Annotated in this window: 51 protein-coding genes (2 of these 51 cut by a window edge); 31 read left to right on the top strand and 20 right to left on the bottom strand. The window is 73.3% G+C overall.

From position 1 onward, the window contains the following. From fabF to fabD, 5 genes are all read right to left on the bottom strand, one after another. Positions 1-1,210, bottom strand: the 5' portion of a protein-coding gene (gene fabF, locus QWZ14_RS25635; protein ID WP_290319840.1) for a beta-ketoacyl-ACP synthase II. Its footprint begins 71 nt before the window's first position; only the first 1,210 of its 1,281 coding nucleotides appear in the window; its start codon is at positions 1,208-1,210; its stop codon lies off the left edge, out of view. A gap of 36 nt (positions 1,211-1,246) precedes the next feature. Next, on the bottom strand, positions 1,247-1,483 hold the full coding sequence (locus tag QWZ14_RS25630; protein ID WP_290319839.1) for an acyl carrier protein: 237 nt from the start codon (positions 1,481-1,483) through the stop codon (positions 1,247-1,249). A gap of 286 nt (positions 1,484-1,769) precedes the next feature. Continuing rightward, positions 1,770-2,000: a hypothetical protein gene (locus tag QWZ14_RS25625; RefSeq protein WP_290319838.1), complete on the bottom strand. Its 231-nt coding sequence runs from the start codon at positions 1,998-2,000 to the stop codon at positions 1,770-1,772. Between the two features lie 204 nt (positions 2,001-2,204). Continuing rightward, positions 2,205-2,945: a 3-oxoacyl-[acyl-carrier-protein] reductase gene (gene fabG / locus QWZ14_RS25620; protein ID WP_290319837.1), complete on the bottom strand. Its 741-nt coding sequence runs from the start codon at positions 2,943-2,945 to the stop codon at positions 2,205-2,207. Between the two features lie 9 nt (positions 2,946-2,954). Then, complete coding sequence (fabD, locus tag QWZ14_RS25615) at positions 2,955-3,914, bottom strand: ACP S-malonyltransferase (protein WP_290319836.1); 960 nt, start codon at positions 3,912-3,914, stop codon at positions 2,955-2,957. A 202-nt stretch (positions 3,915-4,116) separates the two neighbouring features. Here fabD and QWZ14_RS25610 point away from each other — a divergent pair, with 202 nt between their 5' ends. The 8 genes from QWZ14_RS25610 (at position 4,117) to yghU (ending at position 11,857) form a co-directional block, all read left to right on the top strand. Then, positions 4,117-5,616, top strand: coding sequence for an MASE4 domain-containing protein (locus QWZ14_RS25610; protein ID WP_290319834.1), 1,500 nt, complete (start codon positions 4,117-4,119; stop codon positions 5,614-5,616). Then, on the top strand, positions 5,613-5,984 hold the full coding sequence (locus tag QWZ14_RS25605) for a response regulator (protein ID WP_290319833.1): 372 nt from the start codon (positions 5,613-5,615) through the stop codon (positions 5,982-5,984). The genes QWZ14_RS25610 and QWZ14_RS25605 overlap by 4 nt, the downstream gene beginning before the upstream one ends. Positions 5,985-6,105: 121 nt before the next feature. Further along, complete coding sequence (locus QWZ14_RS25600) at positions 6,106-7,233, top strand: PepSY-associated TM helix domain-containing protein (RefSeq protein WP_290319832.1); 1,128 nt, start codon at positions 6,106-6,108, stop codon at positions 7,231-7,233. Continuing rightward, positions 7,179-7,877, top strand: coding sequence for a trimeric intracellular cation channel family protein (locus QWZ14_RS25595; RefSeq protein ID WP_290319831.1), 699 nt, complete (start codon positions 7,179-7,181; stop codon positions 7,875-7,877). Before QWZ14_RS25600 ends, QWZ14_RS25595 begins: the two co-directional genes overlap by 55 nt. Positions 7,878-7,973: 96 nt before the next feature. Next, positions 7,974-8,951 carry a Bug family tripartite tricarboxylate transporter substrate binding protein gene (locus tag QWZ14_RS25590; RefSeq protein WP_290319830.1) on the top strand — a complete coding sequence of 326 codons (978 nt, stop codon included), beginning with the start codon at positions 7,974-7,976 and terminating at the stop codon, positions 8,949-8,951. A 5-nt stretch (positions 8,952-8,956) separates the two neighbouring features. Next, complete coding sequence (locus tag QWZ14_RS25585; RefSeq protein ID WP_290319829.1) at positions 8,957-9,928, top strand: Bug family tripartite tricarboxylate transporter substrate binding protein; 972 nt, start codon at positions 8,957-8,959, stop codon at positions 9,926-9,928. A 5-nt stretch (positions 9,929-9,933) separates the two neighbouring features. Continuing rightward, positions 9,934-10,905 (top strand): Bug family tripartite tricarboxylate transporter substrate binding protein, encoded by a 972-nt coding sequence (locus tag QWZ14_RS25580; RefSeq protein ID WP_290319828.1) that lies wholly within the window; start codon positions 9,934-9,936, stop codon positions 10,903-10,905. A 76-nt stretch (positions 10,906-10,981) separates the two neighbouring features. Next, positions 10,982-11,857, top strand: a complete 876-nt coding sequence (yghU, locus tag QWZ14_RS25575; protein ID WP_290319827.1) for a glutathione-dependent disulfide-bond oxidoreductase — start codon at positions 10,982-10,984, stop codon at positions 11,855-11,857. A gap of 56 nt (positions 11,858-11,913) precedes the next feature. Here yghU and QWZ14_RS25570 read toward each other — a convergent pair whose 3' ends face one another. The 5 genes from QWZ14_RS25570 to QWZ14_RS25550 all read right to left on the bottom strand — a co-directional run bounded on the left by QWZ14_RS25570 (position 11,914) and on the right by QWZ14_RS25550 (position 16,405). Continuing rightward, positions 11,914-13,326: an MFS transporter gene (locus tag QWZ14_RS25570; RefSeq protein ID WP_290319826.1), complete on the bottom strand. Its 1,413-nt coding sequence runs from the start codon at positions 13,324-13,326 to the stop codon at positions 11,914-11,916. Positions 13,327-13,434: 108 nt separating this feature from the next. Next, positions 13,435-14,277, bottom strand: a complete 843-nt coding sequence (locus QWZ14_RS25565) for a (Fe-S)-binding protein (protein WP_290319825.1) — start codon at positions 14,275-14,277, stop codon at positions 13,435-13,437. Continuing rightward, positions 14,268-14,675 (bottom strand): 4Fe-4S dicluster domain-containing protein, encoded by a 408-nt coding sequence (locus tag QWZ14_RS25560; protein ID WP_290319824.1) that lies wholly within the window; start codon positions 14,673-14,675, stop codon positions 14,268-14,270. Before QWZ14_RS25560 ends, QWZ14_RS25565 begins: the two co-directional genes overlap by 10 nt. After that, a complete protein-coding gene (locus QWZ14_RS25555; RefSeq protein ID WP_290319823.1) occupies positions 14,672-15,043 on the bottom strand; it encodes a RidA family protein in 372 nt (123 codons plus the stop codon). The genes QWZ14_RS25560 and QWZ14_RS25555 overlap by 4 nt, the downstream gene beginning before the upstream one ends. 51 nt (positions 15,044-15,094) lie before the next feature. Next, positions 15,095-16,405, bottom strand: a complete 1,311-nt coding sequence (locus tag QWZ14_RS25550; protein ID WP_290319821.1) for a dicarboxylate/amino acid:cation symporter — start codon at positions 16,403-16,405, stop codon at positions 15,095-15,097. 106 nt (positions 16,406-16,511) lie between these two features. On the opposite strand from QWZ14_RS25550, the gene QWZ14_RS25545 reads away from it, so the two are divergent. Further along, positions 16,512-16,670, top strand: coding sequence for a hypothetical protein (locus QWZ14_RS25545; RefSeq protein ID WP_290319820.1), 159 nt, complete (start codon positions 16,512-16,514; stop codon positions 16,668-16,670). A 115-nt stretch (positions 16,671-16,785) separates the two neighbouring features. Here the strand turns inward: QWZ14_RS25545 and QWZ14_RS25540 are convergent, their stop codons facing one another. The 3 genes from QWZ14_RS25540 to QWZ14_RS25530 are packed head-to-tail and all read right to left on the bottom strand — an operon-like array spanning position 16,786 to position 20,542. Then, positions 16,786-17,886 (bottom strand): alanine racemase, encoded by a 1,101-nt coding sequence (locus tag QWZ14_RS25540; protein WP_290319819.1) that lies wholly within the window; start codon positions 17,884-17,886, stop codon positions 16,786-16,788. After that, entirely contained in the window at positions 17,883-19,418 is a 1,536-nt protein-coding gene (locus tag QWZ14_RS25535) for a M81 family metallopeptidase (RefSeq protein ID WP_290319818.1), read from the bottom strand. Before QWZ14_RS25535 ends, QWZ14_RS25540 begins: the two co-directional genes overlap by 4 nt. Continuing rightward, the gene (locus QWZ14_RS25530; RefSeq protein WP_290319816.1) at positions 19,418-20,542 is read right to left on the bottom strand and encodes a pyridoxal-phosphate dependent enzyme; all 1,125 of its coding nucleotides are present in this window, start codon (positions 20,540-20,542) and stop codon (positions 19,418-19,420) included. Before QWZ14_RS25530 ends, QWZ14_RS25535 begins: the two co-directional genes overlap by 1 nt. A 46-nt stretch (positions 20,543-20,588) precedes the next feature. Here QWZ14_RS25530 and QWZ14_RS25525 point away from each other — a divergent pair, with 46 nt between their 5' ends. The 3 genes from QWZ14_RS25525 to QWZ14_RS25515 are packed head-to-tail and all read left to right on the top strand — an operon-like array spanning position 20,589 to position 23,221. After that, entirely contained in the window at positions 20,589-21,701 is a 1,113-nt protein-coding gene (locus QWZ14_RS25525; RefSeq protein WP_290319814.1) for a M20/M25/M40 family metallo-hydrolase, read from the top strand. 56 nt (positions 21,702-21,757) lie between these two features. Beyond that, a complete protein-coding gene (locus tag QWZ14_RS25520; RefSeq protein WP_290319813.1) occupies positions 21,758-22,402 on the top strand; it encodes a glycine zipper family protein in 645 nt (214 codons plus the stop codon). 48 nt (positions 22,403-22,450) lie between these two features. Beyond that, positions 22,451-23,221 (top strand): DUF3750 domain-containing protein, encoded by a 771-nt coding sequence (locus QWZ14_RS25515; RefSeq protein ID WP_290319812.1) that lies wholly within the window; start codon positions 22,451-22,453, stop codon positions 23,219-23,221. Positions 23,222-23,243: 22 nt separating this feature from the next. Here QWZ14_RS25515 and QWZ14_RS25510 read toward each other — a convergent pair whose 3' ends face one another. Continuing rightward, complete coding sequence (locus QWZ14_RS25510) at positions 23,244-23,636, bottom strand: cupin domain-containing protein (protein ID WP_290319811.1); 393 nt, start codon at positions 23,634-23,636, stop codon at positions 23,244-23,246. Between the two features lie 69 nt (positions 23,637-23,705). Then, a complete protein-coding gene (locus QWZ14_RS25505; RefSeq protein WP_290319810.1) occupies positions 23,706-24,788 on the bottom strand; it encodes a Bug family tripartite tricarboxylate transporter substrate binding protein in 1,083 nt (360 codons plus the stop codon). Between the two features lie 85 nt (positions 24,789-24,873). Between QWZ14_RS25505 and phbB the strand changes: the two genes are divergently transcribed. The 7 genes from phbB to QWZ14_RS25470 all read left to right on the top strand — a co-directional run bounded on the left by phbB (position 24,874) and on the right by QWZ14_RS25470 (position 32,669). Beyond that, positions 24,874-25,596, top strand: coding sequence for an acetoacetyl-CoA reductase (gene phbB / locus QWZ14_RS25500; RefSeq protein ID WP_290319809.1), 723 nt, complete (start codon positions 24,874-24,876; stop codon positions 25,594-25,596). A gap of 89 nt (positions 25,597-25,685) precedes the next feature. Continuing rightward, positions 25,686-26,351: a YciI family protein gene (locus QWZ14_RS25495; protein ID WP_290319808.1), complete on the top strand. Its 666-nt coding sequence runs from the start codon at positions 25,686-25,688 to the stop codon at positions 26,349-26,351. Continuing rightward, complete coding sequence (locus QWZ14_RS25490) at positions 26,351-26,737, top strand: carboxymuconolactone decarboxylase family protein (RefSeq protein WP_290319807.1); 387 nt, start codon at positions 26,351-26,353, stop codon at positions 26,735-26,737. The genes QWZ14_RS25495 and QWZ14_RS25490 overlap by 1 nt, the downstream gene beginning before the upstream one ends. Then, a complete protein-coding gene (locus QWZ14_RS25485) occupies positions 26,737-27,345 on the top strand; it encodes a GDSL-type esterase/lipase family protein (RefSeq protein ID WP_290319806.1) in 609 nt (202 codons plus the stop codon). Before QWZ14_RS25490 ends, QWZ14_RS25485 begins: the two co-directional genes overlap by 1 nt. Before the next feature lie 100 nt (positions 27,346-27,445). Beyond that, on the top strand, positions 27,446-29,095 hold the full coding sequence (locus tag QWZ14_RS25480; RefSeq protein ID WP_290319805.1) for an MFS transporter: 1,650 nt from the start codon (positions 27,446-27,448) through the stop codon (positions 29,093-29,095). 377 nt (positions 29,096-29,472) lie between these two features. Next, on the top strand, positions 29,473-31,197 hold the full coding sequence (locus tag QWZ14_RS25475) for a hypothetical protein (protein WP_290319804.1): 1,725 nt from the start codon (positions 29,473-29,475) through the stop codon (positions 31,195-31,197). Further along, positions 31,194-32,669 carry a hypothetical protein gene (locus tag QWZ14_RS25470; RefSeq protein ID WP_290319802.1) on the top strand — a complete coding sequence of 492 codons (1,476 nt, stop codon included), beginning with the start codon at positions 31,194-31,196 and terminating at the stop codon, positions 32,667-32,669. The genes QWZ14_RS25475 and QWZ14_RS25470 overlap by 4 nt, the downstream gene beginning before the upstream one ends. A 99-nt stretch (positions 32,670-32,768) precedes the next feature. Here QWZ14_RS25470 and QWZ14_RS25465 read toward each other — a convergent pair whose 3' ends face one another. Beyond that, on the bottom strand, positions 32,769-33,758 hold the full coding sequence (locus tag QWZ14_RS25465; protein WP_290319801.1) for a Bug family tripartite tricarboxylate transporter substrate binding protein: 990 nt from the start codon (positions 33,756-33,758) through the stop codon (positions 32,769-32,771). A gap of 147 nt (positions 33,759-33,905) precedes the next feature. Between QWZ14_RS25465 and QWZ14_RS25460 the strand changes: the two genes are divergently transcribed. The 9 genes from QWZ14_RS25460 to QWZ14_RS25420 all read left to right on the top strand — a co-directional run bounded on the left by QWZ14_RS25460 (position 33,906) and on the right by QWZ14_RS25420 (position 43,033). Next, entirely contained in the window at positions 33,906-35,360 is a 1,455-nt protein-coding gene (locus QWZ14_RS25460) for an amidohydrolase family protein (protein WP_290319800.1), read from the top strand. Continuing rightward, entirely contained in the window at positions 35,357-36,013 is a 657-nt protein-coding gene (locus QWZ14_RS25455; RefSeq protein WP_290319799.1) for a DUF1028 domain-containing protein, read from the top strand. Before QWZ14_RS25460 ends, QWZ14_RS25455 begins: the two co-directional genes overlap by 4 nt. A gap of 87 nt (positions 36,014-36,100) precedes the next feature. Next, positions 36,101-36,511 (top strand): DUF3597 domain-containing protein, encoded by a 411-nt coding sequence (locus QWZ14_RS25450; RefSeq protein ID WP_290319798.1) that lies wholly within the window; start codon positions 36,101-36,103, stop codon positions 36,509-36,511. 60 nt (positions 36,512-36,571) lie between these two features. Continuing rightward, a complete protein-coding gene (locus QWZ14_RS25445) occupies positions 36,572-38,335 on the top strand; it encodes a thiamine pyrophosphate-dependent enzyme (RefSeq protein WP_290319797.1) in 1,764 nt (587 codons plus the stop codon). A 66-nt stretch (positions 38,336-38,401) separates the two neighbouring features. Continuing rightward, positions 38,402-38,833 carry an ester cyclase gene (locus QWZ14_RS25440; protein ID WP_290319796.1) on the top strand — a complete coding sequence of 144 codons (432 nt, stop codon included), beginning with the start codon at positions 38,402-38,404 and terminating at the stop codon, positions 38,831-38,833. A gap of 78 nt (positions 38,834-38,911) precedes the next feature. Continuing rightward, positions 38,912-40,024 (top strand): S-(hydroxymethyl)glutathione dehydrogenase/class III alcohol dehydrogenase, encoded by a 1,113-nt coding sequence (locus QWZ14_RS25435; RefSeq protein ID WP_290319795.1) that lies wholly within the window; start codon positions 38,912-38,914, stop codon positions 40,022-40,024. After that, positions 40,024-40,986, top strand: a complete 963-nt coding sequence (locus tag QWZ14_RS25430) for a Bug family tripartite tricarboxylate transporter substrate binding protein (protein WP_290319794.1) — start codon at positions 40,024-40,026, stop codon at positions 40,984-40,986. The genes QWZ14_RS25435 and QWZ14_RS25430 overlap by 1 nt, the downstream gene beginning before the upstream one ends. A gap of 55 nt (positions 40,987-41,041) precedes the next feature. Beyond that, the gene (locus tag QWZ14_RS25425; RefSeq protein ID WP_290319793.1) at positions 41,042-42,007 is read left to right on the top strand and encodes a Bug family tripartite tricarboxylate transporter substrate binding protein; all 966 of its coding nucleotides are present in this window, start codon (positions 41,042-41,044) and stop codon (positions 42,005-42,007) included. A gap of 42 nt (positions 42,008-42,049) precedes the next feature. Next, positions 42,050-43,033 (top strand): Bug family tripartite tricarboxylate transporter substrate binding protein, encoded by a 984-nt coding sequence (locus tag QWZ14_RS25420; RefSeq protein WP_290319792.1) that lies wholly within the window; start codon positions 42,050-42,052, stop codon positions 43,031-43,033. Positions 43,034-43,069: 36 nt separating this feature from the next. On the opposite strand, the gene QWZ14_RS25415 is transcribed toward QWZ14_RS25420, so the two are convergent. After that, complete coding sequence (locus QWZ14_RS25415) at positions 43,070-46,648, bottom strand: beta strand repeat-containing protein (protein ID WP_290319791.1); 3,579 nt, start codon at positions 46,646-46,648, stop codon at positions 43,070-43,072. Between the two features lie 89 nt (positions 46,649-46,737). After that, positions 46,738-47,904, bottom strand: coding sequence for an acyl-CoA dehydrogenase family protein (locus QWZ14_RS25410; RefSeq protein WP_290319790.1), 1,167 nt, complete (start codon positions 47,902-47,904; stop codon positions 46,738-46,740). Between the two features lie 84 nt (positions 47,905-47,988). Between QWZ14_RS25410 and QWZ14_RS25405 the strand changes: the two genes are divergently transcribed. After that, positions 47,989-50,118: a N,N-dimethylformamidase beta subunit family domain-containing protein gene (locus tag QWZ14_RS25405; RefSeq protein ID WP_290319789.1), complete on the top strand. Its 2,130-nt coding sequence runs from the start codon at positions 47,989-47,991 to the stop codon at positions 50,116-50,118. A 14-nt stretch (positions 50,119-50,132) separates the two neighbouring features. Next, on the top strand, positions 50,133-52,763 hold the full coding sequence (gene pepN, locus QWZ14_RS25400) for an aminopeptidase N (protein WP_290319788.1): 2,631 nt from the start codon (positions 50,133-50,135) through the stop codon (positions 52,761-52,763). A 1-nt stretch (position 52,764) separates the two neighbouring features. Here pepN and QWZ14_RS25395 read toward each other — a convergent pair whose 3' ends face one another. Together QWZ14_RS25395 and QWZ14_RS25390 are read right to left on the bottom strand one after the other, a co-directional pair. Next, complete coding sequence (locus QWZ14_RS25395; protein WP_290319787.1) at positions 52,765-53,715, bottom strand: tripartite tricarboxylate transporter substrate binding protein; 951 nt, start codon at positions 53,713-53,715, stop codon at positions 52,765-52,767. A 41-nt stretch (positions 53,716-53,756) separates the two neighbouring features. Beyond that, a complete protein-coding gene (locus QWZ14_RS25390) occupies positions 53,757-54,395 on the bottom strand; it encodes an HAD family hydrolase (RefSeq protein ID WP_290319786.1) in 639 nt (212 codons plus the stop codon). Positions 54,396-54,502: 107 nt separating this feature from the next. Between QWZ14_RS25390 and QWZ14_RS25385 the strand changes: the two genes are divergently transcribed. Beyond that, positions 54,503-55,023: the 5' portion of an amidohydrolase family protein gene (locus tag QWZ14_RS25385; protein WP_290319785.1), read on the top strand. Its footprint extends 334 nt past the window's final position; only the first 521 of its 855 coding nucleotides appear in the window; its start codon is at positions 54,503-54,505; the stop codon falls past the right edge of the window.

Here is a 55,023-nt window from a genome sequence, read left to right as displayed (position 1 = left end):
TCGGCCTCTCCTGCGCGACCTTGGCGACCCGGTCGATCGCGCTCTCGCGCGAGGGTTTCTCGAGGTTCAGGGTCGGCGGGGCGACCTTGTCGCGGATGGCGAGGATGGAGAAGATTCCCTCCACCGCACCGGCGGCGCCGAGCAGGTGGCCGATCGCCGACTTGGTCGAGGACATCGCCAGGCCGGGGGCGGCGTCGCCCCAGAGCCGCTCGACCGCGCTCAACTCCAGGTCGTCGCCCATCGGCGTCGAGGTGCCGTGGGCATTGACGTACTGCACCTGCTCCGGGCTGACCCCGGCGCTGCGCAGCGCCGCCCGCATGGAGCGGAAGGCGCCGTCGCCGGTCTCGGAAGGGGCGGTGATGTGGTAGGCGTCGCCCGACATGCCGTAGCCGATCACCTCGGCGTAGATCTTCGCGCCGCGGGCCTTGGCGTGCTCGTATTCCTCGAGCACGCAGACCCCGGCGCCCTCGCCCATGACGAAGCCGTCGCGGCCCTCGTCCCAGGGGCGGGAGCCGGCGGCGGGGTTGTCGTTGTAGGCGGTCGACAGCGCGCGGGAGGCGCAGAAGCCGGCCATGCCGATCTCGCTCACCGCCGCCTCGGCGCCGCCGGCCACCATGACGTCGGCATCGCCGAAGGCGATCAGCCGCGCCGCGTCGCCCAGCGCATGCACGCCGGTGGCGCAGGCGGTGACGACCGCATGGTTCGGGCCCTTGAAGCCGTAGCGGATGGAGACGTGGCCGGAGGCCAGGTTGATCAGCGCGCTCGGGATGAAGAAGGGCGAGACGCGCTTGTGCTTGCCTTCCCAGATCAGCCGGGAGCTCTCGAAGATCGTGGTCAGGCCGCCGATGCCGGAGCCGATCATCACGCCGGTGGCGCAGCGATCCTCCTCCGATTCGGGCAGCCAGCCGCTGTCCTCCACCGCTTCCACCGCCGCCACGACGGCGAGCTGGATGAAGCGGTCCATCTTCTTCTGGTCCTTGACCGGGATCCACTCGGCAAGATCGAGCTTACCCTCGGCCCGGGCGCCGACCGGGACCTGGCCGGCGATCTTCGCCGTCAGATCCTTCACGTCGAAGGACTGGATCGCGGCAATGCCGCTCTCGCCCTCGACCAGCCGTTTCCAGACCCGTTCGACGCCCAACCCGAGCGGGCACGCGATGCCCATGCCGGTGACGACAACCCGCCGCGGCGCGGCACCGTGTGCGAACACGCTCAGCCTCTCCCTGCGATCAGCGCAGACGTAAGTTCAGGCCTTCTGGCCATCGATGTAGGCGATGGCGTCCTTCACCGTGGTGATCTTCTCGGCCGCATCGTCCGGGATCTCCACGCCGAAGGCCTCCTCGAAGGCCATGACCAGCTCGACGGTGTCCAGGCTGTCGGCGCCCAGGTCGTCGATGAAGGAGGCGTCGTCGGTGACCTTGGCTTCGTCCACGCCGAGGTGCTCGACGACGATCTTCTTAACCTTCTCGGCGGTCTCGCTCATCGCGTGCCAGTCTCCAGAAATGCGTTGCCCCGGCCGGGGGGCCAGAATTGGACGGCCTGCATGCGCCCCCCGGGAGGCCTGCCGGCGACGCCTGCCCCCCGCGAGGAAGGTGGATGTCGGCCGGGACCGGGCAAGGGGCAGCACGGAACCCGGAGGGGGCGTAGGCGGTGTTTGCGATGCTGTCCAGCCCCCTTCGGCCTCCCGCCGGACACCGCCCCCCGGGCGGGCCCGGGGCGTTGCGCGGCCGGTCCGGCCTGCCGCGCCGCAGCATCGCGCCGGGCGCGGCTCAGTCCCGTCCCGGCGCCACGGCCTGGGCCAGCCGGGCGAGGCCGAGCATGGTCTCGATCGCTAGGCCCGGCGAGGCGATGCAGGCGAGGCCGGCCAGCCAGGCGGTATGGGCATCGCCGCCCTGGCCCAGCACCGCCAGGGGGGCGGCGAGCGCCGCGGCGCCGAGCAGCAGCCAGGGTCCCTCCCGCCAGGGGTCGCGGTGATCGCCGGATCGTCCGAGCCAGTCCACGCGCAGCTCCCCTGTCCTCGAGGGATCGATCAGGCATCAGCGGCGCCCCGCCGCGCGGGTTGCCAGGGCCCGGCGCCAATTCCGCGTGCGCCGCGACGGCGGCATCATGGGCCGCCGCACCGCCGCGGCGCCAGCGCGCGCTGGGCAGGCGCCCGATCGGCGTTGCGCGGCCGGGTGCGGCGCGCGCCGTGGCGGCGCGCCGCCTCAGATCATCGCCATGCCGCCGTTGACGTGGATGGTCTGGCCGGTGGTCCAGCCGGCCTCGGCGCTGGCCAGGAAGACCACGGCGGCGGCGATGTCCTCCGGCGCGCCCATCCGCCCGGTCGGGATGCGCTCCATCAGCCTGGCCTTCTGCGCCTCGTTCAGCGCATCGGTCATGGCGGTCTTCACGAAGCCCGGGGCCACGACGTTCACCGTCACCCCGCGGGTCGCCACCTCCTGCGCCAGCGACTTGCTCATGCCGATGAGCCCGGCCTTGGCGGCGCTGTAATTGGCCTGCCCCGCATTGCCGGTGACGCCGACGATGGAGGCGATCGAGACGATGCGGCCCCAGCGGCGCTTCATCATGCCGCGCAGCCCGGCCCGCGCCAGGCGGAAGGGGGCGGTCAGGTCGACCTCGAGCACCGCCGCCCAGTCGGCGTCGCCCATGCGCAGCGCCAGCATGTCCCGGGTGAAGCCGGCGTTGTTCACCAGGATGTCGAGCGAGCCGAGGGCGCCCTCCACCTGCTCCACCAGCGCCGCCGGGGCGGCCGGGTCGGCGAGGTCGGCGGGGGCGACCAGCACCCCCTCCCCGCCCAGCTCGGCCGCCAGCGCCTCCAGCTCCGCCGCGCGGCGGCCGGTGATGGCCACCTTGGCGCCCCGGGCATGCAGCGCCCGGGCGATGCCCGCGCCGATGCCGCCGGTGGCGCCGGTGACGAGGGCGACACGGCCGGTCAGGTCGAACATCGGCGTCTCCTAGATCGTCTTGAGGAAGGCTTCGACATCGGCGGGGGTGCCGATGGCGGAGGCGGCGGCCTCCGGCGCGTTGCGCTTCATCAGCCCGGTGAGCACCTTGCCGGTGCCGACCTCGACGAAGCGGTCGCAGCCCATGGCGGCCATGGCGGCGACGCACTCGCGCCAGCGGACCGTGGCGGTCACCTGCTGCACCAGCAGGCGGCGGATCTCGGCCGGGTCGGTCGCCTTGGCGGCGGTGACGTTGGCGATCAGCGGCACCACCGGCGGGCGGATGGCGGCGGCGTCCAGCGCCTCGGCCATGGCATCCGCGGCGGGGGCCATCAGGGCGCAGTGGAAGGGCGCCGAGACCGGCAGCGGCAGGGCCCGCCGCACGCCGAGCCCGGGGGCGGCGGCGATGGCGCGCTCGACCGCGCCGGCGGCGCCCGAGACGACGATCTGGCCGCCGCCGTTGTCGTTGGCGATCTCGAGCACCTCGGCCGCCTCGGTCTCGGGGTCGGTCCTGGCCGCGTCGCAGATCGCCTGGGCCTGGGCCAGGTCGGCGCCGAGCAGAGCGGCCATGGCGCCGGTCCCGGGCGGGGTCGCGGCCTGCATGGCGTCGCCGCGCAGCCGCAGCAGCCGGGCGGCGGTGGCGAGGTCGAAGGCGCCGGCGGCGGCCAGCGCGCTGTACTCGCCGAGCGAATGGCCGGCGACGAGGGCCACCTTGGAGGCGAGGCTGAAGCCGCCCTCCTTCTCCAGCACCCGGACCACCGCGACCGAGACCGCCATCAGCGCCGGCTGGGCATTGGAGGTCAGGGTGATGTCGATGGCCTGGCCCTCGAACATCAGCTTCGAGAGCTTCTGCTTCAGCGCGTCGTCGACTTCCTGGAAGACCTCGCGCGCGGCGGGGAAGGCCTCGGCGAGGTCGCGGCCCATCCCGGGGGCCTGGCTGCCCTGGCCGGGGAAGACGAAGGCCAATGCCATGGCGGTTCCTCAGGTTTATTGTGACAGATCAGGGCGGGGGCGGTAGCGCGGGGTCGGGATGGTGTCAACGGAAAGGCCCGGCCCGGCGCCCTTGCGGCCCGGTTGCATGCGGGGCCGCTTCTCATCATATGTCATGGGAATATGCCCGACTCCGGCGTGGCCCCGGTCATGGCCCCCGGCCGGCCCCTGGTGAGACCGCACGATGCCTGCCGCCGATGCTGCCTCCGTTGAGACCATGGCGGGGCCGGCGGCGGCCGGCGCCCCGCGGCGGCTGGTGCTGGCGCTGCTCGGGCTCTATGGCGCGGCGGCCCTGGCGGCGCTGCCCTTCGCCGCGCGGCCGGGCCCCGAGGTCACCGCCATCACCCCGCTCTTCGTCGCCACGGTGCTGATCACCGAGGTGGCGACCGGCTTCCTGGTCCTGGTGCGCTTCGAGGCGACCCGGCGCTGGTCGCTGCTGCTGCTCGGGGCCGCCTGCCTCTTCGCCGGGCTGATGGCGGTGCTGCACCTGCTGACCTTCCCCGGGGCGATCCTGCCCGGGCGCAGCATGCTGGGGATGCCGCAGGCGGCCGCCTGGACCTTCCTGCTCTGGATGGGCGGCTATGCCGGCCTGGCCCTGGCCGCGGTGGCCGCCGCCGCCTTCGCCCCGGGCTGGCGGGTGGCGCCGGCGCAGGTGCGGCGGCACGGCCTCTGGGCGGTGGCGCTGGTGGCGGGGCTGGTGCTGGGCTGCGGCCTGCTGGTGACCGGGAGGGTGGCGGCGCTGCCGCCGCTCATGCTGGGCCAGGCCTGGACCCCGCTCAACGCCGGCATGACCTACGGCGAGATGGTGGCGGTGGCGGCGGCCATCCTGCTGAGCCTGGCGGGGGCCGGGCGGCGGGACCCGATCTTCCTCTGGCTGGGCCTGGCGCTCAGCGCGCTGCTGGTCGCCAACCTGCTCTCGCTGGCCGGCGGCGCCCGCTATTCCCTCGGCTGGTCGCTGGGGCGGCTGAGCTGGGCGGTCTCGGCCTCCGTCCTGTTCCTGTTCTTCATGGGGCAGTTCCTCCGCCAGCAGCAGGCCCTCGCCCGGGCCAAGGCGACGCTGGAGGAGCGGGTCGCGGCGCGGACGGCGGAGCTGACCCAGGCGCTCGGCCAGCGCGACCTGCTGCTGCGGGAGGTCTACCACCGGGTGGAGAACAACCTGCAGATCGTCGATTCGCTGATCCATGCCGAGGCCCGGCCGGTGACCGACCCGGCGGCGCTGGAGGGCTTCGCCCGGCTGCGCCAGCGGGTCTTCACCCTGGGCCAGGCGCATCAGCAGCTCATGCGCTCGGCCGATCTGCGCTACTTCGACATCGCCCCCTTCCTCGAGGAGCTGGTGGCCGAGATCCGCCGGGCCGCCCTGCCGGGCTGCACGGTGGAGGTGCTGGCCGACCCGGTCGCGGTGGACCTCGACTTCGCCATCCCGCTGGGGCTGATCGTGACCGAGCTGGTGGCGCAGGCGGTCCGGCAGGAGGGGGTCGGCCGCGTGGCGGTGGCCTTCCGCCGGGAGGCGGGCGACGCCGCCCGGCTCACGGTGAGCGACGACGGGCCGGCGGCGCCCGGCGACCTAGCGGCCGGCAACCGGCTGATCGCCGGGCTGACCCGCCAGCTCGGCGGCCGGATCGGCATCACCCGCGAGGGCGGCACCCGCATCGGCATCGACCTTCCCATACCGGAGGCGGCATGACACGGAGCACGGGCGGCGTCCTGATCGTCGAGGACGAATTCCTCATCGCCGAGCTGCTGGTCGCGATGGTCGAGGACCTCGGGCTCCACGTCTGCGGCGTCGCCGCCACGGCGGCGGAGGCCATGGCCATGGCGGTGTCGCTGCGGCCGGAGCTGGTCACCATGGACATGCGGCTGCGCGGCGAGGGCGACGGGGTGGATGCCGCGCTGCACATCCATGCCCATGTCGGCGCCCGGGTCATCTTCATCACCGGCTCGCGCGAGCCGGACACGGTCGCCCGGATTGGGACCGACCATCCCGCCGCCGTGCTGTTCAAGCCGATCACCTTCGAGCAGCTCCGCCAGGTGGTCACCCGGCTGCGGCAATAGCCCCGCCCCTTCCCCCCGCCCGGCCGCTGCCTGTTGCATGCGGCGGGATGCGCAGCTAACCGGAACGAGCCGGATGCCGCCGGCGCCTCGGGCCGGCGGCGCCACTGATCGGGGCCCTCGCATGACCGCTGACGCCTTGCCGACCCAGGCCGCCCGCCCGGCCCGCCCCGCCGGGCGGGGCGCCACGCCGGTGCTGCGGCGGCTGCACCGCTGGCTCGGGCTCGGGCTCGGGGCCTGGTTCGCGCTGCTCGGGCTGACCGGCTCCCTCCTGGTCTTCACCGCCGAGATCGAGACCTGGGGCCAGGCCGCGCCCGGCCCCGGCCCGGCGCAGCCGCTGGCGGCGCTGGTCGAAGCGGCGCGGGCGAGCGGGCCGGAGGGGCTGCTGCGGGTCTGGCCGCCGGCCGGCGCGGGCCAGCCCCTGCGCGCCGACTTCCGCGACCGGAACGGCCGGGTCACCCGCTATCTCGACCCCTCCAGCGGCGCGGTGCTGGGCACGGTGCGGCAGGGCTCGCTCTGGATCCACTGGGTGCACGACCTGCACCGCGGGCTGCTGCTCGGCGGCCTGGGCGACCTGCTGGTCGGGCTGCTCGGCCTGCCGCTGCTGGCGCTGCTGCTCGCGGGCCTCGCGCTCTGGCTGCAGCGGGACGCGGTGCCCTGGCGGGAGAAGCTGGTCGCGCTCGGCGGGCTGCGCGGGCGGCGGCGGCTGGCCAACCAGCACCGGGCCTTCGGCCTGCGGGTGCTGCTGCCGCTGCTGGTCGCGGTGGTGACCGGGATCGGCATGGCCTTCCCGGACACGGTGCAATGGGGGCTCTACCGCCTCATCCGCTGGGGCACCCCGCCGGGCAGCGCCGCCGGGGCCGGGCCGGTCGACCTCGAGGGCGCGGTGCGGCTGGCCGGGGCGCTGCGGCCGGGCTGGCAGGTGCAGTTCATCGACCTGCCGGTGCCGGGGCGCACGACGACCATCGGCGTCGAGCTGGCGCCGCCGGCGCCCTGGCCGGGCCAGGGGATCTCGGTGCAGGTGGACCCGGCGAGCGGGGCGCTGCCCGAGATCGGCGGCGGCGACCCGGTCGGGCGGATCCGCGGCTGGATCGTCGCGCTGCACGACGGCACGGTGCTCGGCCTGCCGCACCGGCTGGCGCTGGCGGGCATCGGGGCGCTGCCGCTGGTCATGGGCTGGCTCGGGCTGCGGCTGTGGTGGCGCTCCCGCCAGGCGAAGCGGCAGGTGCGGCGCCGCGCCGCGGCGGCATGATCGGCGTCGAGACGCTGCTCCGCTGGCTCGACCTCGCGGGCATCGCGGTCTTCGCCGCCTCGGGGGCGCTGGTCGCCTCGCGCAAGCAGATGGACGCGGTCGGCTTCATCCTGGTCGCCGCGGTCACCGGCTTCGGCGGCGGCACGCTGCGCGACCTGCTGCTCGGGCGGCTGCCGGTGGTCTGGCTGCGCGACCCGGCGCTGCTGGCGGTGGCGAGCAGCGTCGCGCTGCTGGTCTTCTTCACCGCGCACCGCATCGAGAACCGCTTCCGCGCCCTGCTCTGGGCGGATGCGCTGGGGCTGTCGCTCTTTGCCGTGCTGGGGGCCGAGACCGCGCTGATCGCCGGGGCCAACCCCTGGGCGGCGGTGCTGCTCGGGGTGGTGACGGCCAGCTTCGGCGGGGCGCTGCGCGATGTCGTCTGCAACGAGATCCCGCTGCTGCTGCGCAAGGAGATCTACGCCCTGGCGGCGCTGGCCGGGGCCGCGGTCTTCGTCGGGCTGCGGCTGCACGGGGTGTGGCGGGACCCGGCGCTGCTCGGCGGCATGGCGGTCTGCTTCGGCATCCGCGCCGCGGCGATCGCCCGCGGCTGGTCGCTGCCGGCCTACAAGGGCCGGCCGGGGCGGGAGCATCCCGATCGCGGCTGAGGCGGGCGCCCGGTTCGGCTTGCGGCCGGGGCCGCGCCCGACCTAGGCTGGCCGCGCAGGGCCCCAGCAGAACGGCCCGCCGGAGGGAGTGCATCCATGCAGCGTAGGAGCCTCGCAGGCCTCACGGCCGGCATGCTGGCAGCCCCCGGCCTGGCACGCGCCCAGCCGGCCTATCCCGACCGGCCGATCCGCTTCATCGTCCCCTTCCCGCCCGGCGGCGGCACCGATGTCTGGGCGCGGATGGTGGCCGAGCCGCTGCAGGCCGAGCTCGGCCAGCCGATCCTGATCGAGAACCGCGGCGGCGGCGGCGGCATGGTCGGCACCGAGGCGGCGGCCAAGGCACCGGCGGACGGCTACACGCTGCTCTACAACATCACCACCCATGTCCAGGCGCCGGTCACCTTCCGCCGCTTCCCCTACGACCCGGTGGCGGATTTCTTCCCCATCGGCCGGCTCGGCACCACCGCCATCACCTTCTGCGTCGGCCCCTCGGTGCCGGCCGCGGTGAAGGACCTGGCCGACTTCGTCGCCTGGGGCCGCGGCCGGCCGCTGGCCTTCGGCAATTACGGCCAGGGCTCGACCGGCCATGCCTTCGCCGTGCTGCTGGCCGAGGAGGCGAAGCTGCAGGTCACGCAAGTCGCCTATCGCGGCGAGGCGCCGATGCTGCAGGACCTGCTGGCCGGCAGCTTCCACGGCAGCTTCAACAGCATGACCGCCTCGGGCGAGATGATCCGGGCGCGGCGCATCCGGCCGCTGGCGACCGGCGGGCCGGACCGGGTGCCGTCGCTTGCCGCCGAGATCCCGACCCTGATCGAGCTCGGCTATTCCCGCCGCTTCGACTTCACCGGCTTCACCGGGCTTTTCGCCCCGGCGCGGGTGCCGCAGGCGGCGAAGGACCGGCTGGTCGCGGCCTTCCGCCGGGTGGCGACCAGCGAGGCCATGCTGGCGCGGCTGCGCGCCATCGACACCACCCCGGGCTACGAGGACCCGGAGACCTTCCGCGCCTCGGTCCAGCGGACCCTGCGGCAATGGGCGGAGCTGGCCGAATCCCTCGACCTCTATGCCACCGGATGACCTGCATGAAGCGCCGACGCCTGCTTGCCCTGCCCAGCCTGCTCGCCACCCCGGCCATCAGCCCGGCCCTGGCGCAACCGCCCTGGCCCGACCGTCCCATCCGCTTCGTGGTGCCCTTCCCGCCGGGCGGGGCGACCGACATCTGGTCGCGGCTGATCGCCGAGGCGATGGGCGCCTCGCTCGGCCAGCCCATCGTCATCGAGAACCGCAGCGGCGCCGGCGGCATGGTCGGGACCGAGGCGGTGGCGAAGGGGCCGGCCGACGGCAACACGCTGCTCTTCACCATCAGCCCCTTCATCCAGTCGCCGGTGGTGTTCCGCCGCTGGCCCTACCAGCCGCTCGAGGATTTCGCCCCGGTCGGCAAGCTCGGCACCACGCCGCTGCCCTTCTGCATCCGGCCGGAGATCCCGGCGACGACGCCGGCCGAGTTCAGCGCCTGGGCGCGGGGGAAGGACCTGTCCTTCGGCTCCTATGCCACGGGCTCCTCGGGGCATGCCTTCGCGCAGCTCTACTCGGATACCGACCGGCTCGGCATGACCCATGTCGGCTACCGCGGCGAGGCGCCGATGCTGACCGATATCCTCGGCGGGCGGATCGCCTGCGGCTTCCACAGCATGACCGCGGCGGGGGATTTCATCCGCTCGGGCCGGCTGCGGCCGCTGGCGGTGCTGGGCCGGCGCCGGGTGCCCTCGCTGCCGGAGCTGCCGACCTTCCTCGAGCTCGGCTATCCCGCGGCCTTCGGCATGTCCGGCTTCATCGGGCTCTTTGCCCCGGCGCGGGTGCCGGCACCGGTGCAGGCGCGGCTGGCCGAGACCTTCGCCGAGGCGATGCGGCGGGAGGCGGTGGTGCGGCGGCTGCTCGAGATCGACACCCTGCCGGGCTGGCTCGGCCCGGTGGAGTTCCGCGCCGAGATCGCGGCGCAGCTGGCGGAGTGGACCGAATTGGCGACCGCGATGAACCTGACGGTGGATGGCTGATGACGATGACGACGAGACGTGCCCTGCTGGCCTTGCCGGCTCTCGCCACGCCCTGGATCGCCCGGGCGCAAGGCGGCTTCCCCGACCGGCCGATCCGCTTCATCGTTCCTTTCCCGCCCGGCGGCGGCACCGATACCTGGGCCCGCATCGCCGCCGAGGGGATGCAGCCCGAACTCGGCCAGACCATCATCATCGAGAACCGCGGCGGCGGCGGCGGGCTGATCGGCACCGAGGCGGCGGCCAAGGTCCCGCCCGACGGCTATTCGCTGCTGTTTACCATCACCACGCATATCCAGTCCCCGGTGGTGATGCGGCGCTTCCCCTACGACCCGGTCCATGATTTCGCCCCGATCGGCCGGCTGGGGACCACCTCCATCCTGTTCTGCGTCGGGCCGGCGGTGCCGGCCGGCGTCACCACCATGGCCGAATTCGCCGCCTGGGGCCGCGGGCGGGACCTCTCGCTCGGCTCCTATGCGCCAGGCTCGACCGGGCATGCCTTCGCGCTGATGGTGGCGGAGGAGGCGAAGCTCGAGATGACGCATGTCGCCTATCGCGGCGAGACGCCGATGCTGCAGGACATGCTGGGCGGCTCGATCCACGGCGGCTTCCACAGCATGGCCGCGGCCGGGGAGATGATGCGGGCCGGGCGGGTGCGCGCCCTGGCGAGCAGCGGCGTGGCGCGGGTGCCCTCGATGCCGCAGGTGCCGACGCTGAAGGAGGCCGGCTTCTCCGACCGCTTCGCCTTCAGCGGCTTCTCCGGCCTGCTGGCCCCGGCCCGCACCCCGCCGGCGGTGCTGGAGCGGCTGGTGAGCGCCTTCCGGGTGGCGGCGGCGAAGCCCGAGACGCACCAGCGGCTGCTGGCGATCGACACCATCCCGAGCTACCAGGACCCGGCCGCCTTCAAGGCGCAGATCGAGAAGAACCTGCGGGAATGGACCGAGATCGCCGCGCGGTTGAACCTCAGCATCGACGGCTGAATATCGCGCGGGGGGGATCGGTATTCTCCCCGAAGCGCCTCATCTATCCTCCGGACCGGAATGAGGAGCTTCGCCCATGAGTGAGCAGTCGGACTACACGCCGCCCAAGGTCTGGGTCTGGAACAAGGCCAACGGCGGCCGCTTCGCCAATACCAACCGCCCGACCGCGGGCGCGACGCACGAGAAGGAGCTGCCGGTCGGCCGCCATCCGCTGCAGCTCTACTCGCTCGGCACGCCGAACGGCGTGAAGGTGACGGTGATGCTGGAGGAGCTGCTGGCCGCCGGCCACACGGGCGCCGAATACGACGCCTGGTTGATCAAGATCGGCGACGGCGACCAGTTCGGCAGCGGCTTCGTCGGCATCAACCCGAATTCCAAGATCCCCGCCCTGCTCGACCGCAGCGGGCCGCAGCCGATCCGGGTCTTCGAGAGCGGCGCCATCCTGATGCACCTGGCCGAGAAATTCGGCGCCTTCCTGCCGACCGAGCCGGCGAAGCGGGCCGAGTGCCTGTCCTGGCTGTTCTGGCAGATGGGCAGCGCGCCCTATCTCGGCGGCGGCTTCGGGCATTTCTACGCCTATGCACCGTTCAAGATGGAATACCCGATCGACCGCTTCGCGATGGAAACCAAGCGCCAGCTCGACGTGCTCGACCGCCGGCTGGGCGAGAGCGAGTATCTGGCGGGGCCGGACTACACCATCGCCGACATCGCGGTCTGGCCCTGGTACGGCGGGCTGGCCAAGGGCTGGCTCTACAACGCCGCCGAATTCCTCGACGTGCAGTCCTACAGGAACGTCCAGCGCTGGGCCGAGGCGATCCACGCCCGCCCGGCGGCGAAGCGCGGCCGGATGGTCAACCGCGTCCAGGGCGAGCCCTCGAGCCAGTTGCACGAGCGCCACGACGCCGCCGACTTCGAGACCAAGACCCAGGACAAGCTCGCGCCCAGCTCCTAGACAGGAAGGATGGGGCCTGGGGAAGGAACGCCTTTCCTTCCCCGGCCTTGCCTTCCTCAGGCCCGCCGCAACGACGCTGCGGCCGGCGCCGCCGCCTCGCCGGCCAGGCTGCGGTCGATCTCCTCGATCGAGCGACCGCGGGTCTCGATCCCGAGGAAGAGATAGACCGCCCCCGCCATGGCGAACCAGGACGCCAGGTAGAGGAAGGCCGGCAGGAGGTGTTCCACCGAGGCTTCCGGCTTCACCACATTGGCGCTGCCGACCACCAGCGCCAGGCCGAGCGGGCCGATGATCTTGCCGAGCCCGCCGAAGCCATAGGCGCTGCCCATGCCGCTGGTGCGCAGATGCGCCGGCCAGACCTCGGCGGCATAGGGGCCGACGATGGCGAAGCCGCCGTCGGCGAAGAAGAAGGCGGCGATCAGCAGCAGCCAGAAGGCGGAGACGCCGAAGACCATGTCGGCGTGGAAGACGCCGGCCAGCACCAGGAACAGCGCCGCGCCGAAGCCGAGCAGCCCGCCCGCCGGCCGCCGGCCGATGCGCTCCGACATCACCGCGAAGCTGATGCGGCCGATGACGCCGCCGAGGGTCAGCCCGATCATCAGCTTGCTGGCATCGGCCGGCGTGACCTGCAGCAGCAGCACGAAGAGGGTCGGCGCCCAGAGGGTGACGCCATAGACCCCGGTCTGCGCCCCGAGGTTGCCGAACCAGGAGACGATGAGGCTGCGCGGGTGGCGGAACAGCTCGGACCAGCTGGGCTTCTGCTCGGCGCTGCCGATATCCTCCGGCCGCGGGTCGGGCAGCGACTGCGGGCTGACCTCGAGCGCCCAGGCGAGCGATTTCTTGGCCTCCCCCACCCTGCCCTGGCGCAGCAGCCAGCGGGGCGATTCCGGCACCCAGAGGCGGACCAGCAGCACCAGCAGCCCGGGCAGCACGCCGATCGCAAACAGGCCGCGCCAGCCGACCGACTCCGCCAGGAAGCCGCCGGCGACGGCGCCGAACATGACGCCGATCGGGATGAAGCAGGTGACCAGGCCGCCGATGAAGCCGCGCTTCCGCGCCGGCATGAATTCCTGCACCAGCGGCAGATCGACGCAATAGAGCCCGCCCACGCCGAAGCCGACCAGGAAGCGGAAGAAGACGAGGTAGGCGAGGCCGTTGTCCGGGGTGAAGTACAGCGCCCCGGTGGCCAGCGAGAAATTCAGGATGGTCAGGTTGAAGACCGGCCGCCGGCCGATGCGGTCCGCCATCCAGCCCCAGAAGACGGCGCCGGCCATCGCCCCGACGCCGGAGGAGAGCAGCATGACCGCCGACTGCCCGAAGGTGAGGTTCCAGCTGCCGATCATGAAGGGCAGCACGAAGCCGATCAGGAAGTAGTCGAAGAATTCCAGCGCATCGCCGAGGATGGCGGCGGTGATGATGCGCTTCTGGTTGCCGGTCAGCCGTTCCTGGCGATCGAGCAAGGCGAACATGGGCTATCCTCCCTGGGATCACCCGGCTGCCCCCTGCGGCGGTTGGCTCCGTCGGCGGGGCTTCTCGTGCGGGGAACGGTCCGCCCCCGGGCGCGCCCCGTCAAGCCTTCAGACGGGCGGTGCCTTGCGCAGTTCCGGCTCGACCAGCCGGCCGAAGGGCACCTCGCCCACCGCCGCGATGGCCGCCTCGCCCAGGGCCGCGCGCGGATCGGCCGCGTTGCGCATGGCCTTGTAGCCATCCTCGGCGGCGATGCCGGCGCTGGCGGCCAGCAGGTGGATCCAGTTCACCACGGTGACCGGGTGGTTCTGCTCCAGCCCGACCAGCTCGCGGTGGCAGGAATGGAAGATGGTGCAGAGCGTATCGGCGCCGGCCTCGGCCATGGCGGCCAGCGTCGCGCGCTGCGCATCGGCCAGCGCCCCGGGCACCCCGGCGAGCGAGGAGCACATGTGGCCGGGCGCGCGGCAGGGGTGCTCCACCACCGTCAGGCCGGGGATGAGGCGCAGCAGGTCCGGCACCAGGGTATTGACCGGAACGCGGCCGTCGAAGCCGAGGTGGCCGTGCAGCAGCACCCGGGCCGGGATGGGGCGGGTCAGCAGCGGGCGCAGCCGCTCGCGCCCGGCGTGCAGCACCTCGGTGACATGGACGGTCTCGAAGTTGGTCGGCGTCACCGGCGCCATGCTGTCCCGCATGTTCATGTGGCAGGAGGGGCACCAGGTGACGACTTTCTGCCGGCCCGTCGCGTTGAAGGCCTCGATGGTGCGGCGGGCCATGCCCTCGTTGATGCGGGCGCTGGCGTCCTTGGGGCTGCCGCAGCAGCTCGCCGGGCCGCCGGTGGGCGCGGCCTCCACCCCGACCGCCTCCAGCAGGCGGGTTGTGGCGCGGATGACCTCGCCATGGCGGGTCATGTTGCAGCCGTACCAGAAGACGGCCTTCTCGCCGGCTATAGCCATCGGGACTGCTCCTCCTCGGTCAGGGTCAGCCGGGCGAAGGCCTTCACCTTGGGGGAGTATTGCGTGTCCTCCCGCACCGGGATCAGCGGCGGGGTGCCCAGCGCGCCCTTGGCCCGCCATTGCGCCAGCCGCAGCATGAAGGCGGCGTCGAGCCCCTCCGGGCAGGCCGGGGTGCAGATGCCGCTGCGGGTGCAGGCGGCGATCCAGGCCAGCGCCGCCGGGGTGCCGGCCCCGTCGCGCAGCACGTCCAGCATGCCGGCGGCGACCGCGGCCGGGCCGGCGGCCTCGACGCCCGCGGCATAGGGGGCCATCGGGCAGGCCGTGACGCAGCCGCCGCAGCCGGTGCAGAGCGCCGCGAGGCGGGCGGATTCGGCGCGGATATGCCCGGCGAGGCTCATACCGCCGGCACCACCGCGATGGCCTCGATCTCGATGCAGACATCGGTGGTGGTGAACCGGGCGCCGCCGACGCAGGTGCTGGCGGGCGGCGTGGCGAGGCCGGCGAAGGCGGCACGGCGGACCTCGTTGAAGCCCTGGTAGTGCCGCATGTCGTCGAGCCAGGTGGTGATCTTCAGCAGGTGGGAAAGGTCGGCCCCCTCCCCGGCCAGGGCGCGTTCCAGCCGGGCGAGGCATTCGCGCGCCTGGAGCTGCACCGTGCCGCCGGCGGCGGCGCTGCCGCGGGCGGTGACGCCGGAGCAGAAGATCAGCTTGGCGCCGCCGCCGAGCGGGACGGTGCGGGCGGGCGGGAACAGCGGCGGCTGGCTCATGCGCGAAGGTCTCCGGGGCCGAGCCTCGCGCGGCGCGGCCCCGGCGGCAAGCTATTCCGCCGCGGCGGCCCGGGCGGGCCGGGCATCGTCGAGCGCATGCGTGCTGGGGCCGCGGGCGAGCTCGGCCTGGAGCTTCGCCGTATCCAGCTCGTTCTCCCAGCGGCTGACCGCGATGCAGGCGACGCCGTTGCCGATGAGGTTGGTCAGCGCCCGGCATTCGCTCATGAACTTGTCGATGCCGACCAGCACCGCGAGCGCGGTGATGGGGATGTCCGGGATGACCGAGAGGGTGGCCGCCAGGGTCACGAAGCCGGCACCGGTGACGCCGGAGGCGCCCTTCGAGGTCAGCATGGCGACCAGCAGGATGGTCAGCTCCTGGCCCCAGGTCAGCGGCGTGTTCGTCGCATAGGCGAGGAAGAGCGTCGCCAGGGTCATGTAGATGTTGGTGCCGTCGAGGTTGAAGCTGTAGCCGAGCGGCACCGTCAGCCCGACCACGTTGGGCGAGCAGCCGAGCCGCTGCAGCTTCCGCATGAGCTGCGGCAGCACGCTCTCGCTGCTCGAGGTGCCGAGGACGATCAGCAGCTCCTCGCGGATATAGGCGACGAAGCGGATGATGGAGAAGCCGCAGAAGCGGGCGATGGCCCCGAGCACCACCAGCACGAAGAGCGCCGAGGTGAGGTAGAAGGTCGCCACCAGCTCGCCCAGTTGCAGCAGCGAGGCGATGCCATAGGCGCCGATGGTGAAGGCCATGGCGCCGAAGGCGCCGACCGGCGCCGCCCGCACCACGATCTTGACCACGCCGAAGAAGATCTCGCTGAGGGTGTTCACCGCATGGCTGGCGGCGAGCCTGCCCTTCTCCGGCAGGGCGTTGATGGCGAAGCCGGTGAGCACCGCGAGCAGCAGCACCTGCAGCAGCTCGCCCTGGGCGAAGGCGCCGATGAAGGTATCGGGGATGATCGCCATCAGGTGGGCGGTGAAGCTGTCCGCCTCGGCGCGCTGGGTATAGCCCTGGATGGCATGGGCATCGAGCCGGGCGGGGTCGATGTTGAAGCCGGCGCCGGTCTGGAACAGCTTGGCGACGCCGAGGCCGATGGCGAGCGCGAAGGTGGAGACCACCTCGAAGTAGAGCAGCGCCTTGAGGCCGACGCGGCCGACCCGGCCGGCGTCCTGCACGCTGGCGATGCCATGGACCACGGTGCAGAAGACCACCGGGGCGATGACCATCTTGATGAGCTTGATGAAGCCGTCCCCGAGCGGCTTCATGGCCGCGCCGGTCTCCGGCCAGAGCGCGCCGAGGGTGACGCCGACGGCGATGGCGATCAGCACCTGCACATAGAGCAGGGACAGGGCGCGGCGGATCATGGGGTGGCTCCTGGGGTCATGGCGGCAAGGCCACCGTTACGCCTGCGGTCGCCGCGACCGGGGCCGGCGCCCGGCGTTGCAGGGCGTGTCAGCAAGGATCTGGGACATGAAGGGATCTCCGCGCAGCCTGTGGCTGTCCGCGATCAACCGCGCCAGCGGGTGGTGGATGGGCCAGGCGGCGAATGCGATGCGGCAGGCACAGACGGCGGCCATGAAGGCGGCGTTAAAGCCGAAGCCGGCGCGAAAGCCAAGGAAGAAGAAGTAGATCCGGGGCGGGAACAGTATTGCTCACGCTCCCGCGCTTTTTCTTACTGGCCTTTAATAATAAAAATAGATGAGGGGTCCGGGAGAATACCTTCTCCCCGGCCTTCCCTGCCCTGCTACCAGCCGTTCACCCTGTCCCAGGTGGCGATGACCTCGTCCCCGCCATCGACCACGTAGTAGCGGTCATGCGCCGCCGCCGTCATGCAGGTGTGGTTGGGCGCGACGCGGAGCCGGGTGCCGAGCGGCAGCATCGGCAGCGGCTGCTCGCTGCGGACCTCGCCGTGTTCCTGGTAGGCGCGGGCGATGCTGGGCTCGCCGGGCATCGGCCGGCCCTCCCGGGTCAGCACCAGGCCGAAGCCGTAGTCGCGCGGCGCCGCCTGGGTGCTGCGGTCCTTCGACAGCGCGAGGCCGCCGGCATCGAGCAGCAGGGTATTGCGCGCCGCGCTGCGGCCGATGACCGAGGCGAGGACCGTCATGGCGATGTCCTCGACCGCATGGGTGCCGAGCTGGGCCTGGAACAGGTCGCCGAACATGTAGACCCCGGCCCGCACATCGGTGACGCCGTCCATCCGCCGGGCGTATAGCGCGGTGGGCGAGGAGCCGAGCGAGACGATCGGCACGGCCAGCCCGGCGGCGCGGAGGCGCCCGGCGGCGGCGGTGATGCCGGCGCGCTCGACCTCGGCGATGGCGGCCATGTCCTCCGGCGTGCGGCCGTTGTAGCTGTGGCCGGAATGGCTGAGCACGCCGGCCAGGCGGCCGCCGAGCGCGGCGCCGATCTCGGTCAGTAGCGGGCTGTCGGGCGGGATGCCGCCGCGGCCCTCGCCGACATCGACCTCGACCAGCGCCCGCAGCGGGCCGGGATGGGCGGCGATGGCGCGGGCGACCTCGAGGTCGTCGGTGATGACCTTGACGTCGGCGCCGGCGGCGTTCAGCGCCGCGACCGCGTCGAGCTTGGCCGGGACGATGCCGACGGCGTAGATCTGGTCGTGCCAGCCGGCCCCGGCGAAGGAGCGCGCCTCGGCCAGGGTGCTGACCGTCACCGGGCCGAAGCCGGGGGCGGCGAGCCTCGCCACCTCGATGCTCTTCGCGGTCTTCAGGTGCGGCCGCAGCACCAGGCCGGGGTGACGGGCGACCGCCGCCTGCATCGCCGCGAGGTTGCGCTTGAGCAGGCCGAGGTCGAGGACCAGGCAGGGGGTCGGCAGGTCGTCGAGGGTCATGGCTTGGCTCCCTTTGGGGTTTCCTTGGGGGTCCATGTCGTGTCCTCGTCCAGCGGCAGCACCGGGCGCGGCAGCCTGGTCCAGGCGAAGCGCGACAGGATGGGCGAGGTGAGGCCAGGGGCATCGACCTCGATGATGCGGTCGTGGCCGAAGAACTCGTCGAAGCCGCCGCGGAAATGCCCGCGCGACTTCACCACCACGCTGCGGGCCGCGCCGATGTCGAGGCCGAGATGCTCGAAGAAGGCGGGGTCGGCGCATTGGGTGCGGATCGAGATCACCACCACGGTGATGCCGCCGAGCCGCAGCGCCGCGGTCGCGCCCAGGGTCATGGCGGTGCCGCCGTAGATGCCGCGCCGGCCGGTGACGCGGCCGTCCGACAGCGCCACCACCTCGGCCTCGGCGGCAAGCGGTCGGCTGAATTCGTCATCCGCCGTCAGCGTCCCCTGCGGGCGGTTGAATCGCGCGGTGAAGCGGGCGCCCCGGCCGAGGCGATGCGCCTCCTCGGCCAGCAGCGGGTCGTGGATGACGCCGACCAGACAGCCCTCGACGCCGGCGGTGAGGAAGGCGGCCAGGATGTGCATGGTATTGCCGCGGCCGCCGCCGCCGGGATTGTCGGCGACATCGGCGAAGGCGAGCGGCACCGGGCTCGCCTTGGCCCGCGCCACCGCCTCGCGCAGCGGGGTGAGCTCGGCGACGAAGCGGTCGCGCCGCGCCCAGGCGGCACGCGCGATCCGTTCGGCCATGCTGTCGGCCGAGGGCTGGTCGGCGGCCGTCACCACCACCGCCATGCCGTTGAAGGGCGTGTCGCCATAGGCGAAGCCGCCCATGACCGAGACGTTCCAGATGGCGGGGTCGAGGGCCGCGAGCTCCTGGCCGAGGTCGATCACCTCGGCATAGGGGCCCGCCGCGGTCAGCATCGAGACGGTGGGCGCGACGATCGGCAGCCGCACCAGCGCGCGCCGGGCGCGCTCGCCGCCCAGCAGCCGGCGCAGCAGCTGCGCGCTCTCGGCGCCGCGCTCGCGCATATCCAGATGCGGGTTGGTGCGGTAGCCGACGAAGGCGTCGCAGTCCCGCACCATGGCCTCCGAGACATTGGCATGCAGGTCGTAGCTGCAGACCAGGGGCACCGGCCCGAGCACCTCGCGGATCAGCCCCTGCAGCGCGCCCTCGGGGTCGTCGAGCTCGGTGGTCAGGCCGGCGCCGTGCAGCACGCAATAGACCCCAGCCACCTGGCCGCGGATCGCCTCCAGCCCCTCCCGCCAGATCACCATCATGCGGGCGAAGGCGGCGTGCTCGACCGGGCCATTGGGCTCGGCCATGGCGAGCAGGATGGGCAGCGGCTCCCAGGGGCCGGCAGCATCCATGTCCGCGACGAAGCCGGGCATCTCGCCCAGCGCCCGGGGCGAGGCGCTGCGGGCATCGGCGACGAGCCCCTCGCCCTCGACCCAGCAGCGGGTGTCGAAGTCGCGCTGGCTGGCCGCCGGGGCGAAGCGGTTGCACTCGATCGAGAAGCCGAGGAGGGCGACGCGCATCAGATGGCCACCCCCAGCAGCTCGGCGAAGCGCGGCGTGGCCTTCAGCCCGGTGCCGGTCAGCACCACCACCGTGGTCTCCTCGGGGGTGATGGTGCCGGAGGCCAGCAGCTTGGCGAAGGCTGCCGCCGCCTGGGCGCAGGTCGGCTCGACGTAGAAGCCGCGGCGGGCGAGGTCGAGCGTGGCGCGGGCGATCTCGGCCTCGGCCAGCATGACGGCGCCGCCCTGGCTCTGGCGGAAGACGCCGATGCATTCGCGTAAGCGCAGCGGCTCGGCGATGGCGGTGCCCTCGGCAATGGTGGGCTGCGCCGGGATGGGGTCGAGTTCCAGGAATTCCCGGGCGATGGGCGCGCAATTGGCCGGCTGGGCGCCGAAGATCCGCGGCATGCGGTCGATCTGCCCGGCCCGCAGCAGCTCGCCGAAGCCGATGCTGCAGCCGAGCACGTTCGATCCCGCGCCGCAGGGGACGATGACGTTGTCGGGCGCCTTGAAGCCGAGGTCCTCCCACAGCTCGTAGGCGAGCGTCTTGGTGCCCTGGAGGAAATAGGGGTGCCAGTTGTGGCTGGCGTAGAAGGTGTTCGCCGCCTCCCGCAGGGCGGCGTCGGCGCAGTCCTGGCGGCTGCCGGGGACCAGCACGATCTCGGCGCTCGAGGCGCGGCTCTGCACGGTCTTGGCCGCGGAGGTGCTGGCGGGGACCATGATCCTCGCCTGCATGCCGCCGGCGGCGGCATAGGCGGCGATGGCGGCGCCGCCGTTGCCGCTGCTGTCCTCGAGCACCGCGGTCACGCCCTCGGCCCGCAGCAGCGAGAGCATGACCGAGGCGCCGCGGTCCTTGAAGCTGCCGGTCGGCATGAACCACTCGCATTTCATCAGCGCGGTGGCGCCGCCGAAGGCGCAGGGGACCAGCGGGGTGCAGCCCTCGCCGAGGGTGATCGGCGCCCCCGCCAGCGGCGGCAGCGCGGCGCGGTAGCGCCAGAGGCTGCGCGTCGCCCGGTCGATCCGGTCCGGGCCGATGCCCGGCAGGTCGGTGAGGAACAGCGGCTCGCCGGCGTCGCCGCACCAGCGGGGGGCACCAAGCGGCCAGGTCCGGCCGCTGCGGGGGTCGAGATAGGCGAGGGATTCCATGCGGCGGAGACTTGCCCTTTCGCCGCGCCGCGGCAAGGCTCGAAGCATGAATGCCTCCCTCCCCCCCGTCGCCCGCCTCGCCGCCGAGCTGGTCGCCATCGACAGCCGCTCCTCCCTCTCCAACCTCGCCGTCGCCGAGCGGATCGAGGCGGAGCTGGCCGGCTTCGCGGTCGAGCGGCTGGACTACCGCGACGCCGAGGGCGTGGCCAAGCGGGCGCTGGTCGCGCATCGCGGGCCGCCGGGCGGCTATGCGCTCTCGGGCCACATGGACACGGTGCCGGCGACCGGCTGGCAGGACGATCCCTGGGACCCGCGGGTCGATGCGGCGGGCGTGCTGCACGGGCTCGGCAGCGTCGACATGAAGGGCGCGGTCGCCGCCTGCATCATGGCCGCGCGCGCGGTGCCGGACGGGGTGCCGGCGACGCTGCTGCTCACCACCGACGAGGAGACGACGAAGGCAGGCGCCCGGGCGGTGGCGGAAAGCGCCTTCGCCCGCTCGCTCGGCCTCCGCGGCATCGTGGTGGCCGAGCCGACCGGGCTCGTTCCGGTGCGCGGGCACCGCTCCTCGGTCAATATCGTGGCGCGGGCGCAGGGGGTGCAGGCGCATTCCTCGACCGGCCTCGGCCGCAACGCGAATTGGGCGCTGATCCCCTTCCTGGCGGAGATGCGGGAGATCCACCGGCAGCTGGTGGAGGACCCGGCGCTGCACGACGCCGCCTACGACCCGCCCTTCACCGACTTCAACCTGGTTCTGGACAACCACGGCACGGCGGTGAACGTGACGCCGGCGCTGGCCACCTGCCGCATCAAGTTCCGCGCCAGCCGCAGCCTGGACCGGGCGCCGATCCTGGAGCGGGTGCGGGCGGCCGCGGCCCGGGCCGGGCTTGAGCTCACCATCGCCGCCGAGGGCACGCCGCCGGAGCTGCCGGCGGACCACCCGCTTATCGCGCTCGCCGGGCGGCTGACCGGAGCGGCGCCGCGCACCGCCGCCTTCGGCACCGATGCCTCCGAGCTGCAGGCCCTCGCCCCCTGCGTCATCCTCGGCCCCGGCGGGATCGAGACCGCGCATACGCCGCACGAATGCGTGACGGTGGCGGCGCTGGAGGCGGCGGTCCCGCTGCTGGCGCGGCTGCTGGCCGAGGCCGCACGCACGGCTTAACACGCTGAAATGTAACGAGAGGGGAAAAGCGGCGGCGGCGTCCCCAGATGGAGGCCATGATCACTTGGCCCGAGCTGAAGAAGACCCCGATGTCCCGCGCCCCGATCCGCCTCGCCCTGCTGCTTCCTGTCGGCCTCGCCGCCTGCGCCGTGGCCCCGCCGGCCGGACCCTCGATCTACGCCATGCCGGCCAAGGGCAAGGACATGGCGCAGTTCCAGGGCGAGGAGGGGCAATGCCGCAACTATGCCCAGGGCCAGATCGGCGGCGGCACCCCGGCCCAGGCCTCGAACCAGGCGGCGGTCGGCAGCGCCGTGATCGGCACCGCCCTCGGCGCCGCGGCCGGCGCGCTGCTGGGCTCGGCCGGCGGCGCCGCCTGGACCGGCGCGGCGATCGGCGCCGGCGCCGGCCTGCTGGGCGGCTCGGCGGTGGGTGCCAGCAACGCCCAGGCCAGCGGCGCCAGCCTGCAGGAACGCTACGACATGGCCTATGCCCAGTGCATGACCAGCGTCGGCAACACCATCGCGGCGCCGCAGGCGCCGCCGGTCGCCTATGCGGTGCCGGCCTATGGCTATGCCTATCCCTATGCGGCGCCCTATGCCTATCCGGCCTATCCCTACTACTGGGGACCGAGCGTCTCGCTCGGCTTCTACGGCGGGCGCGGCTACTACGGGCGCGGCCATGGCTGGGGCCGCCGCTGGTAGCCCCGGCCCCTTGGCAGCGGCGGGCGGGCGGCCAATCTGCGCCGAGTGATGTCCCTCCCCAAGCTCGCGCTGCTGCTCTTCGCCCTCTTCTACCTGCTGCCCCTGGCGGTCTCGGCGGCCTTCTACCAGTCCGGCGGCGGCGGCGCCGGCTGGCAGGTGGCGGACCGGTCCAGCATCGGCCTGCTGCCGCCCGCCCGCCGGCACCCGGCCGCCGTGGTCCGGGTCTTCGCCGCGCAGACCGTGCGCTGGCGCGGCATCTTCGCGGTGCATTGCTGGATCGTCTTCAAGCCTGAGGGCGCCGCCGGCTACACCCGCTACGACTACACCGCCTGGGGCGAGCCGATCCGCATGAATGGCTTCGAGCCCGACGGGCGCTGGTTCGGCCGCACGCCGGAGGTGGTCTTCGCCGCCGACGGCGACGCGGCCGCGGCGCTGATCCCGCGCATGCAGGCGGCGATCGAGGGCTATGCCTGGCGCAACCGGGGCGACTACCGGCCCTGGCCCGGGCCGAATTCCAATACCTTCGTCGCCGCCGTGCTGGATGCGGTGCCGGAGATCGGCGCCAGCCTGCCGCCGACCGCCATCGGCAAGGACTTCCCGCACGACGGCCGCTGGCTGCGGCGCACCGCCACCGGCCTCCGCCTCACCCTCGGCGGCTATGCCGGGCTGACGCTGGGCTGGGCGGAGGGGCTCGAGGTGAACATCCTCGGCGCCGTCGCCGGCCTCGACTGGCGGCGGCCGGCGATCAAGCTGCCCGGGCTCGGGCGGCTCGGGCTGCCGGCCGGGCCGGCGGAGGCCGCGGCGCTGGCCGGGCCCTGACCGCGGGCCGGGCGGCGCCGCCTCAGCCGGCCCTGGCGCCGTCCTCGGCCGGGTGGAAGTCGAACTTGCCGTCGCGGGACTGCCACTGTTGCACCGTCAGCACCCGGGCGCCGCCGCGGCTCTCGTGCGGCCCGTGCACCGTGCCGGCGGCATGGGTGAGGAAGGCGCCGGCGCCGAGCTCCTGGCCCGCGTCGATCAGGTCGCCCTCGAGGACGTAGTGCATCTCCGCGCCCGCCCGGTGCAGGTGCGCCGGGATGCGGCCGCCGGCCGGCAAATGGATGATGCTGGTCACCACGCCGCGGGCGGCATCCTCGTTCAGCAGCTGGATCAGGAAGCGGCCGCCGGTCGCGCCCGGGATCTCGACCGGGGTCGGTGCCACGTCCTTGGCCATCAGTGCCAGTCTTGCCGCATCCATCGTCCTGCCCTCCGTCGCGCCCGGCGTTGGGCACCACGGGTCAACGCCCGGGCGCCGCCGGGTTCCGGGCTATTCCAGCTTCAGGTCGAGCTCCTGCACCTTGCGCGCCCAATAGGCGGATTCCTGGCGCACCGCCTCGGCGAAGACGGCACGCGGCCGGGCGGGCGCCGGCTCCAGCCCGTCGTGCTCCAGCCGGTCGAGGAATTTCGGCGTGGCGGCGGCGCGGCGGGCGGCGGCCTCCAGCCGGTCCATGGTCTGGGCGGGGACGCCGGCCGGGGCGAAGACGCCGTGCCAGCCGATGATGACCGCGCCGGGCAGCCCGGCCTCGGCCAGGGTCGGCACCTCGGGCAGGGCGGCGATGCGCTTCTCGCCGGTGACCGCGATGGCGCGCAGCTTGCCCTCGCGGACCAGGGCCAGCGCCGGCGGCGGGGAGGAGAAATTCATCGTCACCCGGCCGGCGACGACGTCGAGCAGGGCGGGCGCGGTGCCGCGATAGGGCACGTGCTCCATCCGCACCCCGGCCGCCTCGGAGAAGAGCACCCCGGCGAGGTGGTTGGCGTTGCCGACGCCGCCCGAGGAATAGGTCAGCTCGCCGCGCGGCTGGCCGCGGATGTGGGAGAGCAGCTCCGGCAGGGTCTTTGCCGGCACGTCGGGATGCACCACCAGCACGTACTGGTAGGAGGAGACCTGCGCCACCGGCTGCAGCGCGGTGGCGAGGTCAAGGCGGTCGCCCTTCTGCAGGTGCGGGTTGACCACGATGTTGGTCGAGACCGCAAACAGCAGCGTGGTCGCATCCGGCCGCGCCCGCGCGACGCTGACCGAGCCGACATGGCCGGCGGCGCCGCCGCGGTTGTCGACGACGACGGTCTGGCCCCCGAGCGCCGACGTCGCCAACTCCGGCGCGAAGACCTGGGCGAATTCGCGCGCGGTGATGTCGGTGCCGCCGCCCGCGGCATAGGGCACCACGATGGTCATGGCGCGCTGCGTCTGCGCCGTGGCGGGCTGCCACAGGCCGGCGGCGCCGGCGCCGAGGAGAAGGCTGCGGCGGGTGGGGACGGCAAGCGGCATGGCGATCTCCGGATTGGTGCGGCGCAGCAGCGGGTAGCCGCCGCCCTGCTGCAACGCAAGCCGCGCCCGATTGATCGCAAGCAAAGGCAAACCGCGGGTTTTGCCGCTTGATCCCGCGGCGCGATCCGGGTTGACCTAGGCCCGCGAACCAAATCAGGGAGGGCGCATCATGGCACGAGTCGCATTGGTCACCGGAGGACAGCGCGGCATCGGCGCGGCCATCAGCGAGGCGCTCAAGGCCGCCGGCCGGACCGTGGTCGCCAGCTATGCCGGCAACGACGCCGCCGCCGCCGCCTTCACCGAGCGGACCGGCATCCGCTGCTACAAATTCGACGTCTCCGACTACGAGGCCTGCGCCGCCGCGGTGAAGCGGATCGAGGCGGAGGTCGGGCCGATCGAGGTGCTGGTGAACAACGCCGGCATCACCCGCGACGGCACCATGAAGCGCATGTCGCGGGAGATGTGGGACAGCGTCATCGATACCAACCTCGGCAGCTGCTACAACATGGCGAAGCTGGTCTGGGACGGCATGACGGCGCGGAAGTTCGGCCGCATCGTCAACATCGGCAGCATCAACGGCCAGGCCGGGCAGTACGGCCAGGTGAACTACGCCGCGGCAAAGTCCGGCATCCACGGCTTCACCAAGGCGCTCGCCCAGGAAGGCGCCCGCACCTCCATCACGGTGAACGCCATCGCGCCCGGCTATGTCGACACCGAGATGGTGCGCGCGGTGCCGCCCGACGTGCTGGAGAAGATCATCGCCCGCATCCCGCGGGGGCGGCTCGGCACCGCCGAGGACATCGCCCGCGGCGTCGTCTTCCTCACCGCCGAGGATGCCGACTTCATCACCGGCTCGACGCTCTCGATCAACGGCGGCCAGCACATGTACTGAGGCGGCGCCACGCCGCGGGTACTGAGGCGGCGCCACGCCGCGGGACCGGCCCGGCTGCGCGCGCAGCCGGGCGATGCAGGGAGACTCGGATGGGGTTCGTGCTGATCGGCCATGACGGGACGGATGCCGGCGCCGCCGACCGGCGCGCGGCGGCGCATGCGCCGCACCTGGCCAGCATCCGCCGCAACGCCGAGGCCGGGCGGCTGTTGATGTCCGGGCCGCGGCTGCGGCCGGACGGCACCGCCGCCGGGTCCCTGCAATTCTTCGCGGTGCCGGCGCGGGCCGACATGGACGCCTACCTGGCCGACGAGCCCTCCGTGGCGCAGGGCATCTGGGAGCGCGTCGAGGTGCTGCCCTTCCGCATCGCGCCGCTGCCCTGGATGCCGCAGCCGGGCCGTCCCGGCGGCGCGGCGGAGCCGCTGCTCACTTATGCGGTCACCGCCCGCGACGGCACCGACGCCGGCGCGGCAGGGCGGCGGGAGGCGGCGCGGCCGCGGCACTTCGCCCGCATCCAGGCCGAGGTCGCGGCCGGCCGGCTGCGGCTGGGCGGGGCGATCCTCGACGCGCCGGACGGCGCCATGGTCGGCTCGATCATCGCCCTCGCCCTGCCGGGGGAGGCGGCGGTGCGCGACTGGCTCGCGTCCGAGCCCTACATGGAGGCGGGCGTCTGGCAGGATATCCGGATCGAGCGCTGGCGGGTCGGGGCGCAGCCCTACCCGGCCCTGCCCGGTTCGGCACCGCAGGGAGAGCACTGATGCCGAAGCTGGTCGAATACGCCGATGCCGGCCCGGCGGTCCGCGCGGTCTACGACGCCATCATGGCCGCGCGCGGCACCACGGAGGTGAACAATTTCTGGAAGGCCCTGGCGGTCGACCCGCCCGGCCTGAAGCGCACCTGGGAGAGCCTCAGCCAGGTGATGGCGCCGGGGGTGCTGAGCCCGGTGATGAAGGAGATGCTCTACCTCGCGGCCTCGATGACCAGCGGCTGCGCCTATTGCACCGCGAGCCACGCCGCCGCCGCCCGGGCGAAGGGCATGACGGACGCCGAATACGGCGAGCTGCTCGCCATCGTCGGCATGGCGGCCGAGACCAACCGCCTGGCCGAGGCGCTGCGGGTGCCGGTCGACCCGCAGTTCGAGTGATGCAGGACCTCCGCCTCTGCTGCGTCGGCGACAGCTTCACCGCCGGCGCCGGCGACGAGACCGCACTCGGCTGGCCCGGCCGGGTCGCCGCCGCGGCCTGGCCGCGCGGCGTGGCGGTGACCGCCTACAACCTCGGCGTCCGCCGCGACACCAGCGCCGACATCCGCCGCCGGGCCGAGGCCGAGGTGCTGGCGCGGCTGTTGGCCACGGGCGGCGACGCCCATGCGGTGGTCTTCTGCTTCGGCGCCAATGACGCGACCTTCGAGGACGGGCTGCCGCGGGTGCCGCCCGAGGCGAGCCGCGACAACGCCGTGGCGCTGCTCGGCTGGTCCGCGGCGCGCTGGCCGACGCTGCTGCTCGGGCCGCCGCCGGTGCTGCACGATGCGGCGCAGGATGCGCGGGTGGCGGCGCTCGGCCCAGTGCTGGCGGCGGTCGCGGCCGCGCTCGAGGTGCCCTTCCTGCCGCTGCACGGGCCGCTCTCGGCGAGCCATGCCTGGCGGGCCGGCGCGGCCCGCGGCGACGGCGTCCACCCCGACGCGGCCGGCTACGCCGCGATGGCGGCGCTGGTCGAGGCCTGGCCGGCCTGGCGGCGGCTGAGCGGCGGCTGACCGAGGGGGGCTGACCCAGGGGGGGCTGGCCCAGGGTCTGGCGCCGGGATCGGCCGGTCCGGGGCCGGCCGGCTGTCGGTTTCGCTTTCCGGCGCCGGGCTTGCGTGCCTATCTCCCGGCCATGCCCCTGCTCCGCCTGCCGCGCGCCTTCGCCCCGCTCCGCCATTCCGTCTTCCGCATGCTGTGGCTGGCGACGCTTGCCAGCAACATCGGCGGCTGGATGCAGAACACCGGGGCCGGCTGGCTGATGACCAGCCTCTCGCCCTCCCCCTTCATGGTCGGGCTGGTGCAGGCGGCGACCATGCTGCCGGTCTTCATGCTGGCGCTGCCGGCAGGCGCCCTGGCCGATATCGTCGACCGCCGGCTCTTCCTGCTCGGCGCCCAGGCCTGGATCCTGCTGATGGCGCTGATCCTGGCGGTGCTGACCTGGACCGATTCGATCGGCCCCTGGGGGCTGCTGGCGCTGACCTTCGCGATCGGCGCCGGCAGCGCCATGAACTTCCCGGCCTGGGCGGCGACCACCAACGAGCTGGTCCCGCGCGAGGATCTGGTCGGCGCCATCGCGCTGAACGGCATCGGCTTCAACCTGGCGCGGGCGCTCGGCCCGGCCTTCGGCGGCTTCGCCATCGCCGCCGCCGGGCCGGAGGCGGCCTTCGCGCTGAACGCCGTCGCCTTCCTGGTGCTGATCCTGGCGCTGCTGTTCTGGAAGCGCACCGAGGCGCCGAGCCGGATGCCGAAGGAGCATCTGCTCTCGGCCATGCGGGCCGGGCTGCGCTTCGTCTCGGCCAGCCCGGCGATGCGCGCGGCCATCATCCGCGCCTGCGCCTTCTTCCTCTTCACCGCCGCGGTCTGGGGCCTGCTGCCGCTGTTCGTCCGCCAGCAGCTCGGCCTCGGGCCGCAGGCCTTCGGGCTGATGCTGGGGGTGATGGGGCTGTCCGCCGTGGCGGCCGGCTTCGCCCTGCCGGCGCTGCGCAGCCGGCTCGACCGCAGCCAGACGGTGTTCTGGGCCTCGATCCTGGCGGCGGTGGCGATGGGCATCCTGGCGGCCTCGCACCACTGGGCGCCGGCGGCGCTCGGGATGCTGTTCTACGGCGCCGCCTGGATCGCCGCCGGCAGCACCCTCTCGGCCTCGGCCCAGCTGGCCGCGCCGGGCTGGGTGCGGGCGCGGGCGATCGCGATCTACCAGCTCAGCTTCTTCGGGGTGATGGCGCTGGGCTCGGCGCTCTCGGGCTGGGTGGGGGGCAGCTTCAGCGTGCCGCTGGCCCTCGGCGTGGCGGCGGCGGGCTGCGCCATCGCCGCGGTCTTCGTCCGCCGCTGGGGCATCGACAGCGTGGCGCTGGCCGAGACCAGCCAGGGCGTCAGCCACGAGCCGCAGCCGGGGGCGCCGGCGGCGGAGCTGCGCGGGCTGCTGGGCGAGGCCTCCGGCCGGGTGCTGGAGGTGGTGCGCTACCGGATCGACCCGGCGCAGCGCGCGGCCTTCCTCGCCGCCATGCAGGAGGTGCGGCGGGTGCGCCTGCGCTCGGGCGCCGGGACCTGGGGCCTCTACGAGGATGTCGCCCAGCCGGACCTCTGGGTGGAGCTCTGGAGCGTGGACAGCTGGACCGAGCACATGCGCGAGGAATCGCGGCGGACCGACTGGGACCGCGCCGCCCTGGCCCGGGCGGCGGCGCTGCACCAGCCCCTGCCCGGGGCCGCGGCGGGGGGCGAGCCGGCGCCGGAGGCGGCGCGCTTCCTGAACGTGAACCCCTGAGCGGCGGCCCGCGCCGGGACTCGCGGCGCCGGCGGCCCGGCCCGGCCGGCAGGGCGACTTCACGAATAGGTGAGGTAGACGCTACCTCAGCGTTATAGCGTCCCTGAATATTTAACCATGGGTCGTGCCGATGGCGATGTCCCTCCCCTGCGGCAGCCCCAGCACGCCTGCAAGCCTTTGACCCCATGGGATTCCAGGGCGGCACCCGGCGCGGCCTCATCGCCCCCGGCGGCCGCGGCGGGCGCGCCGCGGTGCCGGGCCGCGGCCCGTCCGCCGCCCGCCGGCGGTGGACAGGGCAGGAGCGGCGGCGGCAAGCAGCGCCCGATGGGCCCGGCCCGCCTGCCCGGCCCGGACGATGAAGGACGCCTGTCTCCCCGATGCCCATTTCCACGCCGACCGCCTCCCCGCCCGCCGGCTGGCCGGCGCTGATCCTGCACCTCGCCCTCGCCGCGGCGGTGCTCACCCTGCTCGGCCTCGCCGGGCTGTGGCTGCAGCGCAACCCGATGCTGAACACCTGGGACGAGGTCATGCACATGAACTTCTCCCTTGCCGATTCGACACTGCTGCGGAGCGGCAGCCTCTCGGCGCTGCGGGACGCCCTCTTCCTCGAGAACCGCTGGCTGCCGCCGGGGCTGCGGCTGCTCGGCCTGCCGGTCGCGGCGCTGGCCGAGGGCGAGCAGGCGGCCGTCGCGCTGCGGCTGGCGGCGGCGGCGCTGACCCTGGCGACGGGCCTCGTCATCTACCTCGGGCTGCTGCCGATCGCCGGCCTGGCCGGGGCCGCGGGCGGGGCCCTGCTCTTCGTGCTCTCGCCGCTGAATCTGGTCGGGGCGCAGGCCTTCATGACCGAGCTGGTGCTGCACCTGACCTTCGCCCTGGCGCTGGTCCTGCTGCTGCACGAGGCGCTGGGCCGGGGCTGGTCCTTCGGCCGGATGCTGGTGCTCGGGCCGGTCATGGGGCTCGGGGCGCTGGCCAAGCTGACCTTCCTGCCGATCATCGGCCTGGTCTGGCTGGCCTGCGCCGGCTGGCGCTGGTGGGTGGAGCGCGACGCCAAGCTGCTCGCCCTGCGGCTGGCCCTGCCGGCGGTCGGCCTCGCTCTGGTGGCCTGGCCGCACTACCTCATCAACGGGCCGCGCTACGCCGCCTATGCCAAGGCGACGGCGCTGGGCTACGCCTATGCCCCGGCCGAGGAGCGCGGCCTCGACTTCCTTCTGCGGGCGCTGGGCTCCTTCACCTGGGACATGCTGGGCCCGGGCGGCGCGGTGCTGCTGCTGGCGGCGCTCGGCCTCGCCGTGCTCGGCTGGCGGCGGCTCGGGACGCATGAGCGGGTGGCGGTCGGGCTGGCGGTGCTGGCGGCGGTGCCGCCGGTGCTGGCCTACCTGCTGTCCCGCAACCAGACCGAGCGCTACCTCGGCCTCAGCGTGGTGGCGCTGGCCTTCCCGCTCGGCATCGCCATCGGCGCCGGGCTGCGCGGCGGCCCGGCGGGGGAGAGCCCGGCGGCGGCGCGGGGGCTGACGGCGGGCGCGGCGGCCATGGCGCTGGTGCAGGTCGGTCTCTGCTGGGCCATCGCGCTGGGCGGGCCGGCCGGGGCGCGGGCGCTGCGGCCGATCGACGAGGCGGCCTGGCGGGCCAACCCGATGTGCGACTTCCGGCCGGTGGCGCGGCTCCTGCCGCTGGGCGAGCGGCCGCTGCGGATCGGTGTCTTCGGCCTGACGCTGGGCGTGCATGCCTTCGTGGTGGAACAGGCCTTCCTGCTGCACCGCGGCGGGCCCTCGAAGCTGGTCGAGCTGGTCGACAGCTCGACCCGCGACATCGACTGGCCGAAGGTGATGGCCGAGGTCGCGGCGCTCGACCTGGTGCTGGTGCCGGAGGAGCTGTGGCAGGGCACCGGCGACATCGGCGGGCATGGGGTGAACGCGGCGGTGGCCGGGCTGCGCGAGCGGCTGGCGGCGACCGGCTATGTCGAGGACCTCGGCGCGGTGGCGGGCGGGGCGGATGCCGCCTGCGCCATCCGCGCCCTGGCGGTGCGGCCGCATGTCGATCCCGCCCCGCCCCGTCCCCTGCTGCGGCCGGAAATCCGGCTGCCGGTCGGGGTGGCGGGATGATGCCGGGCTATCCGGCGCGGCAGACCCGCGCCCAGATCGAGGCCCAGGCGGACCGGCTGGAAGCCTCCCGCCAGGCGCTGCGCGGCGGCGACCTGGCCTGGGTGCCGGTGCTGGTCGTCTGGCTGCTGAGCACCGGCTACGTGCTGGCGCGGCTGCCGCGGCTGCCGGTCGCCACCCAGGACACGCCGAGCTACCTGGCGCTGGGGCCGACCCGGGCGCCGGGCTACGGCTGGTTCCTGCACGCCGCGCAGGCGCTGATCGGGCCGGAGCTGGCCTTCCTGCCGCTGGTCCAGAGCCTGCTGATCGCGCTCGGGCTGCTGGCCTTCGGCCTGGCGCTGGCGCGGCTGCTGCGCAGCGGCGTCGCCGCCGCCGTGGTGGTGCTGGCCTGGGCCCATACCGGCACCTTCGAGGCCTCCCGCTACGTCATGAGCGAGGGGCTGTTCCTGCCGGCCATGCTGGCCGGGCTGGCCTGCTCCCTGGCCTATGCCCGGCGCGGCGGCTGGGGGATGCTCACCGGGGCGACGCTCGCCTTCGGCGTGGCGCTGCTGACCCGCACGGCCGGGGCGGTGCTGCTGCTGGTGCCGCTGCTGCTGGTGCTGCTGGACGGCCGGCTCGGCCTCGGCGCGGTGCTGCGGCGCTGGGTGCTGGTGCTCGGGCTCTCGGCGGCGATGGCGCTCGGCGCCATGGCGGCGAACCAGGCGCGCAACGGCGTCTTCGAGATCGGCTCGAATACCGGCACCTCGCTGGCCGGCAAGGCGATGCTGCTGCTGCGGCCGGAGGCGATCCAGGGGTCCGGCCGGGAGGAGCTGCTGCGGCGGATGCTGCCGCTGGCGGCCGAGGCGCGGGCGGCGGTGGCGGCGGCGCCGACCTATGCCGCCTCGCTCCGGGCGCAGGACCAGGCCTACGAGGAATTGCGCTGGCGGAATTTCTTCCCCATGGCCGGCCCGGAGATGACGCATGCCGACACCCGGGCCTCGGCGCAGCTCGCCGGGGAGGTGGCCAAGGCGGTGATCGCCACCGATCCCTCGGGCTACCTGCGGCTGGTGCTGCGGGACTGGTCGGGGCTGGTGCTCTACCCGCATTTCTGGCCGGTGGCCGCGAGCCCGGAGGGGTCGCCGCATTCCTTCTTCGCCCATTGCCCCGGCGACCCGCAGCGCTGCTGGACCTTCTTCCGGCTGGAGGTGCCGCGCGTCTACGGCGTGGCGATGCTGGGGACCAGCCTGCTCGGCATGACCGCCGCCGTGGTGCTGGTGGTCGGCTGGGGCGGCCAGGCGCTGCGCCGCCGGCTCGGCCCGGCGGAGCGGGCGATGCTGGCGCTGGCGCTGGTCACCCAGGCCTCGCTGGTGGCGACGGCGCTGTTCGAGGCCGGGCTGTGGCGCTACACCATCATGGCGCATGCGATGAATGCGGCGCTGATCTGCTGGGCGGCGGCGCGGCTGATCTACGGCCGGGAGAAGAGGCGGGGCGGCTAGAGCAAACTCCAATCCGATGGACTCATCGGACCGGAGGTATTTGCTCGCCAGAACAACAGGCAAGAGCGGGCTCCGTGAGCCAGTGCGAACGGAACCGCTCTAGTCCGCCCTGATCCCGGCCCCCTCGATCAGCGCGCGGAACTGCCGGCGGTTCGCCTCCATCCGTGCCGCCAGCACCTCCGGCGGCTCGAAACTCGGCGTCAGGCCGTTGTCCAGCAGCCGCTTGCGCCATTCCGGCCGCTCGAGCCCGGCGCGGATCGCCTCGGCCCAGGCGGCGACCGCCTCGCGCGGCATGCTCCGCGGGGCGCAGGCGGCGAACCAGCCGGCGATGCCGAAGCCCGGGATGTTGGCCGAGAGCCGCGGCGCCGGGAAGTTGGGGTGGCCGGTGTCGTCGGCGACCGCCAGCAGCCGCAGCGCGCCGTCGCGCAGCGGACCGGCGACGTCGCCGAGGTTGGTGATGAAGAAATCCACCCGGCCGCCGATCATGTCGACGATGGCCGGCGCCCCGCCGCGATAGGGGACGTGGACGATGTCGACCGCGGCCATGCGCTTCAGCAATTCCCCCGCCAGGTGCTGGGCGCTGCCGATCCCGGCCGAGGCGAAGGTCAGCGCGCCCGGCCTGGCCCGAGCCTCGGCCAGCAGGTCGGCGACCGAGCGGAAGCGGTGGCCGTCGGCGACCACCAGCCCGTAGGTCGAGAGCGCGAGGGTGGCGACCGGGACGAGTTCGGTCACCACGTCGACCGGCAGGCGCTGGCCCGGCAGGTTGGGGGCGATGGTCATGGTGCCCATCGGGCACTGCAGCACCGTCAGCCCGTCGGCGCCGGAGCGGGCGGCGGCCTCGGCGGCGATGGCGCCGTTGGCGCCGGTGCGGTTCTCGACCACCGCGTTCTGGCCGAACCGGGCGCCCGCCATCTCGGCGATCAGCCGGGCGGTGAGGTCGCCGGTGCCGCCGGCGGGGAAGCCGACCAGGACCCGGACCGGCCGGTCCGGGGTCCAGGCCTGGGCGGTGCCGACCAGGGCAAGCATCAGGGCGACCATCAGGCCGAGCGGCCGCAGGCCGGGCGGCAGCGGGGAGCCTGTGCGGCGCATTCTTCGTCCTCCCGGTTTCGGCCAGCATCCGGCCTGCCGCGGCGCGGCGTCAAGCAGGCGCGGCGCGGCGCGGCGTCAAGCAGGCGCGGCGCTTCTGCCGGCGCCGCTCCCGGTCTAGCCTCGCCCGGGGAAACCGGGAGGCCGCCCATGCCGCGCACGCTGATCCGCAACGCCGCCTGGGCCGTGGTCTGGAACGGTCGGCACGAGTACCGCCGCGACGTCGACCTGCTGCTCGAGGGCGGCAAGGTCGCCGCCATCGCGGCGCATGACCCGGCGGCGCCGCCCCCCGCCGCGGATGAGGTGATCGACGGCCGCGCCCTGCTGGTGCTGCCCGGGCTGGTCAATGTCCATACCCACCCGACGACCGAGCCCGCGCTGCGCGGCGTGCGCGAGGACCATGGCGTGCCCGAGCAGCAGATGACCGGGCTGTTCGAGCGGGCGCAGTCGCTGCGGCTCGACGAGGCCGGGCGGGAGGCGGCGCAGCGGCTGGCCTATGCCGAGCTGCTCTCGGCCGGCGTCACCAGCGTGGTCGACCTGTCCTCGCCGCATCCGGGCTGGCTCGGGGTGATGCGGCAGTCGGGGCTCCGGGTCTGGGCCGGGCCGGGCTATGCCAGCGCGCATTGGGGCATGACCGCGCCGCAGACCGTCACCTGGCACTGGGACGGGCGCACCGGCCGCGACGGCTTCCGCCGCGCCCAGGCGATCATGGACGAGGCCGAGGCGGATGCCTCCGGCCGGCTCTCGGCCATCGTCTTCCCGGCGCAGATCGACACGGTGGAGGAGGAGCTCTTCCGCGAGAGCATGGCGCTGGCCGAGGCGACCGGCCGGCCCTTCACCACCCATATCGCCCAGGCGGTGGTCGAGGTGCGGGAGATGATCGCCCGCCATGGCAAGACGCCGATCCAATGGGCGGCCGAGATCGGGCTGCTGACGCCGCGCAGCATCCTCGGCCATGCGATCTTCCTGGATGAGCACCCTTCGATCGGATGGCCCTCCTTCGGCGGAGCGGGGGCGCGCGACCTCGGGATCATGGTCGAGCGCGGCGTCGCCGTCGCCCACTGCCCCTCCCCCTTCGCCCGCTACGGCGAGCACCTCTGCGACTTCGGCCGCTACGCCCGGCGGGGCGTGCGGATGGCGATGGGCACCGATTGCGCGCCGCACAACCTGATCGAGGAGATGCGGCTTGCGATCCTGCTGGCGCGCAACGCCGGGCGGGACCTGGCGGGGGGCGATACCGCCATGGTCTTCCATGCGGCGACCGCGGGCGGCGCCGATGCGCTGGGGCGGCCGGACCTCGGCCGGCTGATGGCCGGCGGCGCGGCCGACCTGGCGCTGATCGACCTCGCCCATCCGCTGATGGCCCCGCCGCGCGACCCGCTGCGGGCGCTGGTCTTCCACGCCGCCGACCGGGCGGTGCAGCGGGTGATCGTCGCCGGGGAGACGGTGCTGGCCCAGGGGCGGCCGACGAAGCTGGACGTGGCCGACGCGGCCGGCATCCTGGCCGAGAGCCAGGCGCGGATGCTGCGCGACGCCGGGATGCTGGACTACCGCGGCCGCGACGGGGACAGCATCGCGCCGCTCAGCCTGGCCTTCGCCCGATGACCTTCTCGCTCATCGCCCGCTGCCCGCGGACGGGGCAATTCGGCGCGGCGGTGACGACCTCCTCCATCGCCGTCGGCAGCCGGGTGCCCTTCGCCGCCGCCGGGGTGGGGGCGGTGCTGACCCAGCACCGCACCGACCCGGGGCTCGGCCCCAAGGGGCTGGCGCTGCTGCGCCGCGGCCTGGGCGCCGCGGCGGTGGTCGAGGCGCTGGTGGCGGGCACCCCGCACCATGCCTGGCGGCAGCTCGCGGTGGTGGATGCGGCCGGGCGCACCGCGCATTTCCACGGCGCGGCGGTGAAGCCGGAACGCGCCGCGGCGCATGGGCCGGGGGTGGTGGCGCTGGGCAACATCCTCGCCGCGGAGCGGGTGCCGGCGGCGATGCTGGCGGGCTTCCTGGCGGCGCCGGACGAACCGCTGGCCGAGCGGCTGCTGCGCGGGCTGGAGGCCGGGGAGGCGGCCGGCGGCGAGCATGGCGCGGTGACCTCGGCCAGCCTGCTGGTGGCCTGGCGGGAGCCCTTCCCCTACGTCGACCTCCGCATCGACCAGTCGGCGGCGCCGCTGCCCGCCCTCCGGGCGCTGTGGGAGGCCTATGCCCCGCTGGCCGAGGGCTTCCTGCAGCGGGCGACCGACCCGGGGGAGGCGCCGGTCTTCTGATACGGGCGGTCCGGCCGGCGTCTTCCGGCAGGGTTGAACTTGCACGCTGCCGAACCGTTGGGCTGCAATCCTGATGGAGTGAACACGATGAGCATCTTCAGCCGCATCCTCGAGAAGCTGACCGGCCATGCCCAGGCCGCCCCGCCGACCGTCCCCTCGGCCGTGCCTTCCGCCTCCCCGGCCCCGGCCGATGACCAGCCGGGCACCGGCACCGCCACCGCCGCCGCGGCGACCACCACCCCGGTCGATGTCACCGCGGTGATGACCGGCCTGGCGCAGCAGTCAAAGCAGCGCCTGGACTGGCAGCATTCGATCGTCGACATGATGAAGCTGCTCGAGATGGACAGCAGCCTCGAGGCGCGGAAGACGCTGGCGAAGGAGCTGAACTACACCGGCGATACCAACGACAGCGCCAGCATGAACGTCTGGCTGCACAAGCAGGTCATGCAGAAGCTGGCCGACAACGGCGGCAAGGTGCCGGCCGACCTGCTGCACTAGGACCTCGCCGAAACCCTTCCCGGGGCGGCGGCGTTCGCCGCCTTTGGGGAGGGGCCGCCCATGCCGCGCAATGCCAGCGAGATCGTCGTCGACACCCTGCACGCCTGGGGCGTGAACGTGATCTTCGGCTATGCCGGGGACGGCATCAACGGCGTGGTCGAGGCGCTGCGGCACCGCGAGGACCGCATCCGCTTCGTCACCGTCCGGCACGAGGAGAGCGCGGCCTTCATGGCCGCGGCCTATGCCAAATTCACCGGGCGGATCGGCTGCTGCTTCGCCACCACCGGGCCCGGCGGGCTGCACCTGCTCAACGGCCTCTATGACGCCAAGCTCGACCTGGCGCCGGTGGTGGCCATCACCGGCCTGCCCTACCACGACATCGCCGATACCTTCACCCAGCAGGACGTGCCGCTCGACCGCGTCCTCGCCGATGTCGCGGCCTATACCGCCCGCATCACCGGCGCGGCGCAGGCCGAGACGGTGACCAGCCTCGCCTGCCGCACCGCCCTGGCCCGCCGCGGCGTGGCGCATCTCTCGCTCGCCGTCGACGTGCAGGAGGAGACCGAGGACGCGCCCTCCCCGCGCGGCGCGGCGCAGACCAGCGCGGCCAATTGGGTCGAGGGGCTGCGGCTGCCGGAGCCGGCGGCGCTGGCGCAGGCGGCCGAGATCCTGAACGGCGCGCAGCGGGTGGCGATCCTCGCCGGCCGCGGCGCGCTCGGCGCCCGGGCCGAGCTCGAGCAGGTGGCCGAGACGCTGGGGGCGCCGGTGATCAAGGCGCTGCTGGGCAAGGCGGTGCTGCCGGACGAGCATCCGCTGACCACCGGCGGCATCGGGCTCTACGGCACCTTCGGCACCCATGCGGCGGTCCGGGACTGCGACGCGCTGCTGATCCTCGGCTCGACCTTCCCTTACGTCGAATACTACCCGAAGCCGGGCCAGGCCCGCATCGTGCAGGTCGACCGCGACCCGCAGCGGATCGGGCTGCGGCAGGCGACCGAGGCCGGGCTGGTGGGCGATGCCCGGGCGGTGCTGGCGCAGCTGCTGCCGCTGCTGCGGCGGAAGCCGGACCGCGGCTTCCTCGCCATGGCGCAGGCGGAGACGCGGCGCTGGCACGAGACGCTGCGGGCGGCCGAGGAGAGCCCCCGCCTGCCGATGAACCCGGCGGCGCCGGTCGCGGCGCTGGGCGCCCGGATGCCCCCCGATGCGGTGGTGGTCTCCGACAGCGGGCACCACACCGGGCTGGTGGCGCGGCACATGCGCCTGGGGCCGGAGCACGAGTTCGGCGTCTCCGGCACCCTGGCCTCGATGGCCTGCGCCATTCCCTATGCGGTGGCGGCCGGCTGCGCCTGGCCGGGGCGGCCAGTCATCGGCGTCATCGGCGACGGCGGGCTGGCGATGCAGCTCGGCGAATTCGCCACGGCGGTGGCGATGCGGCTGGACCTGAAACTTCTGGTGCTGCGCAACGGCACGCTCGGGCAGATCAAGTGGGAGCAGATCCTGTTCCTCGGCAATCCGGAGCACGGCTGCGAGGTGCCGGCGATCGACTTCGCCAGGGCGGCCGAGGCGATGGGCGGCCGCGGCTTCACCGTGGACGACCCGGCGCAGCTCGGGCCGGTGCTGGACGCGGCGCTGGCGACGGCGGGGCCGGTGATCATCCAGGCCATCGTCGACCCGAACGAGCCGCTGCTGCCGGCGGTGGTCTCGGAGGCCTATGCCAGGCACCTGCGGCAGGCGCTCGACGGCGGCACCCAGGGCGCGGCCGAGATCACGGCGGCGCTGGGGCGGGAGCCGTCGCGGTCGATGCTGGGCGAGGCCGGCGGATAGCGCTTCGGTCCGAGCCGGCGTCGGCGCTAGGCTGGCCGCACGCGAGGCCAGCAGGAGGGTCGTGCCATGCCAGTTCCTACCGCCGGCGAGGTGCTGCGGCTGTGGTTCGAGGAGGTCTGGAACCAGTGCGACGCCAGCCGGATCGAGGTCCATATGGCGCCGGCGGGGATCGCCCGCGCGGTCGACGAGACCGGCGCGGATGCGCATGGCCCGGCGGCGTTCCGCGCCTTCTTCGAGCGTTTCCTCGACAGCTTCTCGGACATCCGCTTCACCATGCATGAGGTGGTCGAGGCCGGGCCGCTGGCGGCGGGGCGCTGGACCGCGCGGCTGACCCATAGCGGGCCGGGGCTCGGGGTGCCGCCGACCGGGCGCAGCCTGGAGCTCAGCGGCATGGCCATGGTCCGGGTCGAGGACGGCAAGATCGTCGAGGGCTGGAACGAGTGGAACCGCATGGCGCTGGCGACCGGGCTCGGGCTGCTGGTGGCGCCGGCGCGCTGAGCCGCCCCCCGCCGGGCGGCGCTGGACCGCCAGCCTGCATCCCGCTTATCTGGCGCCCTGAACGACGGGGATGAAGCCATGAAGACGCGCGCTGCGGTGGCCTGGGCGGCGGGGAAGCCGCTGACGATCGAGACCATCGACATCGGCGGGCCCAAGGCCGGCGAGGTGCTGGTGGAGGTGATGGCGACCGGGCTCTGCCATACCGACCAGTACACGCTGAGCGGGCGCGACCCGGAGGGGATGTTCCCGGCCATCCTGGGCCACGAGGGCGCGGGGATCGTGCGCGAGGTCGGCGCCGGCGTCACCGGACTGAGGCCGGGCGACCATGTGATCCCGCTCTACACGCCGGAATGCCGGCAGTGCAAAACCTGCCTCAGCCGGCGGTCCAACCTGTGTACCGCCATCCGTGCGACCCAGGGCCGCGGCGTGATGCCGGACGGGACCAGCCGCTTCTCCTGCGAGGGCACGCAGGTGATGCACTACATGGGTTGCTCGACCTTCGCCAATTTCACCGTGCTGCCGGAGATCGCGCTGGCGAAAATCCGCGAGGACGCGCCCTTCGACAAGATCTGCTACATCGGCTGCGGCGTGACGACGGGCGTCGGCGCCGTCATCAACACCGCCAAGGTCTGGCCGGGGGCGAATGTCGCGGTCTTCGGCCTCGGCGGCATCGGGCTGAACGTGCTGCAGGGCGCGCGGATGGTGGGCGCCGACAAGATCATCGGCGTCGACCTCAACCCCGAGCGGGAGAAGATGGCCCGGCAGTTCGGCATGACCCACTTCGTCAACCCGGACGTTGTCGGGCACGACAAGGTGGTGCAGGCGATCCAGGACCTGACCGACGGCGGCGCCGACTTCTCCTTCGAGTGCATCGGCAACACCAAGGTCATGCGCCAGGCGCTGGAATGCACCCACCGCGGCTGGGGCGAGAGCATCATCATCGGCGTCGCCGGCGCCGGCGAGGAAATCTCCACGCGGCCCTTCCAGCTCGTCACCGGGCGCAACTGGCGCGGCACCGCCTTCGGCGGGGCGCGGGGGCGGACCGACGTGCCGAAGATCGTCGACTGGTACATGGAGGGGAAGATCGACATCGACAGCCTGATCACCCACACCATGCCGCTCGAGCAGATCAACCACGGCTTCGAGCTGATGGAGCGCGGCGAGAGCATCCGCTCGGTGGTGATCTACTGATGCGGCGTCGCCTGCTGCTGGCCGGCGTCCTGGCCGCGCCGGCGGCGCGGGCGCAGGGCGGCTACCCCGACCGGCCGATCCGCCTGGTCATCCCCTGGCCGCCGGGCGGGACCAACGACATCATCGGCCGGCTGGTGACCGAGGGCATGGCCGCCCGGCTCGGCCAGCCGGTGGTGATCGAGAACCGCGGCGGCGCCGGCGGCATGCTGGGCTCGGAGGTCGTCGCCAAGGCGCCGGCCGATGGCCATACGCTGCTGCTCGGCGGCAGCGGCAGCCTGACCATCACCAGCCTGGTGCAGGCCCGCCTGCCCTACGACGTGGCGACCGCCTTCGCGCCGATCGGCATGATGGCGCAGGGGCCGAACGTCATCGTGGTGCATCCCTCGGTGCCGGCGACCACCCTGCGCGAGCTGCAGGCGGCGGCGCGCGCGGCGCAGCCGTCGCTCTCCTATGCCTCGCCCGGGGTCGGCTCGACCGGGCATGCGGCGGGGGCGATGATCGCCCAGGCGCTGGAGGTGGAGATGGACCACATCCCCTACCGCGGCACCGGCCCGGCGCTGAACGACGTGCTGGCCGGGCGGGTGCCGGTCTTCACCAATGCCCTGGCGCCGATGCTGCCGCATGTGCAGTCCGGGGCGCTGCGGGCCATCGCCATCGCCGGCGGCCGCCGCAGCGCGGCGCTGCCCGCGTTGCCGACCACCGCCGAGGCGGGCTTCCCGCAGATCGAGGCGAGCACCTGGTTCGCCTTGCTGGCCACCGGCGGCACCCCGCCGGAGCGGGTCGCCCGGCTGCACGCGGTGCTGAACGAGACGCTGGCCGAGCCGGAGCTGCGGCGGAAGCTGCTGGACGGCGGCCTCGAGGTCGAGCCGAGCGAGAGCCCGGCGGCCTTCGAGGCGTATTTCGCCGCCGACCGGGCACGCTGGGCGCCGGTGGTGCGGCGGGCCGGGATGCGGGTGGAGTAGCGCCGCCTGCCGGGTTGCGGCATGATAGCCGGAACGAATACCGGGGAGGCCAGGCATGATCGGTCGTCGGACGCTCGCGCCCCTGTTGCTGGCGGCGGGCGCGGCCCGGGCCCAGGTGCCCCCCTGGCCCTCGCGCACCCTCCGCATGGTCATCCCCTGGCCGCCGGGCCAGGCGACCGACATCATCGGCCGCATCATCGCCCAGCACCTCTCGGCCCGGCTCGGCCAGACCGTGGTGCCGGAGAACCGGCCGGGCGCCGGCGGCATGATCGGCACCGACGCCGTCGCCAAGGCGGCCCCCGATGGCTACACGCTGCTCTCGGCCTCGATCGGGCCGATCACCTTCGGGCCGCTGGTGCAGCGCACGCCCTACGACGTGGCCCGCGACCTGGCGCCGGTCTGCAGCTTCGGCATCGCCCCCTACATGCTGCTGGTGAAGCCCGACTTCCCGGCCGCCGATGCCCGGGCCTTCGTCGCCCTGCTGAAGCGGAACCCGGGGAAGTACACCTTCGCCTCCTCCGGCATCGGCGGGGCGCAGCACCTGCTGACCGCGCTGTTCAATGCCCGCGCCGGGGTCGATGCGCTGCATGTCCCCTTCCAGGGCAGCGGCCCGGCGATGGCGGCCTTCCTCGGCGGCTCGGTCGACTACGCCATCGAGACCCCGGCGGCGGCCGGCGCGCTGGTGCGGCAGGGCAGCCTGCGGCCGCTCGGCATCAGCACCGCCAGGCCGAGCCCCCTGCTGCCGGGGCTGGAGCCGCTGGCGAGCGCGGCCGATCTGCCGGGCTACGACATCGGCGGCTGGAACGGGCTGATGACGACCGCCGGCACCCCGGCCCCGATCATCGACCGGCTGCTGGCCGAGGTGACCGACGGGCTGGCCACGCCCGAGCTGCGGGAGCGCTTCGCCGCGCTCGGGATGGAGGTGGGCGTGCTGGGGCCGGAGGCCTTCCGCACGATGCTGCGGGCACAATGGGAGTTGTTCGGCGGGCTGATCCGCCAGCTTGGCATCCGGGCGGAATGACGCCACATGGGCGGGACCAGAACACGTCCGGGAAACATAACAATGAACCGTCGCTCGCTGCTGCTCGCCACCCCTGCCCTGCTGCTGGCGCGGCCTGTCCTGGCCCAGGGGGGCAATGCCGGCGCCTATCCGGCGCGGCCGGTGCGCATGGTGGTGCCCTGGCCGCCGGGCCAGGCGACGGACCTGATGGCGCGCGTCGCCGGGCAGCAGGTGGCGGCGCAATGGGGCCAGCCCATCATCCCCGAGAACAAGGCCGGCGCCGGCGGCATGATCGGCAGCGATGCGGTCGCCAAGGCCCAACCCGATGGCTACACCATCCTCGCCGCCTCGACCGGGCCGATCACCACCGCGCCGCTGGTGCAGCGCACGCCCTATGACCCGGAGAAGGACTTCGCCCCGGTGGCGATGATCGGCATCTCCCCCTATGTGCTGACGGTGACGAACGCCTTCCCGGCGAAGACGGCGGAGGAGTTCATCAAGGTGGTGAAGGCGAGCCCGGGCAAGTTCACCTATGCCTCCTCGGGCACCGGGGCGGCGGCGCATCTGATCACCCTCATGTGGCTCAACCGGGCCGGGCTGACGGACACCGTGCACGTGCCCTTCCAGGGCAGCGGGCCGGCGCTGACGGCTGTCATGGCGGGGCAGGTCGACTTCGCCATCGATACCCTGGCGGCGACCGGGCCGCTGGTCCGCCAGGGCGGGCTGCGGGCGATGGGGATCTCGCTCGCCGCCGGCAGCGAGCTGGCGCCGGACATCGCGCCGCTGGCGCGGCTGGCGGAGACGCCGGGCTTCGACGTCGGCGCCTTCGGCGGCTACATGATGCCGGCGGGCACCCCCGCCGCCATCATCGAGCGGCTGGCGGCGGAGACCGAGAAGGCCATGGGCACCGCCGAGGTGAAGCAGCGGATGGCCTCCATCGGCTTCCAAGCGCAGCCGCGCGGCACCGCGGATTTCACCGCCTTCCTCAAGACCCACCGGGAGCAGTTCCGGCAGGTGATCGAGGAGAACAAGCTGCGGGTGGAGTAGCGGACGGGCGGGGGGAAGGCTCCCCCCGCCCTCGCCTCAGGCGATGAGGATGGTCTGGCCCGAGAGGGTCACGGTCGAGAGGTCGATCAGGCCGCTGAGCTCGACGATCATGTCGATGCCGTTGATGAACTCGGCATTGCTGCCGCTGGCGTCGTGCCGGCCCTGCACCAGGTAGGTGTCGCCCCCGAACTGGAACCAGCCGAAGCGGCCGTTGACGCTGGCATTGCCGCCGGCGCTGACGACCGCGTTGGCGTAGTCCTGGAAGATCGCGTGCTGACCGAGCACCATCCGGGTGGTGTTGAAGCTCTCGGTCCCGAGGTCGGCGAAGGTGATGGCATCGCCGGCGCCGATGTCGCGAATCGTGGTGTAGATGTGCAGGCTGCTGCCGGGGGCGGTCAGGGTGACGGTATCGGCGCCTTCCCCCAGCGTGACGTCGTTCATGCCGCCGCCCAGGGTCACCGTGTCGACGCCCCGGCCGCCGACATAGGTGTTGCTGCCGGAGGTGGCGACGAAGGTATTGGCGCCGTCGCCGAGCAGGACGACGTTGTCGCCGCCGGTGAGGACGACGCTGTCGTTGCCGCCGCCGGCGGTGACGACGTGGCTGCCGCCGCTGCCGATGAAGCTGTTGTTGCCCTCGCCGAGGTCGATGGCGCCGTCCCGGTTGTTGGCGGCGGTGACGGCATCGTCGCCGCTGCCGCCGGTATAGGTCACCACCTGGGTGGCGGCGGTGAGGTTGACGGTATTGGGGCCGGTGGCGCTGCCGGAGACGCTGGCGGCATGCGCCAGCGCGCCGGAGGTCCAGCTGAAGCCGCCGAGGGTGATGCCGCTGGCATCGACCGTGGTGAGCTGCGTGCTGGTCGCCGTCAGGGTCAGGCCGGCATTGCCTGCGACGGTGATGGAGTGGGAGGCGTTGCCGAGCAGGGTGACGAAGTCGTTGAAGCCGCCGGTCGGCGTGGCCTGGGTGTCCTGCACCAGGATCTCGACATGCTCGACCCCGCTCATGGTGAGGCCGGTGGAGGCGAAGGCCACCCCGGCGCCGCTGCCGTCGCGCAGCACCAGGTGGACCAGGTCGTCGGGGCCGGCGGCGAAGGCCGCGTTGGCGACGGTATAGGCGGTGCCGGCGCCGCTGAGGTCCAGCGTGCCGCCGTTCGCGAGGTTACTCAGCGTCAGGCCGTTGCCGCCCTGGGTGCTGACGTGGTCGGGGATGCCGAGGACGGCGAGGTCGACGGTCTGGTTGGTGGCGCCGGTCAGCACCAGCCGCTCGAAACCGGTCACCACCCCGGCGAAGGCGTTGCTGCCCGAGGCGGTCGCGGCCAGGGCGGCGGTCATGGTCAGGGAGTCGGTGCCGGCGCCGCCGGAGAGCATGGCCCCGGGCGTGGCGGCCTGCGAGCCGAGGTTCAGGCTGTCGTCGCCGCCGCCGAGCGAGACCGCGTGGTCGACGGTATTGAAGGTGAGCGTCACCCGGTCGGCGCCCTCGCCGCCGGCGAAACTCGCCCGGTCCGCGTTCAGGGTGATGGTGGAGGTGCCGGTGGTGGCGCTGGTATCGACGCTGGCGAGGCTGCCGGAGCCGCCGAAATCCGCCGTCAGCCCGGCATTGCCGCCGACGGTGACGGTCTGCAGCGCCGTCATGCCGGCGGTCGAGGTCAGGGTCAGGCGCTGGCTGCCCTCGAGGTTGAGGCTGGCCATGGCGCCCAGGGTGATGTTGGCGAGGGTCGAGCCGCGGCCGGTGGTGGTGACATTCAGCGTGGTATAGACGTCGGCGTCGTCGAGCGTGCCGCCGGTCTGGCCGTCGAGGGTGGCGTCGAGGGTCAGGTTGGTCGGCGTGGCCAGGCTGCTGTTGTCGATGATGATGTTGCCGGAGCCGCCGCTGAGGCTCAGCGTGGTCAGGGCGGTGTCGCTGATGACGAGGCCGGTGTAGTTCGCCACCGTGACCGAGGCGATGGTGCCCGCCAGGGTGGTGCTGCCCGCGTTCACGTCGGTGATGTGGACGCTGTTCGTCGCCACCCCGGCGACATCGGCGGAGGCGGTGGCCCGGGCGGTCGCGGTCACGGTCACCGCGGTGGTCGCCCCGGTGCCCTGCACGGTCACCGCGCCCATGGTGGTGGTCGTGTTCGCCGCATTGCCGGCGTGCTGGGCGATGCTGACGGTGCTGCCGCCGATCACCTCGATGGTGCCCATCGCCACGGGCCCGACCGAGCTCGTGCTGACGCTGACCTCGCCGGTCGGGGCAGTGATGTTGCCGATGAGCACCGTGCCGAGGGTGGCGCCGGTCATCTCCAGGGTGATGTCCCTGCCGCCGTTGATCACGGCATGGCCGGTGCCGGTATCGGCGAAGGTGGCGACCACCGAGGTGTCCGGACCGATGGTGAGCCGGTCGCCGCCGCCGACGCCCTGCACCGAAAGCCCCTCCAGCCCGTCCCAGAGGGTGGTGTCGAGCTGGATGGGGTGCGCCGTGGATACGATGCTGGCCCGCTCGACGTGGCTGAGGACCGGCAGCGCGCCGAGCAGGACGCCGGCCGTGTCGGTCACCTCCAGGAAGTCGTCGCCGTCGCCGCCGTCGATCCGGTCGGTGCCGGCGAAGCCGCCGGGGACCGTCGAGGTGATGGTGTCATCGTAGGCGGAGCCGGTGATGCTGTCCGTATCGGCGGTGAGGAAGAATTGGGTCTGGGGCGAGGTATCCGCCACCGCGACGGTCGCGGCCAGGCCTTCGATGCTCAGCGTCAGGCTCTCCGGCCCCTCGGTCGCGCCGTCGGCGAGCAGGGTGACGGCGATCTCGGCGCGGCCCTCGGCGTCGAGGGTGGCGGTGCCGGTCAGCGGGCCCGCCACATCCTCGGCCTGCACGCCGCCGAGGGTCCAGGCGACGACGGTGCCGGCGGGCAGGCCGGGCGCGACATAGGTGAAGGTGACGGTATCGCCCTCGTCGGCGGCGGCGGCGCTGGCGCTCAGCACCGGCTCAGGCGGCGGGCCCGGCGGCGGCCCGGCCGGCAGCTCGGCCGGCGGCCCGGCGGGCGGCTCGGCCGGGGCGCGGTGCTCGGCGTGGCCGTGGCGCAGGAAATGCTCCAGCGGGTTGATGCCGGCGGCGGCGACATCCGGGTTGTGCGCGAGGTACCAGCCGGTGTCGAAGCGGCCCGAGGGATTGCGGCCTTCGTGCCAGCCATGGGTCAGGTAATGCGCATAGGGGTCCATGCCGGAGGCGGCCACGTCGGCATTGGCGGCGAGGTAGCCCTGCACCGAGAAATAGGCGTTGGGGTCACGGCCTTCCTGCTGGCCGTGGTGCAGGAAATGCCACAGCGGGTTGACCCCCGCCGCGGCGATGTCCGGGTTCTGGGCCAGGTAGAAATCCTGGTCGAACAGGACCGAGGGGCTGCGGCCCTCGGCGGCGCCGAAGCGGGCATAGTGCTCGAGCGGGTTCATGCCGCGGGCCACCACGTCGGGATTGGCCGCCAGGTAGCCGCTGGTCGAGAAATAGGGGTTGGGGTCGAAGCCCTGCGACCAGCCGGTCCGCAGGTAGTGCTCGGCCGCGCTGAGGCCCGAGGCCGCGGCGTCGGGGTGACGGGCGAAGTAATAGGTCGCGTCGACGAGCGAGGCGAGGTCGGGGATCTGGGTCTCGGCCATGGAAGTCCCGTGCATGCGTTGCGGTGCACCGCAAGGCATACCGGGCAGGGCTTAAAAGGGCGTTAGGCCCCCGCCCGCCCGCCGCCGCCTCAGTAGCTTTTCGGCAGGCCGAGCACGCGCTCCGCGATGTAGCAGCAGATCAGGTTGGGGCTGACCGGGGCGATCCAGGGGATCATCGCCTCGCGCAGGAAGCGCTCGACGTGGTATTCCTTGGCATAGCCGAAGCCGCCATGGGTCATCACCGCATTCTGGCAGGCCTTCATCGCCGCTTCCGCCGCGAGGTACTTGGCCGCGTTGGCGGCGGCGCCGCTGTCCTGCTTCCGGTCGTATTTCCAGGCGGCCTGCAGGGTCATCAGCCAGGCGGCCTCGAGCGCCATCCAGTCCTGCGCGAGGGGGTGCTGCACCGCCTGGTTCTGGCCGATGGGGCGGCCGAAGACCACCCGCTCCCGGGCGTAGTCGGTGGCCCGCTTCAGCGCGACGCGGCCGATGCCGACGGCCTCGGCGGCGATCAGCACGCGCTCGGGGTTCAGCCCGTGCAGGATGTAGCGGAAGCCGCGGCCCTCCTCGCCGATCCGGTCCTCGAGCGGGATGGGCATGTCCTCGAAGAAGATCTCGTTGGAATCAACCGCCTTGCGGCCGGCCTTGTCGATCTCGCGGATGCTGGCATGCGCCCGGTCGAGCCTGGTGTAGAACAGGCTGATGCCGTCGGCCGGGCTGGCGCATTGCTCGATCGGGGTGGTGCGGGCCAGCAGCAGGATATTGTCGGCGACTTGGGCGGAGCTGATCCAGACCTTCTGGCCATTGGCGTAGTAGGTATCGCCGCGCCGCTCGGCCCGGCACTTGAGCCGGGTGGTGTCGAGGCCGGTGGTCGGCTCGGTCACGCCGAAGCAGGCCTTCACCTCGCCGCGGGCAATGGGCGGCAGCATCCGCGCCTTCTGCTCCGGCGTGCCGTGCACCACCACGGGGTGCAGGCCGAAGATGTTGAGGTGGACCGCGGTCGCGCCCGACATGCCGGCACCGGAGGCGGCGATCGCCTCCATCAGCAGCGCCGCCTCGGTGATGCCGAGGCCGGAGCCGCCGTATTCCTCGGGGATGCAGATGCCGAGCCAGCCGGCCTCGGCCAGGGCCCGGTGGAAGTCGTGCGGGAAGCCGCCTTCCTTGTCCTTCTTCAGCCAATAGGCATCGTCGAAGCGGGCGCAGATGGCGGTGACCGCCTCGCGGATCGAATCCTGTTCCGGGGTCAGCGCGAAATCCATCCTGGGTGTCCTCCTGGGACCCAGGCTTGCCCTCCGGGGGTGGGATGGTCAACCGTGGGGCCGGACCATGGGGGATATGGGTGGATGCTGCCGTTGATCGGGTATCTGGATCGCTTCTCGGGCCGGCCGGGGGAGAGCCTCGCGGTGAAGGTCTCGGCGGCGATGCCCTATGCGGCGGATATCGTGCGGATCCGGCATGCCGACCCCAATCCGGCGGGGCCGGGGATGCGGCTGCTCCCGGTCGCCTCCGCCTGCGCGGGGGCGTATCCGGCGCGGGTCCAGGCGGTGCCGCTCGGCTCCTCCGGCCATGCCGGCGGGGCGCTGGAACTCGGCCGCGGCTTCACCCTTCTGCTGCGGCTGCAGCCCTGGCTGCTGCGCGGGCAGGTGGTGGCGCTCGAGGTCGGCGGCCATGCCCTGGCGCTGACGCTGGGTGCCGCGGGGCTGGTGGCGACGGCGGATGGCGTGGCCTGCGCCCTGGCGGCGGCCCCCCACCCCCGGCGCTGGTACGAGGTCGCGGTGACCCTCGGCGAGGGCCGGCTGCGGCTGGCGCAGCGGGCGCTGCAGCCGGTGGCGGGCCGGCCGGACGAAGGCACGGCCGAGGCGGCGCTGCCGGCGGCGGACTGGTCGGGGACCGCGACGCTGACCTTCGGGGCCGGCTTCAACGGCCGGATCGAGGACCCGATGCTGCTGGCGGGCACTGACCCGGCCACGCTCGACGACCCGGAGGCGCTGCTGGCGGCCGGCCGGGTGCGGGCCTGGTGGGATTTCTCGATCGGCATCGGCGGCGACGGCATCACCGACCGCGGCCCGGCGGCCCTGCACGGGACGCTCCGGAACCTCCCGACCCGGGCCATGCGCGGCAGCCGCTGGACCGGGACGGAGCACGCCTGGCGCCACGCGCCGCGGCATTACGCCGCCATCCATTTCCACGAGGACGACCTGGCCGATTGCGGCTGGGAGACCGCCTTCACCGTGCCCATCCCGGCCGACATGCCGAGCGGCGTCTATGGCGTGCGATTACGTGGTGCCGATGGGGCGGCGACAGCCGAGGACATCATCCCCTTCTACGTGCTGCCGCCGAAGGGCACGGTGCGGGCGCCGATCGCCTTCCTCGCCAGCACCTTCACCTACCAGGTCTATGCCAACCACCAGCGCGGCAACCTTGACGACGCCTTCCGCCGGCGCATCGCGGAGTGGGGCGCCTATCCGCACAGCCCCGACGAGCATTCGGAATTCGCCCACAGCACCTACAACACCCACCCCGACGGCAGCGGCATCGGCTTCAGCACGCGGCTCCGGCCGATCCTGACCATGCGGCCGGGCTTCCTCACCTTCGACGATGCCCGCGGCTCCGGCCTCAGGCACTTCCCGGCCGACAGCCACATCACCGACTGGCTGGAGGCGAAGGGCATCGCCTTCGACGTCATCACCGACGAGGACCTCGATGCGGAGGGGCTGCCGCTGCTGGCCGGCTACAAGGCGGTGGTGACCGGGGCGCACCCCGAATACCACAGCCAGGTGATGCTAGACGCGCTGCAGAACTACGTGGGTGGCGGCGGGCGCCTGGCTTATCTCGGCGGCAACGGCTTCTACTGGAAGGTGGCGCGGCGGGCCGACCTGCCGGGGGTGATCGAGCTGCGCCGGGCCGAGGGCGGCATCCGCGCCTGGGCGGCCGATCCCGGCGAGTACTACCACCAGTTCGACGGCACCATGGGCGGCCTTTGGCGGCGCAACGGCCGGCCGCCGCAGCAGCTCTGCGGCGTCGGCTTCTCCGGCCAGGGCGCCTTCGAGGGCTCGCACTACCGGCGGCTGCCGGCCGCCGGGGACCCCCGCGTGGCCTGGATCATGGCGGGGGTCGAGGGCGATATCCTCGGCGACTTCGGCCTGTCCGGCGGCGGCGCCGCGGGCTTCGAGCTGGACCGGGCCGACCCGCTGCTCGGCACCCCGCCGGGGGCGGTGATCCTGGCGCGCTCGGAGCAGCACCAGTCCCACTTCGTGACGGTGCCGGAGGAATTGCTCGGCCGCATCACCACCATCCCCGGCGAGGATGCCGGGGCGCTGATCCGCGCCGAGATCGTCTATTTCGACACGCCGGGCGGCGGCGCGGTCTTCTCGACCGGCTCGATCACCTTTGCCGGGAGCCTGTCGCACAACGGCTACGCGAACCCGATCTCCCGGATGCTCGAGAACGTGCTGCGCCGGTTCGGCGCCTGAGGATGGCAATGCTGATGGATACCCAACAGGAACTGGCGCCGCGGAGCATTCAGCGCGGCGACTACCGGCCGCCGGCCTACGGGATCGATACGGTCGAACTGGATTTCCAACTCGATGCCGCGGCAACGGTCGTCACCGCGAAGCTGGCCCTGCGCCGCGCCGCGGAGGGCCCGCTGCGCCTTGATGGCGACGGGCTGACCCTGGTCGAGGCGCGCTGGGACGGCGTGGCGATCCCGCCGGAGCGGCTGAGCTTCGGCACCGATGGCGCGCTGACGATCCTGGAAGCCCCCGATGCCGGGCTGCTCGAGACCGTGGTGCGGATCGCGCCGGAGAGGAATACCGAGCTTTCCGGCCTCTATACCTCCGGCGGCAATTTCTACACCCAATGCGAGGCGGAGGGCTTCCGCCGCATCACCTTCTTCCCCGACCGCCCCGATGTGATGACGCGCTTCACCGTGACGCTGACCGCCGACAAGGCGAAGGTGCCGGTGCTGCTCTCGAACGGCAATCCGGATGGGGCCGGCGACCTGCCGGACGGCCGCCACTGGGCCCGCTGGGTCGATCCGCATCCGAAGCCGAGCTACCTCTTTGCCCTGGTCGCCGGCGACCTCGTCGCGGTGCGGGACCGCTTCACCACCGCCAGCGGCCGCGAGGTCGCGCTGAACATCTGGGTGCGGCGCGGCGACGAGGACCGCTGCGCCCATGCGATGGACAGCCTGATCCGCAGCATGCGCTGGGACGAGGAGGTCTTCGGCCTTGAGTACGACCTCGACGTCTTCAACATCGCCGCCGTCTCGGATTTCAACATGGGGGCGATGGAGAACAAGGGCCTCAACGTCTTCAACACGAAATACGTGCTCGCCAAGCCGGAGACGGCGACCGACGGCGACTACCAGGGCATCGAGACCGTCATCGCGCATGAGTATTTCCACAACTGGACCGGCAACCGCGTCACCTGCCGCGACTGGTTCCAGCTCAGCCTGAAGGAAGGGCTGACGGTCTTCCGCGACCAGGAGTTCAGCGCCGACCAGGGCAGCCGCGCGGTCAAGCGCATCCGCGACGTGCGCGGGCTGCGGGCGGCGCAATTCCCCGAGGACGCCGGGCCGATGGCGCATCCGGTGCGGCCGGACAGCTACATCGAGATCGACAATTTCTACACGCCGACGGTCTACCAGAAGGGCGCCGAGGTGGTGCGGCTGCTCCATACCCGCATCGGCGCCGCGGCCTTCCGGCGGGGGATGGACCTCTACATCGCCCGCAACGACAACCGCGCGGTGACCATCGAGGAATTCGTCGGCGCCATGCAGGAGGCCTCGGGCATCGACCTCTCGGCCTTCATGGGCTGGTACGACCAGGCCGGCACGCCGGAGCTGCTGGCCGAGGACAGCTACGATGCCGAGGCGAAGCGCTGGACCCTGACGCTGCGGCAGTCCATCCCGCCGACCCCGGGCCAGGAGACCAAGCATCCGGTGCCGATCCCGGTGGCGATGGGGCTACTGGACGGCAGCGGCGGCGAGCTGGCGACGCGGCTGGCCGGCGAGAACGCAGCGGAGCCCGGCACCCGCCTGCTGCTGCTGGAGCAGGCCGAGCAGCGCTTCGTCTTCGAGGACGTGGCGGCGCCGCCCACCCCCTCCCTGCTGCGCGGCTTCTCCGCGCCGGTGCGGCTGAAGGGCATCTCGCCCGAGCGGCTGCGCTTCCTCGCGGTGCACGACACCGACCCCTTCGTCCGCTGGGAGAGCGGGCTGCAATATGCCGCCGGGCTGATGCTGGGGATGGTCGCGGCGCGGCAGCGCGGCGAGGCGCCCGGCTTCGACGAGGCGCTGGCCGAGGCGGTGCTGGCCACGCTGCGCGGCGCCGAGGCCGACCCGGCCTTCGCCGCCGAGGCCCTGGCCCTGCCCGGCGAGGGCTTCCTCGCCGACCAGATGGAGATCGCCGATCCGCAGGCGATCCACCAGGTCCGCCAGCACCTCCGCCGGGAGATCGGCCGGCGCTGCGGCGCCGAGCTCCGGGCCTGCTACGCCAGCCTGGCCGAGGCCGGCGCCTACCAGGTCGATGGCCGCAGCATCGGCCGCCGGGCGCTGCGCAATTCCTGCCTCGCCTATCTGGTGGCGGCCGGCGATGCCGGGCTGGCCGCGGCGCAGTATGAGGCGGCGACCAACATGACGGACACGCTGGCGGCGCTGTCGCTGCTGGTCGATACCACCCATCCCGCCCGCGACGCGGCGCTGGAGGCCTTCCACGCCCGCTGGCACGGGGATGAGCTGGTGCTGGACAAGTGGTTCTCCATCCAGGCCATGTCGGCCCGGCCGGATGCCATGGAAGCCGTGCGCGCGCTGCAGGCGCATCCGGACTTCGACCTGCGCAACCCGAACCGGGCGCGCGCGCTCATCGGCGCCTTCGCCAGCGGCAATCCGCAGCATTTCCACGCCGCCGATGGCACCGGCTACCGCTTCCTCGCCGATGCGGTGATCGCGCTCGACCCGATCAACGCCTCGATGGCGGCGCGGCTGATCTCGCCGCTCGGGATGTGGCGGCGGCAGGCGCCGGCGCGGGCGGCGCTGATGCGGCGGGAGCTGCGGCGCATCCTCGAGGTGCCGAAGCTGAGCAAGGGGACCTTCGAGAAGGCCTCGAAGGGCCTGCTGTAGCTCAGGCCTTCGCCGCGGTGATGGCATCCAGCACGCCATCCATGGCGCGCTGGAAGGCCGGGCCGTCGAGGTAGCCGTCGGTATCGCCGGCACGCTCGAGGAAGGCCCGCCAGCCCGGCCGGGCCATGGCGGCGCGGAAGCGGTCGTGGAAGTAGGCGACGGCCGCATCGGGCGTCGCCGCCGGCATGACCCAGCCCTTCATGTTCTCGATGTCGAGGCTCCAGCCGAGCTCCTTCAGCGTCGGCACGCCCGGGTAGCTCTCGGCCCGGTCGGCCGAGCAGCAGGCGAGGATGCGCAGCAACCCGCCGTCGGTCAGGCCGCGGAACTCCTCGGGGCTGGCGACCATCAGATCCACCTGCCCGGCGGCGACGGCCTGCAGCCCCGGGGCGCCGCCGGTATAGGGGACGTGCAGCAGCTCGACCCCCGCCCGCTTCTCCAGCACCACGAAGACCGAGTGGTAGATCGAGCCGATGCCGGAGGAGCCGTGGCTGACCGCCTGCGGCTTCGCCTTCGCCGCGGCGATCACCTCGGCCATGCTGCGCCAGGGGCTGTCGGCCTTGACCAGGATGAACATGCGCTGGCGCATCAGCCGCATCACGGCACGAAAGCTGGTCCTAGGGTCGTAGGGCAGCTGCCGCCAGGCGGGGATGCTGGTGCTCTCGCTGCCGCCGCCCATCAGCAGGGTATGGCCCTCGGCGCCCAGGGCTGCGACCTGCTGGGCGGCGAGGGTGCCGCCGGCGCCGGGGCGGTTCACCACGAACAGCGGCTGCGGGATCAGCGGCTGCGCCGCCTCGACGATGGCGCGGGCGATGAGGTCGGCGCCGCCGCCGGGGGCGAAGCCGATGATGCATTGCACCGGCCGGGTCGGCTCCCAGCCGGGCGCGGGCTGCCCGGCGGCCCGGCCGGCGGCCAGCGCGGCGAGGCCGCCCAGCAGGACCCTTCGGTGTGGCATCGTCGCTTGCTCCCGGCGCGCATTGGCCGGGCGGACCGGCGTCAGCCAGACTGCCGCAGCAGACCGAGGCTGGCCAGTTCCGTCTGCAGCGCCGCCGGGCCGGTGAAATGGATGCCATGCATGCCGAGCGCGGTGGCGGCCGCGGCATTGCCGGGGTTGTCGTCGATGTAGACGATCTCCTCCGGCCGCAGCCCGTGGCGCTCGACCAGCAGCCGGTAGATGCGGGGATCCGGCTTGATCAGCCCCTCCTGGCCGGAGACCACGATGCCCTGGAACCAGGCCATGAATTCGAAGCGCTCCAGCGCCACCGGGAAGGTCTCGGCAGACCAGTTGGTCAGGGCGAAGAGCGGCGTGCCGGCGGCGCGCAGCGCGGCCAGGATCTCCACCGTACCGGCGATGGGTCCGGCGATCATCTCCGGCCAGCGCCGGTGGAAGGCCTCGATCAGCGCCGCCTGGCCGGGGTGCGCCGCGGCCAGCTCGGCGGTCGCCTCGGCCCAGGGGCGGCCGGCGTCCTGCCGCAGGTTCCAGGCGCCGGTGCAGACCTCGGCGAGGAAGCGCTCCATGCCGGCGGCGTCGCCGGGGAAGAGCTTGCGGTAGAGGTGGCGGGGGTCCCAGTCGATCAGCACGCCGCCGAGGTCGAAGACGACGGTGCTGCGGGCAGTGGCTGGCGGTGCGGGCAAGCGGCCTCTCCTGCGGTGGCGGTGGCCGAGCCTGCCGCATCCGCGGCCCGCTGGACAGCGGGGGGCCGGGCGCCTTCACTCCATGCCCAGGAAGGAAATCCCGCCCGATGCTGCCGACGCCGAGACTGCCGGTCCCCCCGGGCGCCTGCGACACGCACATGCACCTCTATGGCCCCGGCTATCCGCTGGCCCCGACCAATGGCGGGCGGCCGGTGCCGGCGGAGGCGGATGTGGCGGCCTACCGGGCGGTGATGGCGCGGCTCGGGCTGAGCCGGGTGGTGGTGGTGCAGCCGACCAGCTACGGCACCGACAACCGCTGCACCCTGGATGCGGTGGCAACGCTCGGCGACGCGGCGCGGGCGGTGGTGGTGGTGACGCCGGCGGCGACGCCGGCCGGGCTGGCGCGGCTGCATGCGGCCGGGGCCCGCGGCGCCCGCTTCCACCTGCTCGGCGGCGCGCCGCAGGGCTGGGAGGCGGTCGCGCCGGTGGCGGCGCTGGTGGCGCCGCTCGGCTGGCACGTGCAGCTGCAGTTCGACGGCAACGAGCTGCCGGCGCGGGAGGCGATGATCCGCGCCCTGCCCTGCCCGGTGGTGCTGGACCACATCGCGCGGTTCCACCCGCCCGGCGC

The organism is Paeniroseomonas aquatica (assembly GCF_030409335.1).
GTDB classification, from domain to species: Bacteria; Pseudomonadota; Alphaproteobacteria; order Acetobacterales; family Acetobacteraceae; genus Belnapia; species Belnapia aquatica.
Note: the sequence above shows the minus strand (reverse complement) of the source record. Positions and strands in the feature narration are given on the sequence as shown.

Bases quoted from the DNA above. Each gene is read 5' to 3' on its own strand.
- QWZ14_RS25630 (WP_290319839.1), bottom strand. From the start codon at position 1,483: ATGAGCGAGACCGCCGAGAAGGTTAAGAAGATCGTCGTCGAGCACCTC.
- fabG (WP_290319837.1), bottom strand. From the start codon at position 2,945: ATGTTCGACCTGACCGGCCGTGTCGCCCTCGTCACCGGCGCCACCGGC.
- fabD (WP_290319836.1), bottom strand. From the start codon at position 3,914: ATGGCATTGGCCTTCGTCTTCCCCGGCCAGGGCAGCCAGGCCCCCGGG.
- QWZ14_RS25610 (WP_290319834.1), top strand. From the start codon at position 4,117: ATGCCTGCCGCCGATGCTGCCTCCGTTGAGACCATGGCGGGGCCGGCG.
- QWZ14_RS25605 (WP_290319833.1), top strand. From the start codon at position 5,613: ATGACACGGAGCACGGGCGGCGTCCTGATCGTCGAGGACGAATTCCTC.
- QWZ14_RS25600 (WP_290319832.1), top strand. From the start codon at position 6,106: ATGACCGCTGACGCCTTGCCGACCCAGGCCGCCCGCCCGGCCCGCCCC.
- QWZ14_RS25590 (WP_290319830.1), top strand. From the start codon at position 7,974: ATGCAGCGTAGGAGCCTCGCAGGCCTCACGGCCGGCATGCTGGCAGCC.
- QWZ14_RS25585 (WP_290319829.1), top strand. From the start codon at position 8,957: ATGAAGCGCCGACGCCTGCTTGCCCTGCCCAGCCTGCTCGCCACCCCG.
- QWZ14_RS25580 (WP_290319828.1), top strand. From the start codon at position 9,934: ATGACGACGAGACGTGCCCTGCTGGCCTTGCCGGCTCTCGCCACGCCC.
- yghU (WP_290319827.1), top strand. From the start codon at position 10,982: ATGAGTGAGCAGTCGGACTACACGCCGCCCAAGGTCTGGGTCTGGAAC.
- QWZ14_RS25570 (WP_290319826.1), bottom strand. From the start codon at position 13,326: ATGTTCGCCTTGCTCGATCGCCAGGAACGGCTGACCGGCAACCAGAAG.
- QWZ14_RS25565 (WP_290319825.1), bottom strand. From the start codon at position 14,277: ATGGCTATAGCCGGCGAGAAGGCCGTCTTCTGGTACGGCTGCAACATG.
- QWZ14_RS25560 (WP_290319824.1), bottom strand. From the start codon at position 14,675: ATGAGCCTCGCCGGGCATATCCGCGCCGAATCCGCCCGCCTCGCGGCG.
- QWZ14_RS25555 (WP_290319823.1), bottom strand. From the start codon at position 15,043: ATGAGCCAGCCGCCGCTGTTCCCGCCCGCCCGCACCGTCCCGCTCGGC.
- QWZ14_RS25550 (WP_290319821.1), bottom strand. From the start codon at position 16,405: ATGATCCGCCGCGCCCTGTCCCTGCTCTATGTGCAGGTGCTGATCGCC.
- QWZ14_RS25545 (WP_290319820.1), top strand. From the start codon at position 16,512: ATGAAGGGATCTCCGCGCAGCCTGTGGCTGTCCGCGATCAACCGCGCC.
- QWZ14_RS25540 (WP_290319819.1), bottom strand. From the start codon at position 17,886: ATGACCCTCGACGACCTGCCGACCCCCTGCCTGGTCCTCGACCTCGGC.
- QWZ14_RS25535 (WP_290319818.1), bottom strand. From the start codon at position 19,418: ATGCGCGTCGCCCTCCTCGGCTTCTCGATCGAGTGCAACCGCTTCGCC.
- QWZ14_RS25530 (WP_290319816.1), bottom strand. From the start codon at position 20,542: ATGGAATCCCTCGCCTATCTCGACCCCCGCAGCGGCCGGACCTGGCCG.
- QWZ14_RS25525 (WP_290319814.1), top strand. From the start codon at position 20,589: ATGAATGCCTCCCTCCCCCCCGTCGCCCGCCTCGCCGCCGAGCTGGTC.
- QWZ14_RS25520 (WP_290319813.1), top strand. From the start codon at position 21,758: ATGATCACTTGGCCCGAGCTGAAGAAGACCCCGATGTCCCGCGCCCCG.
- QWZ14_RS25515 (WP_290319812.1), top strand. From the start codon at position 22,451: ATGTCCCTCCCCAAGCTCGCGCTGCTGCTCTTCGCCCTCTTCTACCTG.
- QWZ14_RS25510 (WP_290319811.1), bottom strand. From the start codon at position 23,636: ATGGATGCGGCAAGACTGGCACTGATGGCCAAGGACGTGGCACCGACC.
- phbB (WP_290319809.1), top strand. From the start codon at position 24,874: ATGGCACGAGTCGCATTGGTCACCGGAGGACAGCGCGGCATCGGCGCG.
- QWZ14_RS25495 (WP_290319808.1), top strand. From the start codon at position 25,686: ATGGGGTTCGTGCTGATCGGCCATGACGGGACGGATGCCGGCGCCGCC.
- QWZ14_RS25490 (WP_290319807.1), top strand. From the start codon at position 26,351: ATGCCGAAGCTGGTCGAATACGCCGATGCCGGCCCGGCGGTCCGCGCG.
- QWZ14_RS25485 (WP_290319806.1), top strand. From the start codon at position 26,737: ATGCAGGACCTCCGCCTCTGCTGCGTCGGCGACAGCTTCACCGCCGGC.
- QWZ14_RS25475 (WP_290319804.1), top strand. From the start codon at position 29,473: ATGCCCATTTCCACGCCGACCGCCTCCCCGCCCGCCGGCTGGCCGGCG.
- QWZ14_RS25470 (WP_290319802.1), top strand. From the start codon at position 31,194: ATGATGCCGGGCTATCCGGCGCGGCAGACCCGCGCCCAGATCGAGGCC.
- QWZ14_RS25465 (WP_290319801.1), bottom strand. From the start codon at position 33,758: ATGCGCCGCACAGGCTCCCCGCTGCCGCCCGGCCTGCGGCCGCTCGGC.
- QWZ14_RS25460 (WP_290319800.1), top strand. From the start codon at position 33,906: ATGCCGCGCACGCTGATCCGCAACGCCGCCTGGGCCGTGGTCTGGAAC.
- QWZ14_RS25455 (WP_290319799.1), top strand. From the start codon at position 35,357: ATGACCTTCTCGCTCATCGCCCGCTGCCCGCGGACGGGGCAATTCGGC.
- QWZ14_RS25450 (WP_290319798.1), top strand. From the start codon at position 36,101: ATGAGCATCTTCAGCCGCATCCTCGAGAAGCTGACCGGCCATGCCCAG.
- QWZ14_RS25445 (WP_290319797.1), top strand. From the start codon at position 36,572: ATGCCGCGCAATGCCAGCGAGATCGTCGTCGACACCCTGCACGCCTGG.
- QWZ14_RS25440 (WP_290319796.1), top strand. From the start codon at position 38,402: ATGCCAGTTCCTACCGCCGGCGAGGTGCTGCGGCTGTGGTTCGAGGAG.
- QWZ14_RS25435 (WP_290319795.1), top strand. From the start codon at position 38,912: ATGAAGACGCGCGCTGCGGTGGCCTGGGCGGCGGGGAAGCCGCTGACG.
- QWZ14_RS25430 (WP_290319794.1), top strand. From the start codon at position 40,024: ATGCGGCGTCGCCTGCTGCTGGCCGGCGTCCTGGCCGCGCCGGCGGCG.
- QWZ14_RS25425 (WP_290319793.1), top strand. From the start codon at position 41,042: ATGATCGGTCGTCGGACGCTCGCGCCCCTGTTGCTGGCGGCGGGCGCG.
- QWZ14_RS25420 (WP_290319792.1), top strand. From the start codon at position 42,050: ATGAACCGTCGCTCGCTGCTGCTCGCCACCCCTGCCCTGCTGCTGGCG.
- QWZ14_RS25415 (WP_290319791.1), bottom strand. From the start codon at position 46,648: ATGGCCGAGACCCAGATCCCCGACCTCGCCTCGCTCGTCGACGCGACC.
- QWZ14_RS25410 (WP_290319790.1), bottom strand. From the start codon at position 47,904: ATGGATTTCGCGCTGACCCCGGAACAGGATTCGATCCGCGAGGCGGTC.
- QWZ14_RS25405 (WP_290319789.1), top strand. From the start codon at position 47,989: ATGCTGCCGTTGATCGGGTATCTGGATCGCTTCTCGGGCCGGCCGGGG.
- pepN (WP_290319788.1), top strand. From the start codon at position 50,133: ATGGATACCCAACAGGAACTGGCGCCGCGGAGCATTCAGCGCGGCGAC.
- QWZ14_RS25395 (WP_290319787.1), bottom strand. From the start codon at position 53,715: ATGCCACACCGAAGGGTCCTGCTGGGCGGCCTCGCCGCGCTGGCCGCC.